Raw genomic sequence first — 57,671 nt, 5'->3', positions numbered from 1 at the left:
CCGGCCAGGCATGCGCAACGCTTCACGGCGGCGTTTCCACGATGGCATTGTCGTGCGTCGTGACGAAATCCGTGAACGCATCGGCCGTGATGGCTCTCGAAATGAAATAGCCCTGCGCGTGATCGCAACCGATCGACGCGAGGTAATCCAGCGCGCCTTCGTCCTCCACGCCCTCGGCGGTGACGCGATAGCCGAGCCGATGGCCGAGGTCGACAATCGAGCGCACGATGATCTGGTCATTGGCGTCGGTGGCCAGATGCTTGATGAACATCTGGTCGATCTTCAGCTCGCTGACCGGCAAGTGTCGCAGGTACGCGAATGTGGACTGGCCCACCCCGAAATCGTCAATGGCGATGCCGATGCCCTGTTCCGCCAACCGGCGCAGGATGCGTATCGCCGCATCCGGTTCACCCATCACCGCGCGCTCGGTCACTTCCACCGTCAACGCCGTGGCCGGTACGTGATGCACGGCGAGCAAGCCGGTGATCCTTGATGGCAGTTCCGTGTCTTCGAGATCGCGCGTCGACAGATTCACCGCGATGTTCAACGGCAAACCGAGCGCGCGCCAGCGACGCAGTTGCGCCAGCGCGCTGGACAACGCCCAGCGGCTGACGCGATGGATGTTGCCGGTGTCCTCGGCCATGCCGATGAACTCGTCCGGCGGCACCCAGCCGCGGCGCGGATGGTTCCAGCGCAGCAACGCCTCAGCGCCATCGATGCGGCGATGGCCCAAGTCGAGTTTGGGTTGGTAATGCAGTTCGAGCGCATCGCGATCGAGTGCGTCGCGCAAATCGCCCATCAGCGACAGTCGCTCCGGTCGATGCGGATCGGTCGAGACGTCGTAGAAATTCAGCGCGCTGGCCGAGCCGCTGGCGGCGAACTGCGCCACTTCCGCATGACGCAGCAATGTGCCCGCCTGCGAGCCATCGTCAGGCGCTGTCGCCACGCCGATCGATGGCAACTGATCGATGCTCAGGTCGGTTTCCTGATACGGCTCGTTCAACACATCCAGCACGCGCAACGCGACCGCCGTGGCTTCCGGCTGGCGCGCATGCATCAACCACAGCAGAAACTGCGAATCGCTGATCCGCGCGAGATACGCATCGGTGGCGACGCGACGAATGCGCTCGCTGGCGTCGCGCATCAGGCGATCGCACAGCGCGTGCCCCATCGTCTTGATGATGTCCGGCACGCGCGTCAGCCCAACCACCAGCAAAGCGCCGGACGTGATCTCCTGCCTGCCCAGCATCTCGTCGATGGCCGCTTCCGCAGCCACGCGATTGGGCAGGTCGGTGATGGCATCGTGCATAGCCTGATGGCGGATGCGCAGTTCGCGTTGGTGCACCGCTTCGCTCATGGTGCCGAACGCATTCGCGAGCTGGCCGATCTCGTCGTTGCGCTGCGTGGTCTGCGGCGCGCGGTAATCACCAGCGCCGACGCGTCGCACCGCGGCGGCCAATGTTTCGATCGGTCGCGACACGCTGCGCGCCGTGAGCCACGCGCCGAGCAGACCAACGATCAATCCGAGCCCGAGTAGCGTGGCCCACGCGATGGCGACGGAGCGGTAGGGGCGCAGCGCCGCGTCCAGCGAATAGCCCAGCACCGCCACCACGGGCGTGCCGCGCTCGGGTTGCTTCAACTGCTGGGCGAGCACCATGTATTCCTTGCTGTCCACGCTGGTCAGCAACGGCGTCCATGGCAACGCCCGATGCGATTTGTTCAGCCCGTTCACCAGCGCGGATTGCCCATCGCCGCGCGCGACCACCGACCATGTTCCAGGCGTCCATTGGGCGGCCAGTTCGATATCGCGCGGCAACGTGGAAAGCCGCTGCATGTGCGCCAGCCGCGCGTTGTCGAGCGGCACGTTGACCACCACCAGGCCGACTGGCTGCGGTGCGTAGATCGGCACCACCACCATCCACGACGCCCTTCCATCCTGCGCGACCACCGCAGCCGTGCGATGGTCGAACGCACTGGCGACGAGGTCGGTAAACGGAAACGGTATCGCCGTCGCTTTCGCATTGCCGGTATCGACCGCGACTTTGCCATCCAGATCCACCAGCCGCATACGCGATGCGCCGACGCGTCGACCGCCATTGCGCAGCACCGAAAATACCGTGCCGCGATCATGCCCGGCGATGGCGGAGCGCAATGCGTAATCCAGCGAAAGCACTTCGACGTTGCCGGCGATACGCGCGGAAATATCGTCCATCTGGGTCGTGAACGCCTGGGCATTCGTCACCAGTTGCCGTTCGCCTTCGGCGACCAGCGCGCGCCGCGTCACCTCGTACACCAGACCCGCAGTCAGCAATTGCACCGCGACCAGCGTGGCCACGAAAAACAGTGCAAGACGAAGACGGAAGCCCATGAATCGCATGCGCCCTCAGTAGTCCAGATGCTCGCGATCCATGAACATCCGCGGATCGGGAATCAGCGAAAGGTCGATGGCCACGTGCTGGACGTCCACATCGCTGGCGATGATCACCGCGCGTGTCGTCTCGGATTTCCCCGGATGAAGTTGCGGGTGCCAGATGTGCATCGTGTAACGGCCTGCGGCCAGATGATCAAGCGTTGCCATGCCACCGTGCGTCGACATCGCGATGGCCGGCGCATCCGACACGAACAGGTAGGTGATCATGTGGTCGTGAATGTTGCAGCCGACTGCGGCGATGCCCGTGTTGACCACGGTCATGGCGGGTGAACTTTCGCCAGGGCTGAGCACAAACTCGAATGCTTTCACTTTCGAGAACGAATAAACGTGGTGACGCGTGCTGTCGCTGTTGCGGAAAACCACCTTGTCGCCCGGACGCATCACCTGCACGTAGGGAATGAACACCTCGTCTTTCTGGTCCACGACATGGGTAGCCGGTGGCGGCGCGTTTGCCGCACGGTCGACGGTGCCATCGGGCGTCAGCGTGATCACTGCATCATCGACACCGTGGCCATGGCCATCGGTGAGATGAACATCGACTTTCGCGGCCCACGCAGGCGATGCGCAGCCGAACAGGACGCACGCCATCACGGCTAGCCGTTGCATTCGTTGTTCCCCTGTTTCCCCAACCCCGTGGCTAGCCTACCTCAGATTCGCTGGTCATCGAAGAAGGCGCATGGCCGTCTTCACATGCTGTGAAAGTCCAGGCAAAGGCGGTTTGCTACCCTCGCCGGATCGACGCAGACGAGAGCGGCATGGAACACGAACATGGCATCCACACCATCGACACCGGGTTCGTGCGGCCGGGTTTCGATGCGGCTTATCTGATCGTCGAGAACGGTCGCGGCGCGTTCGTCGATTGCGGCACGCGTTTCTCGATTCCGCGCATGCTGGAGGCGCTGCGTACGACCGGTCTTTCGATCAACGATGTGGACTGGCTGATCCTCACGCATGTGCATCTGGACCACGCCGGCGGCGCGGGCGAGTTGATCGCTCACCTGCCGAACGCGCGCCTGCTGGTGCATCCGCGCGGCGCGCGCCACATGATCAATCCATCGGTGCTTTGGGCCGGCGCGAGCGCCGTCTACGGCGAGAAGATCATGCGCGAAACTTACGGCGAACTGAGGCCGGTGGATGCCGCCCGCGTGGTCGAGGCCGCCGATGGTCACATCGTGAATCTGGGCGACCGGTCATTGCTTTGCATCGACACGCCCGGCCACGCGAAACATCACCTCACGGTATACGACGAACGCGCGAGCGCGTGTTTCACCGGCGACGTGTTCGGCCTTTCTTACCGCGAACTCGATACGGCCAACGGGCCTTTCATTTTGCCCACGACATCACCGGTGCAGTTCGATCCCGATGCGTTGCATGCGTCGATCGAGCGCCTGGTCGCATTGAAGCCTGAGTGGATGTATCTCACTCACTACGACCGCGTCGGCAACGCGGAAAAGCTGGCCGTAGATCTGCATGATCAGATCGACGCGATGACGACGCTGGCGCTCGCCGCGAAACATGACGCCCATCGTCACGAGGCGCTCGTCGAGGCGTTGACCGACCTGTACGCCCGGCGCGCCGCTGCGCACGGATGCCGGCATAGCCGCGATGAGTTGATCGAGCTGCTCGGCATGGACATCGAACTCAACGCGCAAGGCCTCGAGGTGTGGCTGGGGCGCTGAACAACGTTCGTCGCCACGGCTTGGTTTTGTTCTCCTGCGCGAGCCGTGCATTCAGCCGCACCAAGCCATTCGCTGCATACGCCGCGCATGCATGCCTGTCGATCAGTGGATCAGGTCGCGTGCCCTTGTCACGCAGCGCAACCTTGTCCATGAAATCGCTGGCGTCGGGATGCGGTGTAATAAGCACGTCGCATGGCAACGCGGCAATGGTGGCAAGCGAACGGCGGAAATCCTCGACGCGATGCGGATGCGTCGCGTCGTAGGTATAGCGAAAACCATCGCGACTGATCGCGCTGACGCTATCGACATAGGCGATCGCGTGGCAGCGATTTCCTTCACACGCATTCCATGTCCATGATGTGCTTCCCGGTGTGTGGCCTGGCGTGTAGTGGGCCACGATGGTCAGGTCCGCGACGTGCAAGGTCTCGCCGTCTGCGACCACATGAACATGGGAAAGCGGCGGATAAGTCGGCGCCAGTCCGAACTGTGGATCTTCGGGATCGGCGCCGCCGAGCTCCAATGCCTTCGCGCCTGCAGCGCTGGCGTAGACCGTGGCGCCGCTGTCTTTCGCCAGGGCCGCGATGGCGCCGGCGTGATCGGAATGCGCGTGCGAGTTGAGAATCGCGCGGATGTCCTGCACGCGAAAACCCAGCGCGCGAATGTTCGCCTCGATCTGCGCCGCATTTTTTTCCAGCGTGCCGTCGATCAGCACGTGGCCGTGCGGCGAAGTGATCAGCACCGCGGACAAACCCTGCGTACCGACGTACCAGGTGTTCGCATCGATGCGAAACGGTTGCCGCGGTTTGCTCCAGTCGGAAGGTTGATCCGCTGCAATGGCACTGAAGACTGCGACGATAAATAAAGCGCCGAGCGTGGTTCTGATGGATGGTTTCATGGCGGCTCCTGATGGGGGACGCCATGATGCGAAGAGACGCCGACGCGCGCGTGGCTCGGACATGGCGATTTCAGGGCAAGGCCACGCGCGAAATCATGCGGTCGTGTCGAGCGCCTTGTGATAGACGTGCTGCGTCTTGCGCCGCACATAGCCAAGGCGTTCGTAGAACGGATGCGAAGCGTCGCGTGCGATGTTGGAACGCACCGTGATCGTGTCCAAGCCGAGAGATCGCGCCCATCGTTCGGCTTCTCCCACAAGCAGGCGACCGACGCCACCCTGACGTGCTGAAGCACTCACCACGAGGCCAACGATTTCCACGCGTTCGCCGGACTCCAGCGTCAGCCGATGCTCGATGGCTATCCAGCCGAACAATGCATCACCGCCATCGAACACGACGACGCGATGCGCGGGCATCGTCAGGATGCATGAAAGCCGCGACGCCATATCCGAGGCGACCGCGGGATAGCACAGCTCGCTGGCGAGACGTGCGATTTCCGCGGCATCGTCGATGCGCGCCGGTCGCAAATGGCCGTCCATCACGCGAGCCTCGCGCCATTGGGTACGGGTCGTTCGATCGCGGTAATCACCACGCCTTCATCGGTGTGAAATCCGGTCAGCAGGAATTGCGAACGAAACGGACCGATCTGCTTTTCCGGAAAATTGATCACGCCGACGATCTGCCGGCCGACCAGCGCACCGGCGTCGTACAAAGCGGCGATCTGCGCGCTGGTTTTCCTTTCGCCGTACGGGCCGAAATCCGCCCACACTTTCCATGCCGGCTTGCGCGCTTCGGGAAACGCTTCCACGCGCGTCACCGTGCCGGCGACGATCAATACTTTTTCGAAATCGGCCCAGCTGATCTCGTTCGATATCTCGCTCATCCTTCCAGCCTCGTCTTCAACCAGTCGTTGCCTTGCTGCCACCAGTAATGCGCCTGCGCGCCTGCATAACCGAATGGCCGGAATGCATTGTCCAAACCGTAGTCGGCGAATTGCTTCCAGCGGTCATCGCCTTCGGCAATCGCCGCCGCCACCAGTTCACCCGCGGCGCAAGTTGGCGCAAGGCCGTGACCACCGAACGCCTGCGCCCACCAGAGTCCATTGCCATCGCTGCCGATCTGCGGCATCTGATGACGCGCGTAACTCATCAGCCCCGACCATGCGTAATCGACCTTGATGCCTTTCAACTGCGGAAACACCCGCAACAAATCCCTGGTGAGCAATCGCTGCACCGCACTCGCCGAGCGATTCAGCACGGAGATGCGACCGCCCCACAGCAGCCGCGTATCCGGCAAGGGTCGGTAATAGTCGAAAGCGAAGCGGCTGTCGTAGACGGCGGCGCGCGTGTGCAGGCATTCGTCCATGCGCTCGTACAACGGCTCGGTGACCATCACGTAAGTCGCGATCGGCAGGATCGCGCGATCGATCGGTTTCTGCAGGCCGGCGAGATAACCGCCACAGGCGAGCACGACCTGATCGGCAAGCACGTCGCCTTGTGCAGTACGCAATCGCCATTGCAGACCTTCGCGCGACATGCTTTGCACGCCGCTGTTTTCGTGGATGCGCACGCCCTGATGACTTGCTGCGTCCGCCAAACCGATCGCGTAATTCAATGGATGCAGATGCAGCGCGTCGGGTTCGTAAAGTCCATCGTGATAGCGCTCGCTGCGGATGCGTTGGCGTAACTCGGCCTGCGGCAACCATTGCCATTCGACGCCGTAATGTTCAGCCAACAATTGTTGGCGTTGGCGCAACACCGCCGGGTCTCGAAACCAGTTCGCCCAGATCACACCCTTGTCGGCCATGTCGCACGGTATTGCGTGATCGACGACGCGCTGGCGAATGCGTTGCACGGCGGCCGTGGTCAGGTCGAACAAGGCGCGCGCGCGCGGCTCGCCGAGTTGCCGCAGCATCGATTGTTCGCCGAGCGAATAACCGGCGAACACAAAGCCACCGTTGCGACCGGAAGCGCCGAAGCCGATTTCTTCTCGCTCCAGCAACACCACGTCGCGCACGCCACGTTCGGCAAGACCCATTGCCGTGTTCAAGCCTGCAAAGCCACCGCCCACGATGGCCACGCGCGCATGGCTGCTGCCTTGCAACGGCGCATACGCAGCGTAAGGCGTTGCCGTCGCCCGGTAGTAGGACAGGTGCCTGGAGGCTGGCATGGGATCAAACACCTTGGTGGATGGTGTCGAGACCGCGAGCATAGCGCAGCGTTCCCGGCTCGATGCGCACGCTGCCTGTCACCTCTACTCGACCAGGCTCACGCCGAGCGGCCGTTGATCGTTGCGGCCGTGATCGTCGACGACGCGCACGTTGTAACTGCCGGCGGTTTGCGGTTGCCAAAACAGCGAGTCACCCGGCGCACTTCGCCCGACGTACGCGTCGTTGACGAACCAGTACAGCGTGTGTGCGTCGGCGTCGGTGGTTGCGGTGAAGGCGATGCGTTCCTGTCCGAGTCGAGTCAGCCGTATCGCGTAAGTCGTTCCGCGCAGTGGCGAGGTGATCTGCGGCGCATCGCCATCGGGTGCGCCGGCGTTGCTGCAATCCGGATTCTGCGGTGGCTTGCGGCGCGGAATGCCGGCTTGCGCAAACACGTGTTGCAAATCGGACGGCCAGAATTCGTAGACCTCCACATGCGTTCGCTTGTTCGCATACGGCGGGCACGCCGGCTGGCCGGTGCTGTCGTCGATGACCACCGGCCGATGCACGTTGCTGACGCGTATCGGCGACTTGCCGGGAATGAACCAGGTCATGCCTTTCTGCGGACACCACTGATTCGGAAGGTCGCCGCTGGCGAGGCAGATTGACACGCGCTTGAGATTGGCCGGCATGTGCCGAATCGGTTCGGCAAGCTGCGGACGTTCGGCGTGCAACGCGTCGATGATCTGGAAAAACAATGGCGCGGCGGCATCCACGCCGACGAACGCCGGGTTGCCGGTGCTGTCGAAATTGCCGATCCAGACGACCAGCACGTAAGGCCCGAAACTGCCTGCGGTCCACGCATCGCGGAACGCCCATGACGTGCCGGTTTTCCAGTACACCGGCAGATGCGAAGGTTGTGCGCCGGTGGTTTCGTCCGGGCGCGGATTCTGCCGAAGCATGTCCATCACCATGAAGCTCGCTTCGTCGCTGAGCATGCGCGTGCCGTCGGACGGCGGATCGCTGGCGAGCAGACGCAGCGGTTTCAATTCACCACGATTGGCCAGCATCGCGTAGAGCCCGCCAAGTTCCTGCATGGTGACTTCGCCGCCGCCGAGCACGAGCGCCAGGCCGTAATGTTTTTCGCTCGCCATGCGGCTGATGCCAGCGTCGTGCAGGAACTGGTAAAGGCTCGGCTGCTTCAGCTGCGACGCCACCCAGACGGCGGGAATATTTCGACTGCGGATCAACGCATCCGTCGCGGTGATCGGACCGAGGAAATGGCCGTCGAAATTTTCCGGCGTGTAGGGACCGAACGACGTCGGCACATCGCGCAGCACCGTCTGCGGATGCAGCACGCCCTGATCGAAACCGAGCGCGTAGATGAAAGGCTTGAGCGTCGAACCCGGCGAGCGTTTCGCCAGCGTGCCGTTGACCTGGCCCTGGATCGAACGGTCGAAATAATTCGCCGAGCCGACCATCGCCTTGACGCCCATGTCGCGCGTGTCGATGAGGATTGCCGCGGCGTTGTGGAAACCACGCGACTGATTGCCGGCGATGTAGTGCGTCAGCTGTCGCTCCACCGTGTGCTGCAGATCGAGATCGATCGTGGTGGTCACGCGCGAATCCTCACCGCCGCCTTCGATCTGTCGCGTCATCAGCACCTGCTCGACGGCGTGCGGTGCTTCGAACGGCAATTGCGACAGAGGTCGAAGATTCAAAGGCAACGCGAACAGCGGTTTCATCGACGCATCGCGCGGATGACCTTGCAACCAGTGCGCGTAGAGACGATTTCGCGAAGCTGCCAGTCGCGGGCTGATCAGGTTCGGCGCATCGGTGCTCGATCCTTGCAGATGTCGCGTCGGGTCCTGCGGAATCACCGCGAGCGTAAGCGCCTCGGGCAAACTCAGGTTGGTCGCCGACTTGTTGAAGTAGGCGAGGCTCGCCGCGCCGACGCCTTCGACATTGCGACCGTACGGCGCATCATTGAGATACGCCTCGAGAATGTCGCGTTTGGAGTAAAACAGTTCCAGCTGCACCGCGCGCGCGATCTGTTGCAGCTTGCCCAACGGCGAACGCGTGTTGAGTTTCCACATCAGCCGCGCGAGCTGCATGGTGATGGTCGAACCACCCTGCGGATTGCCGTGACGCACGTAAGTGATCCACGCGCCGCGCGCCAAACCATAGACGTTGAACCCCGGATGCCAGCGAAACCAGCGGTCCTCGTGCAGCAACACGCCATCAACCAGTTGCGGGGAAACATCCTGCATTGGAACCCACAGGCGATAGCGATCGTCACTGGCCAGCGTCAACCGCATCAGCCGTCCGTGGTCGTCGTAAACCGCGGTGGACGATGACTGCCAGTCGCGCAGAGGCGAGTGCGGCCACAGCCGACAGGCAAGCACCGCCAGCGCCAGCAACGCGAAACCCACCAACCAGTTCTGCCAGCGACGCACCCACGACGATGCAGGCTGCGCGACGCGTTGCAGTGACGAGAACAGGCTCATTCGGCGACCGCTCGCCTCGCAGAAAAACACGTCGGGAATAAAACCGCGGCCTGATTGATCTTGTAGTTCGGCCGCATCATTTCCGTTGCCGCACCTGCGAGGTTTTCATGTCCGTTCCGGTTCCTTCTTCCTACACCCGAGTCGCGATCACCATGCACTGGCTGATCGCCCTGCTCATCCTTCTCAACGTGGCGCTGGGCTTCTACATGGCGAGCTTTCCGAAAACAGCGCCGACACACGACCAGGCGCTGTTCTATCACGCTTCCATCGGCAGCTTGATCTTCATGCTGGCGATTGCGCGGCTCGGCTGGCGCCTCACACATCGCCCACCTGCCCTGCCCGCAACCATCGCGACATGGCAGCGGAGCATCGCTCACATCCTTCACTGGACGTTGTACGTGCTGATGCTGATCGTGCCACTTTCGGGCTATGTGCACCGGCTCGCCGGCGCACATGCGGTGAATTTCTTCGGGCTCGGAAACCTGCCCGTTTTCATCGGCAAGGATGAACCGCTGCGGCTGTTCACCCATGCGCTGCACGAGACGTTGGTCTGGGTACTGTGCGTGCTCGTGGTCGGCCATATCGGCGCGGCGTTGAAGCATCGGCTCATCGACCGTGATGGCGTGCTGCAGCGTATGCTGCGCCGATAACCAGCACACGATGCGGCGCGCATGAGTTCGATCATCGATCAAGGCTTCATCGACGATATGGCGTTGCGCCATCTCGATGCTGCCTACAATCTCGGTCGCTGGTTGCTCGGCAACGAACACGAGGCGACCGATGCCGTGCATGACGCCTACCTGCGCGCGGTGCGTGCCGCGACGACGTACGCCGGCGGCAATGAACGCGCGTGGTGGCTTGCCATCGTGCGCAACTGCTGCCTGGCGCGGCTGGCGACGCGCAACAAGACCAAGCGGGACATTGCGATCGACGATGCGCCGGCAACGGCCGAACGTTGGTTGCCGCGCAGCGAAGCGGACGATGTCGAAAATCGCATCGATAGCGCGCAGCGACAGAGCCTGGTCAACCGCCATTTGCAGGAGCTTCCGTTGAATTTCCGCGAGGTGTTGATCCTGCGCGAGATCGAGGAATTGTCGTATCGGGAAATCGCCGACGTGCTGGAGATGCCGATCGGCACCGTGATGTCGCGTCTCGCCCGCGGTCGCGCGCTGTTGCAAAAAGCCCTTGCCGAACACGCCACGAGTCAGGTTCCCCATGGACTGTAAAACCGCCAGTGAACTGCTGCCCTTGTACTTCGACGGCGAGCTCGATCGCGTGAGCAGCCGCGAACTGGAAGCACATCTCGATGGCTGTGCGGATTGTCGCGATGTACTGGTCGGACTCGATACCTTGCGCACCCGTTTGCGCGATGAAGCCTCGCGTCATGCGGCACCGGAGTTGCTGCGCGCACGCATTCGCAAGGATCTTGCCGCCCGTGCCGCGACAGCAGCGACTCCGACAGCAACCTTCCGCATGCCCCGTGCACGCTGGCTTGCGTTGGCGGCATCGTGGGTCATCATGTTCGCGGCGGGCAGCGTGTTCGTCCCCGCGTGGAATCAAGCAGGCGCCGCTGGCGATGCCCGTGATCAAGTCGCGCGCGACGTATTCGCCGGCCACTGGCGAGCGCTTGCCGCGAACTCGCCCTACGATGTTGTATCGACCGATCAGCACACGGTGAAGCCGTGGTTCGAAGGGAAGATCGCCGTCGCGCCCGCGGTGCAGGATTTTGCAGCACAGGGATTCGCGCTCGCGGGTGGACGCATCGATTACGTCGGCAGCGCGCGTGTGCCTGTACTGGTCTATCGGCATGGACACCACGTGATCGACGTGTTCGTGCTTTCGCAAAACGATGCTCCGCCGCAGGGAAAACGGATCGAGTCGCAGGGTTACGTGATGGAAACCGTGATGCTCGGAAGCCAGCCGGCGGCGATCGTCTCCGACATGGGCGATGTGGAACTCGCGCGTTTCGTGCAATTGCTTGGTTCGGCCAGATGAAATTTCACATCGCTGCGCGCTTTCAGTGATGCTGCCGCATCGCCCTCTTCCCGAAGAAAGAGGGCGACCTTTCCATCAAGGCTTGTTCACCACCATCAAGGTGCTGCCACCCGGCGAGCGCGCCTGGATCGCCCGGTCGTACATCGATTCGCCGTACGCCGGCGGCACGATGAACTTGCCGACGCTGTCCGCCTTGATGCGATAGACGAACTCGCGCACGTCCGGCGTGGCAGTGCCGTAGATCACGACGCGATCTTCGCGGATGTCGGCATAATCCGGCTGCCATGTGGACGTGGACAGGCCGATCGGCGAACGCCATGCCGTCGGCTTCACCGTGCTGTCGCCGCCGTCGTCGGTCTGCGCATCTGTCGATTGCTGGTCGGTCACCACCGGCGGCGGCTCGATCACCGGCTCGAATCCGCCCGGCAGGAGATCGACGATGGCCACGTTGCCCACGCCCTGATCACCGGTGGCGCGGATTTTCACATGGACGTCTATTTCCTCGCCGACGTTGATCGTGTCGAGCGTCTTGCCCTTGCTGTCGGTGTATTCGCGCACGATCTCGATGCCGTCCTTGATCGCCTTGTCCGGAGCGTTGCGGTCGTAACCGCCCTGGCTCGCCACATGCCAAGCCGCCACCGAACTGCCGTTGGTGAAGCGCAGACCGGTGGCTGGGCCGCCCCACGTTCCGGCCTGCACCAGGTTGCCCTGGATCGCGGCGATGGATTTGGCGCTGCCATCCGCATGCAGTTCGACGATGCCGAGCTTGTCGAGGTCGTGGGCGTTCTGCGCCGCATAGGCGTCGAGCGCCAGAACGGTCATCGACGATGACAGCGTGTTGAACTCGTTGTTCGCCAGCGGCCAGGCGATGTTTTCCATCACATGTGGTGACAAGGCCTTGGCGCGCTCCGGGAAATACTTCGACAGCAGATACAGAACGCTGGCATCGCGCGTCAGCGGATCGTAGTAATAGCTGTAGACATAGGTCTCCCTGGACAGCTTTCGTTCGAGCGCTTTCTGCGGACCGGCGATGAGCTGGTTGGCTTCCTTGTCCTGCTTGAGCAACTCATACGACGCCGCCAGCCACGCAGCGGCCAGATCGTTTTTCCAGTCGTTGGGGAACGCATCCTGCAGGCGCTTCTGCACCGCCGCCAGATCGTTGGTGGTGACATTGCCCTGGCGTGTCAGCAGGTAAACGGCATACGCGCGCTGACGCAGATCCTTCAGCGAATCGAGGCTCTCGTCGCTGGCCAGCTGATGCAGGTATTTGTTGCCTGCATCGAGCATGTCCTTCGGCACGGCGACGCCGCGATCGCGCGCCTCCAGCAGGAAATGCATCGCATAGGCGGAAACGAACGGTTCGGAATCGGGTGTCGCCGACCACACGCCAAAACCACCCTGCCCGTTCTGGCGCGAATGAAGCACGTCGAGGAAGTTCGACAGCGCCTGATCGTTGGTGATCTTCTTTTCGCTGAAGGCCGGTTGCAATGCATGCGCGAATACAGGGACCACCGGCCACTTGCCGACCACCAGCCGCGGCATCGCCTGGCTGATCAGCTGCTCGCTGCAGTAGTTCTGATAGTTCACCAGATACGCGGTGAGCCCTTGCGCCAGCACCACCGGCACGGTCGAGATGGCCGCGTCGCGCGATGCATACGCATCGTAGAGTTTGCGCAAATCTTTCAGATCGAGCTTGTCGCCTGCGTCGATGCGGCCGATGTCGACCTGCGTGCGATACGCCGACGCCGGGCGCACCGAAACATCCACGCCCTGCTTTGCCGATTTGCCCGCGTAGCCCGCGCTGAAAGCGAGGTTGCCCGAGCCAAGCACGTCGGTCGCCTTGACGTGGAACGTGGCCACGCCTTCGCGCATTTCGCCGAGCGAGATGCTTTGCGTCGCCGGTCCGACAACCTGCAGTTGCGGCCCTGTCTTGAGCGTGACGACGACAGGCACCTGCTTGCCATTGAGTCCTGTCAGGTTGTTGGCAACGCCGGTGCTGACTTCCGCTTCGTCACCGGGTGCCAGCGTGGTCGGCACGTTCGGCGACAGCACGAAATCGCCGCGCACGGTGGTCGAGCCTTCGAACGTGCCGATGCGCTCCGGCGACACGGACACCGCCATTACGCGCAGCTTGCCGTTGAAATAATCCGGCACGCTGTAGCTGAAATCTTTCTCGCCATCCACGTCGACGATGCCGGACCAGTACACCACCGGCTTGTCGCGCTTGCGCTTGAACGGATTCAGCTGGCGTCCGATGGCACCGTCGGCATCGCCACCGGGGGCGGCCATCGCCATCAGCTTTTCGAAGTCCGGCAGGATCAAATCGAGGATCTGCGAGGTGCCGACTTCCAGCATGCGCTTGCGGAAAAAGAACTTCAGCGGATCGCCCAGCTTGTAGCGCGCAACCTGCAGGATGCCTTCGTCCACCGCGAACACCACCGCCTTGGTCGGCTGCGTCGAATGCAGCCTGAAGGTGACGGTTTCGCCAGGCTTCGCTAGCGCGGGCGCATCGACCGTGATTGCGTTGCGCCGAGCATCGAGGTTCACCGAGAACGGCACCACGCCATAGCTCAGCGGACTCATGAACACTTCGTCGGACGATGGGTCGCGGATGTACTGCACATTGATGTAGCCGTTGCCCTCGAAATCCGCAGGCACGGTGATGTGCTGCACCGAACTGGTGGTATCGGCATGAAACCACGCGTGCGCATAGACCTTGTCGCGCTCGATGGTGATCAAACCACTGCCCGCGTATGGCGCACGAATGGCGATTTCGACCGGCTCGCCCTGCGCGTAATCCTGCTTGCTCAGGTTGAGCTGCAGCTCGGCGTTGCGATCCAGCGAGCGCGAGACGTTGGCATCGCCGGCTACTGCGTACTCGACGCGATTCACTTCGATGTGGTCGGTCGCGCGTCGGATCACCAACGCGTAATTGCCGGGTTTGTCGGTCGGCAACGGGTAATCCATGCCGGCTGCGGGAATCGCCAGCGGCTGCTCGCTGATCGGAATTTCCTTGAGCTTGGATTCGTATTTGTAGATGCCCGAATCCTGCTTGGTCAGCACCGATACAAAGCGACGCTCGATCAATTGTGACTTCAGCCCGCCGAGTGCAAAGGCCTTGGCCAGCGGATTGATCGCGACCAGATGCACGGTGCGCGGACTGCTGCGCGTGATGTAGTCGAGGCTGTCGACGGCCTTGTAGCCGACTAGCCAGTCATTGCTGGAAACCATTGTCTGCGCGGCCGCGGCCACACTGCGACCGCCCTCGGCCTCGTACGCCTTGCTGAGGAAATAAAGCTGGTACGTGGCGTCGGCGTACTTCTTCAGGTCGAAGTCGAATTCGGCGTGGCCTTTCTCGTCGGTCTGGCCGTCCTGCAAAGATTCTTCGTAACCATCCTTGGCGCGGCGCACGTCGTAGAAGTGATAGTCCGGCCAGCTGTGGAATGCCGGCCACGCGGGGCGCAAGGTCAGCGACGCTTCCACGCGGCGGGCTGCCGCCGGCGTGCCAAACAGGTTCATCACATCGACGAGGCCCTTGAGCTGATCGGGCTTCACCCAACCTTCGGGCGCCTGTTGCGAAAGCTTGGCTTCAACCTTCATGCGGTCGGGCAGGAATTCCTTCACCTGCACGCTGGTGCTACCGATCTGCGCGTCAGCCTTGCCGTCCTTGACGATGTAGAGGTTCACCGTCCACGTACCGGTGGGCGCCGTTTCAGCTGGCGTGTAATCGAGTTCGCCGAAGCCGGACGCATCCATCGTCAACGCCTGCTGTTTCACCGTGACGCCGCGCGGGTCGACAATTTCCGCCTGCAACGGAATGCCAGCTACGCTGCGCGACCAACTGGCCGCGCGCACGATCAGGCCGATGTGAAACAGATCGCCTGGCCGATAGATGCCGCGATCGGAAAACAGGTAACCCGAGAGCTGCCCCTGGTTCACTGCGTTGGGTTCGCCACCGATATCGAAACGCGAATAGTCGAGCTGGCGATCCGTGCCTGCGATCGGCAGGAATGAAAGATCGTCGCCCTTCTTCACCACGTACATCACCGGTTTCTTTTCGCGCTCCAGTCCCTTGAACGTCGGGAAGTGCACGACGCCATCGGAGGTGCTGGATTGCGTGTACAGCGTCTGGCCATTGACCGCCAGCACGGACACGCTCGCGCCGTCCACCGGTTGTCCGGTATGGATCGACTGCACGAACACGTCCTGGCTGCCATCGAGCGAACGCTTGACCAGCATGCCCAGATCGGTGACGACGATCAGCCGCGTATCGGTCGGCATCGGCGTGGACGACGAATCACCCTCGCTGCCTTCGCCTTCACCATCGCTCGAAGCATTGCTGCTTTCTGCATCGGACGAATCGTCAGCGGTTGCCATGTTGTCGACGCTGCTGTCCGCACTGGCGGGCTCGCCCGCGGCAGCAGGCGCGGTGCCTTCCAGTTCCTTTGCTTTCGCCTTGGCGGCAGCGGCTTTTTTCTTCGCTTCGGCGGCAGGGTCATAACCGGAAAGATGCAGCAGGAAAACGCCTCGCTTACCTTCCTTCAGATACTGGCCGAGGTCGACACCTTCGTAGTGCGCCTTGCCAGGTTCGCCTTTGGGAAACGCCTGCTTCTGCTGGAAGCGCTCGACGATGTGATCCTCGCTGAAGCCGTAGCTCAGCTCCGGATGCGTGTACGTGCCCTGGTTGAGGCTGACCAGGTGCTGCAGCTGATCGGGGAGCACGCGACCGATTTCCAGCTGCATGCCCGGCATGTTGCGCGAGACAACCGAAATGCGTTTGCTGCCGCTGAGCGACAGCAGCGAACCGTCGGCCATGAAGCGCAGCAGCTTCGGATAGTCCGGCACGGTGAAGGTTTGCGCCGTTGGCTTGCCCAGCACATAACCGCCAAACGATTTCAGCCCGGCGCCGACGCGCACGTAGATACGCTGGCCCGGCGTGGCGTGATACTTGAAGCTCTGCAGCTCCGCGAAGTCGTTCTCGGTGGGCACCAGTTCCAGCGGCAGCGCCTGCGATTGCCGAAGCACGGCCTCGCTGACTTCGGATACATCCCAGTCGTATGGCGTGTTGCTGTCGGACTGCTCTGCATCCACTTTGCGCGTGGGCAGAATCCACGCCTTGGTCAACGTCGCCAGCTCGCTGCCGCGCACGGTGCCGCTCACGTTCGTGACCAGCACCTGTTCGGGTTCGTACTTGTCGTTGTCGACAAGGGTCGGGCTGATGTCCTGGATCGCCAGACTGTAGAGGCCCGGCACGCCGACGGTGGTTTTCATGTCGTCGCGCGTTCCGTCGCCGCCGCGAGAGCTGCGCACACCGTCTTCGAGCTTGAGCAACACGGCACCGCTGTCGCGTGGCAAGGCCAGCGGCTGCGAATGGATCCAGGCGTTGAGCTTGAAAGCGTCGTATGTGACGGTGAATTTCAGAGGTGCGCCGAATTTTCCGTCCTTGTCGGCCAGTGCGAGTTCGACACGTTTTTCGAACTGCGCTGCATCGACCGGATAGTTGAAGTTGACCGGGACGATGGTTTTCTTGGCCGTCGCGTCCTGCGGGTCCTGATAGAACTCGCCTTTGCCGAAGATGGCCGCAAACTTCGGCATGTCGAACGACAACTGATCGTCCGCCATCAGTACGTGCGGCGCGAACGCCTGCGAGACGTCGAATTTCACGTTGACATGCGCACCGACGGGCCAGTCCTCCGCCGGCACGAAACGCAGGGTGTGATCATCAAGCCAGCTCCACTGGCCTTTCAGCGCGGGCTGCACCGTAATGCCCTTGCTGACGGGTTTGCCAACCAACTCGATCGGCGCCGCGGAACGCGAGAAATCCACTTGAAGCGGATGGATGGTGATCTTCGGATTGCCGCCCGGCTGTGCGACGTACTCGGTCAGTGCGGGCACCTTCGCTTCGAACGTGATGCGTTCGGGCTCGATCGGTTTCGGGCGATGCACGTACCACTGCCAGCCAAACCATCCGGCAGTCAGCACAACCAGCGCAGCAAGAAAGCCGACGGCAAATCGGCGCGGGCGACGTCGCACCGCTGCTCCGGTCGCGCGGGCCCACGCGGGTGCGGACCACGAAACATTGCCGACCAGCGGACGCAGTACCAGTCCGATCGATCGCAAGAGCCCGCGTACCAGGCGCACCGGCAACACAAGCAGAAACCGCAGCAGATCCATGATGCTCCCCGAGATATCCATAGACGGAAACGACAGCGTCGTTCCGGATGCAGACCACCGCAACACGAACCTGTGCAGGCTCGGCGGCGGTCCCGTTTTTCCCCATGTCATCCTGCACCTGGATCGTGGCAGAACGAGGCGCTGATTCTGGCATGTCCCGGTCAGATATCGCGGTGGCAGCGACCACAAAAAAGCCGGCACGCGTGCCGGCTTTTCCTTACCCGATGCAACCGTCAGGCGGCGGTGTCAGAGCTTGCCAGCAAACTCTCGCACCACGCTGGCGAGCTTGGGATCCTGCATGGCCATGTGCATCGTGGCGCGCACGAGCCCGGCCTTGTTGCCGCAGTCAAAGCGGATGCCTTCAAACCGGTAAGCCAGAACCTTGCCCTGCTCCTTCAGCAACGCTTCGATCGCGTCGGTGAGCTGGATTTCTCCACCCGCGCCGGGCGTGGTCTGCTCAAGCAACTGAAAGATGCGACCCGGAAGTACGTACCGACCGACCACTGCCAGATTGGATGGCGCATCGGCGGGTTTGGGTTTTTCGACCATGTAGCCGATGCGCGCGCTGCGCTCGTCGATGGGCGTGGCGTCGACGATGCCGTACTTGTCGGTTTCGTCATGCGGTACTTCTTCCACCGCGATGACGCCGGCGTTCTGCGCCTGAGCGAGTTCGGCCATCTGCCGCAGGGCGCCTTTGCCGGTTCCGATTGCGCCGTTCCAAATGAGGTCGTCGGGCAGCACGACGCCGAAGGGTTCGTCTCCGACTACGGGTTTGGCGCAGAGCACAGCGTGGCCCAGACCGAGTGCTTCGGGCTGGGTGACGAAGATGGCGCGCACGTGGCGGGGCAAAGTGCCCTGCACCAGAGCAAGCAATTCATCCTTGCCTTTTTCCTCAAGTTTCGCTTCCAGCTCGTAGGCCTTGTCGAAGTAATCGGCAATTGCATGCTTGTACCGATTGGTCACGAAGATGAGCGTGTCCGCGCCGGCGTCGACTGCTTCGTCGACCGCGTACTGGATCAGCGGCTTGTCCAGCACCGGCAGCATTTCCTTGGCGACAACCTTGGTCGCCGGAAGAAAACGCGTACCAAGGCCGGCTACGGGAAACACCACCTTGCGCAGAGGTTTGCTCACTCACTTTTCTCCGGATTGATGCGACGAATCGAAACCACGTTATCGGGTTGCGCTGCCTCACTCCAGCGGAAGGAAGGCAGCAAGCTGGAGACGCAGCGACGCAGCTCTTCTTCGTCGAAGATTTCCACCGCATCGGCTGCCTTGTGCAACAGCGCCTGCAACAACTCCCACGAGACTTCGCGATGCTGCGCGAGGAAGATTTTTGCGTGCGTGGTGGCGCTGTAGTTTTCCAGTGGATGGAACAATTCCTCGAAGAGTTTTTCGCCGGACCGCAGACCGGTGTAGACGATCGGGATTTCACTGCCCGGCTTCTTGCCCGCGAGGCGGATCATCTGCTCGGCGAGGTCGCGGATCTTTACCGGCTCGCCCATGTCCAGCGCGAAAATCTCGCCACCCTTGCCAATGCTCGCGGTCTGCAGGATCAACTGGCAGGCTTCGGGAATCGTCATGAAATAGCGGGAAATCTCCGGATGCGTCACCGTGACCGGACCGCCCTCGCGAATCTGACGACGGAACAACGGCACCACCGAGCCGGCCGAATCGAGTACGTTGCCGAACCGTACCGTCATGAAGCGTGTATTGGCGTGCGCGTCGAGATTCTGGCAGTAGATTTCCGCCACGCGCTTGCACGCGCCCATGACGCTGGTCGGATTGACTGCCTTGTCGGTGGAGATCAACACGAAGCACTCGACGCCGTATTCGCGGGACACGTCCGCCACCGTGCAGGTACCCATCACGTTATTGCGGAAACCCGACCGCAACTGGCCTTGCAGCATCGGCACATGCTTGTAGGCAGCAGCGTGGAAAACCACTTGCGGCTGGGCGTTTGCAAATGCCCTCTGCATGGCAACGAGGTCGCCGCAATTAGCGAGGATGCCGTCGAGAATCAGTTCCGGAAAATCAGCGCGCAATTCCTGCGTGATGCGATAAAGGCTGTATTCGCTCTGCTCGACCACGGTCAGCGATTGCGCGCCGAGACGAGCTACCTGCCGGCAGAGTTCGGAACCGATCGAGCCGCCACCGCCGGTGACCAGCACACGCCGCGAACTCAGCGTTTCGCGTATGGCCGTCCAGTCGAGCTCCACCGCATCGCGTCCGAGCAGGTCCTCGATCGCGACTTCCTTGATCTGGTTGAACTGCGCACGACCGGCGACAACGTCTTCGAGACGCGGCACCGTCCGATAAGGCAAACCGGTTTCGTCGCATAGCGCAACCACGCGACGCATTTCCGTGGTGGATGCGCCCGGCAGTGCGATGAGCAGCATGTCGACGGCCGCTTCGCGAGACACGTCGGGCAGCTGATCCAGGCTGCCAAGCACCGGATGTCCATTGATGCTCGCCCCGCGCAACATGGTCTTGTCGTCGACAAACCCCACGACCATGTAACGGCTGTCGCGTCGCAGATCGCGCGAAAGCACTTCGCCAGCGCGATCCGCACCGACGATCAGCACGCGTTTCACGGTCTGGTTCTGCATCAGATCCGAGCGGCTGTCTTTCCAGAATCGATAAGCCAGACGCGGACCGCCCAGAAGCACTGCGAGGATCAACGGATACATCAAGAGGACCGAACGCGGCACGCCTTCCAGGCGGTCGTACAGGAACAGCGAGGGCCCGATCGCCAGTGCGCCAAAAATCACCGCGCGCAGGATGTTCCAGAGGTCGGGCAGGCTGGCGAATCGCCAGACGCTTTTGTAGAGGCCGGTCCAGCGGAAGATCAGGCCCTGCACCAGCAGCACGATGGGAAATTCGAGCCACTGATAGCTGACGATCTCGTCGGGGCGCAACGTATAACGCAGCAGTTTGGCTATCCACCACGCCAGTGCCGCCATCGCAAGGTCGTGGATGACGACCGCAATGCGCGGATGCAGGTATCCGACAATTTTACGCAACGACATGGCGGGCCTTGAACGGAGGATGTCGCAGACAGCGACGTTTCAACGCCAGCCACACGGCGGACGCCACCAGATAGACAAACATGGTAATCGGCAATGCCCACGCCGGATGACCCCAGGCCAACCAGGTCAGCGGTGCTACAGCCAGAAGATTCCATGCTCCATACATCATATCCACTCGCGCATGACTGCCAGTTCGACGGGAGAGCCACTGGTAGAGATGTTCGCGATGCGGCGCGTACCAGCGGCGGCCAAGCCATATGCGCACAACCAACGTCAGGCTGGCGTCAACCACGAATGCCGATGACAGGATCATCGCCGGCCACAACAGGGCTTGATTCACGCGCCACAACATGGCGCTGAAGGCAAAGATCAGCAGCCCGATGCTGCCACTGCCGACATCCCCCATGAAGATGCGCGCACGTGGCCGATTGAACATCCAGAAGCCCAGGCTTGCAGCCGCCAGAGATGCCGTCGCCACCGCCAGTGCCGATTGCGATTCGGCCCACGCCATCAGTGCGATTCCGACAGTCACAAAAAGGGCCTGCTGCGCCAGCAGGCCGTCGATGCCGTCCATGAAGTTGTGCAGGTTGATGCTCCAGGCGCCGGCGAGCAGCAATAGCGGCAGCCACCACCACGACAAACCCGTCGCAACGAGAGCGGTGCTGAATCCGAGCAACGCTACAAGATGAAGTCCCAGGCGAGGCAGCGCAGGCAACGAACTGTGATCGTCCCACCAGCCCGCGAGCGCGACCAAAACCAAAGCCGTGGCGAGACTGGCAACAACGCCAAGCGACCATGGTTCGCCCATGCTGCGCAATGCGCCCGGCATGCAGATCAAGGTTGCGACGACGACGCCGATGCCGCCACCGCGAGGTGTCGGCGAACTGTGCGATCGGCGTTGTCCGGGTTGATCGAGCATGCCCTTGTGGTGTGCGTAGCTGATCGCCCCGCGCACCAGCAGCAAGGTCAGTACGAAAGCAGTAATCAACCATCCGATGGCTAGTGACATCGCGTTACTCGCTGGCAACGCCGTGGATCGGACGGATGGTGCTCCAGCTTTTGCAGCTCGGGCATTGCCAGTGATGTGCCTTGGCGCCGAACCCGCAACGGCTGCATCGATACATGGCCTGCCCCTCCAGCAACTTTTTGGTCAGATCGCGCAGGATCAGGAAATTCTCGCGCACTTCGCCTTCGATCTTGTCCATGGTGGCGTCGATCAGAGCCATCAATCCGCGCACCGATGGTCGCTGCCTCAGCTGCATCGTGAGGAAATCCACGGCCGCGCGTTCACCATCGCGTTGACGATAGAGATGGGTCAACGCGAGCACCGGTGAGATGCCGTGATATCGGCTCAACATTTCACGCAGGAAAACTTCGGCGCGCTCCATTTGCTGGGAGCGCGCATAACTGTTGAGCAGCGGCGGCAGGATCTCCGGCGTGAATGCGATATCGGCGTTGATGGCAGCCTCGTAAGCCTGCACAGCTTCGATGTGGTGGTCGTCTTCCGCCTGCAGCCGACCGGTCAACATGAAGGCGCGCACGCAGTCGGGCTGGCAATCGAACGCCTGCTGCAGGTAATCGCGCGCTTCGGCGCGCGCACCATGCTGGCGCGATCGATCGGCCAGCTCGCAATAGAACTGCGCGATCATCGGCGTCTCTTCTTCGCCGGTCATCACCTCGAGCCGACGCGCGTGCTCGATCGCCTTGTGCCAGTCGCGTTCGTGCTGATAGATGGAAATGAGATGCCTGAGAGCCGATGGCGCATGCGCATTCATCACCACCAAATCGGTGAACAAGGCCTCGGCGCGATCAAGCAGTCCGGCGCGCATGTAGTCTTCGCCCAGTTCAAGCAAGGCGACTGTTTTCATGCTGTCCGACAGGCCTGGACGCGACACCAGATGCTGGTGCAGCCGGATCGCTCGATCCACTTCACCGCGACGTCGAAAAAGATTGCCAAGCGCCAGATGCGTTTCGACCGTATCGCGGTTGTATTCAGCGAGCTTGAGGAAGACTTCGATCGCCTTGTCCTGCTCTTCGTTCAGCAGGTAGTTCAGGCCCCGGAAATAATCCGATGAAAGTTCGCTGACTGCAGTACCCGATCGACGCGCACCCACGCGTCGTGACGCCCACCAGCCGAGAACGAAGGCCGCGGGCGCCAGTGCACCCAGCAGAAGCGGAAGGTTCATGGATTCGCCGGCGGATTCTTGGCGTTCCGCAGCAACTCGCGTTGCGCGCGGCGTCGCTCCGAACTGACGCCGAGCCACGCAGTGAGTCCGCCCAGCACCCAGCCGATCAGCATGGCGCTGAGTAGTGCAGCGCCCTTGGGTAAACGCATTTGGGCGAAGGCCAGGTCGTAGCTGACCATATCCGCGTTCAGCGCACCGAGCACGACGCCGGCAGCGATAAAGATCACGAGAATGAAGATCACGATGAGTCGCATGGCGAGACTTTAACCGATTGACGCTACAGGCACAGGAAACGGACTGCCGACACGGTGCGATCGGTGGCAGTGGTCTGAAAAAGAAAAGGCAGGCCAGCTTTCGCTACCTGCCTTTGGAAAAAAATCATGTTGTGGCTAACCCACGGCCTCTTCCAGGTCGAGATTTACGCGTTCGCGCAATTCCTTGCCAGGCTTGAAATGTGGAACATGCTTGCCGGGAAGAGCGACCGCATCGCCGGTCTTGGGATTGCGTCCCATGCGTGGTGGCCGGTAATGCAAGGCGAAGCTGCCAAACCCGCGCACCTCAATGCGTTCGCCTTGTGCCAGCGCATGACTCATCTGTTCAATCACGCTCTTGACGGCCATTTCGACGTCAGCAAACGCAAGATGGGTCTGGCGCCTTGCCAACGCCTCGATCAATTCGGATTTGGTCATGGGACCCCAATGTCCGTGACGTGAATAGCGGGGCGGCGATCGCCGCCCCGCCATGCTTTCTCCAACCATCAATCAGCCTTGTCGAACTGCTCCTTGAGCAATGCGCCAAGCTTGGTGGTGCCGGTGGATGCCGAGGCGTAGTCGGCGACCGCGACTTCCGGTACATCCTCTTCATCCTTTGCGCGGATCGAGAGAGCCAGCTGGCGACCCTTGCGATCCATGCCGGTGAACTTGGCTTCGACCTTGTCGCCCACCTTGAGGTGCTGGGTTGCGTCGTCGACGCGCTCCTTGGCGATGTCGTTGGCGCGCAGGTAACCCTCGACGCCCTCGCCCAGATCGATCACTGCGCCCTTCGCATCGACTTCCTTGACGGTGCCGTTGACGATGGTGCCGCGCGGATTCGCTGCCATGAACTGGCCGAACGGATCCTGCTCCATCTGCTTGATGCCGAGCGATATGCGCTCGCGCTCCGGATCAACCGCCAACACCACGGCTTCGATCTCGTCGCCCTTCTTGAAGTTGCGAACGAGGTCTTCGCCGGACATCTGCCAGGAGATATCGGAAAGGTGAACCAGACCATCGATACCGCCGTCCAGGCCGATGAACACACCGAAATCGGTGATCGACTTGATCTGGCCGGACACCTTGTCGCCCTTCTTGTGCATGGCTGCGAAGGCTTCCCACGGGTTCGAGCGAGTCTGCTTGATACCCAGCGAGATGCGGCGACGTTCCTCATCCACGTCCAGCACGGTGACTTCGGTTTCGTCACCGACCTGAACCACCTTGGCCGGGTTGACGTTCTTGTTGGTCCAGTCCATTTCGGACACGTGCACGAGGCCTTCGACGCCTGGCTCGATCTCGACGAAACAGCCATAGTCGGTGACGTTGGAAACCTTGCCGAACAGACGGCTGCCGACCGGATAACGGCGGGCAATGGCGACCCACGGGTCGTCGCCCAGCTGCTTCAGGCCAAGCGAAACGCGGTTGCGCTCCTTGTCGTACTTCAGCACGCGCACGTCGAGCTCGTCGCCGACGTTGACCACTTCGGACGGATGACGAACGCGCTTCCACGCCATGTCGGTGATGTGCAGCAGGCCGTCGATGCCACCCAGATCCACGAACGCGCCGTAGTCGGTGAGGTTCTTGACGGTGCCCTTGACCACGGCGCCTTCAGTCAGGCGCTCGAGCAGTTGTTCGCGCTCGGCGGAGAACTCGGTCTCGACAACCGCGCGGCGGCTGACAACCACGTTGTTGCGCTTGCGATCAAGCTTGATGATCTTGAACTCGAGTTCCTTGCCCTCGAGGAACACCGGGTCACGCACCGGACGCACATCGACCAGCGAGCCCGGCAGGAATGCGCGGACGTCCTTGATGTCGACGGTGAAACCGCCCTTGACCTTGCCGGAGATGAGACCAACGATCGTCTCTTCCTTGTCGAACGCCTGCTCCAGGTCGTCCCACACCATCGACCGCTTAGCTTTCTCGCGCGACAGCTTGGTCTCGCCGAAACCGTCTTCCAAAGCTTCGAGGGCAACCTTCACCTCGTCGCCTACCTGCACCTCGAGCACGCCCTGCTCATCGCGGAACTGCTCGATGGGGACAATGCCTTCGCTCTTCAGGCCGGCGTTGATCACCACGACGTCATTGCGGATTTCCACAACGATACCGGTGACGATGGCGCCAGGCTTCAGCTTGGAGATGGCCTGCTGGCTCTGTTCAAACAGTTCGGCAAAACTTTCAGTCATGTTGATTCCATAATGGGAAAGGACCGCGACCCGCTACGCTTTCTGTGTGTTGCGCACGAGTCAACCGATCCACCGGTTGAGGGTGTTTTCGATGGTTCGCAAGGAACCTTCGTTGCCACCGTTGACCAAATCCCCTGCCACGGCAGGGGCGCAGAAACCGTCGAGCAACCTGATTCAGGGCCGCACGACGGCGAGTACTTTCGCGACGACATCCTCGATACCCGTGCCAGTGGTATCCACCAGCACCGCATCTTCGGCAGGCTTGAGCGGCGCAACAGCCCGCGATGCATCGCGGCTGTCACGCGCTTCAATTTCGCGCTGAAGGCCGGCAAGTGTAACGCTGAGTCCCTTTTCCTTCAACTGCTTATAGCGTCTTTTCGCCCGTTCGGAAGCGCTGGCAGTAAGGAAAACCTTGAACGGGGCATCCGCGAAGATGACCGTGCCCATATCGCGCCCATCGGCTACCAGTCCGGGCGCCTTGCGGAAGCCGAGTTGCAGGGCTACCAACGCTTCGCGCACTGCGGGCATGGAAGCGATGGCCGACGCTGCCGCTCCAGCGGTTTCAGTGCGAAGTTCGTCGGTCGCGTCGTGACCGTTGACCATGACCCGCGTCAGCCCGCCATCAGTATCCGCCTTGAACTGGATTTTTGTGGCTTGGGCACAACGAGCCATCGCATCCATGTCGGAAAGATCCAGCCCCGCCATGCCAGCGGCGTAACCGACAGCGCGATACAGAGCACCGGAGTCGAGCAATCGCCAACCCAGATGGGCCGCGACCAGCGCGCTGACCGTGCCCTTGCCCGAACCCGACGGCCCATCGATAGTGAGTACCGGCACGGACGTCGCATGGCTCATGAAAATTCCAGATCGTTGGGCAAGCGCCAAGTTTAACCGTTGACCAGCCGCGTTGACCGGGTTTCAAACGCGTGCTATCAAGCCGGTCTTCTTGTTCGCAAGCCATCCCGAGCCGTCTTTCATGAGCGATCTCCGCAGCGAGTTCGAACAGGCCGCCAAGGATGTGCAGCGCCTAAGCACGCGTCCGGACAACGACACCTTGCTGAAGCTCTATGCCTTGTACAAGCAAGGGTCGGAAGGCGATCTTCAGCGCACGCAGCCGGGATTTTTCGACTTCGTCGGAACCGCCAAACACGAGGCCTGGGCGCAACTCAATGGCGTCTCGTCAGAAGAAGCCATGCGTCGCTACATTGCCTTGGTCCATCAGCTTCTGGCTTGAAACATATCGTCGCCTGCAACGTGGCGCTTGCTTTCAAACGCTTCGCACCGGCACATTCATACGACCGTTTGAGATGAAGTCGGTCGCATGAACTACCCCAACCTGTTTTCTCCGCTCGACCTGGGCCACGTCACCCTGCCCAATCGCATCCTGATGGGCTCGATGCACACCGGGCTGGAGGACAAAGCCAGCGACTTCGACAAGCTCGCCGTCTATTTTGCCGAACGGGCGCGCGGCGGCGTCGGCCTCATGGTCACCGGCGGCATCGCGCCAAGCATCCAGGGATGGCTCAAACCTTTCGGCGGCAGGCTCTCGATGCCTTGGCACAAGGCGCGACACCGCAAACTCACCCACGCCGTACATGCCGAGGGCGGACGCATCTGCATGCAGATCCTGCATGCGGGACGCTACGGTTATCACCCGCTGTCGGTAGCGCCATCGAAGATCAAGTCGCCAATCACGCCTTTTACGCCGCGCACGCTCTCGTCGCGCGGGGTCGAACGTACCATCGCCGATTTTGTGCGCTGCGCCACGCTGGCGCGCGATGCCGGTTACGACGGCATCGAGGTGATGGGTTCGGAAGGCTATTTGATCAATCAGTTCATCGCTGAGCGCACCAATCAACGCAACGATGTCTGGGGTGGCGACGCTATTCGCCGCATGCGCTTCGCGATCGAGATCGTTCGCCGCACGCGCGAAGCGGTGGGCCGCGATTTCATCATCATCTACCGGTTGTCGATGCTGGACCTGGTCGAAGGCGGCCAGGACTGGAGCGAGATCGTGACACTGGCGAAGGCCATCGAAGCGGCCGGCGCCAGCATCATCAACACCGGCATCGGCTGGCACGAAGCACGCGTTCCCACCATTGTCACCAGCGTGCCGCGCGGTGGCTTTGCCTGGGTCACCAAAAAGCTGAAAGGCGAGATTGCGATTCCGCTGGTGACCACCAATCGCATCAACATGCCGGATGTCGCCGAACGCATACTCGCCGACGGCCAAGCGGATATGGTGTCAATGGCGAGGCCGTTGCTCGCCGATTCGCAGTGGCCGCGGAAAGCTGCCGCGGGCAACGCCGAACGGATCAATACCTGCATTGCCTGCAACCAGGCTTGCCTCGACCACGTGTTTCAGAATCGTCGCGCCAGCTGTCTGGTCAATCCGCGTGCGTGTCACGAAACTGAACTGAAAATCGAACCCGCTACGCATCGCAAACGCATCGCCGTTGTCGGAGCGGGTCCCGCAGGATTGGCGTGCGCCACCACACTTGCAGAGCGCGGCCATAGCGTGACTCTGATCGACCAGGCGAACGAAATCGGCGGGCAATTCAACTATGCCAAGCAGATTCCAGGCAAGGAAGAATTCCACGAAACCCTGCGCTATTTCCGGCACCGTCTGATCGATACGCAGGTCGAGGTCCAACTGCAGAAAGTCGCGGACGTAGCATTGCTCCAAGCAGTCGACTACGACGAAGTGGTGATAGCAACGGGAGTTTCCCCGCGAACCGTGAGCTTTCCTGGCAGCGACGATCCACGCGTGCTCAACTATCTCGACGTTCTCGCCAAGCAACGAACCGTGGGTGCTCGGGTTGCGATCATCGGCGCAGGCGGCATCGGTTTCGACGTCGCCGAATTCCTGGTGGAGAACCCGCCCTCGCCTGCTACCAACGTCGTTCGATGGACGCGTGAATGGGGCGTGGATATGAGCCTTGCGCAACGCAGCGGACTGCAACTCGCTCGGCCTGAAGCTCCATCACGTGAAGTGTGGCTGTTGCAACGTTCGGAAGGTCGCCCCGGCGCACGGCTCAACAAAACGACCGGCTGGGTGCATCGTGCAACACTCAAGGCGAAGCACGTCATCATGTTCGGCGGCGTTCGCTACGATCGTTTTGATGACTTCGGATTGCACGTCACCGTTGAAGGCAAGTCGCAGATTCTGCCGGTTGACCATGTGGTGATCTGTGCCGGACAGGAACCAAGGCGACAACTCGCAGACGAATTGATTGCGGCAGGCATCAAGGTTCACATCATCGGCGGCGCGGATGTCGCTGCCGAATTGGATGCCAAGCGGGCCATTTCGCAAGGCACTCGACTGGCCTGCACGCTCTGAAAAAGATGAAGCCGCCCATGGGCGGCTCCATCTCGAAAAGAAAGCGCCTCGCAGTGGTGACGCATCGACATGGGTTCAGGGGGGAGTTGAACCAGACGTCGTATTTAGCGTCGCTGCGAGGCGGGGTCGCCGCCACCAGGGGGAGGGGAAGTGACGGGACGGGCGCATTTTATGACCCGATGGATAAAGTATCTAATATATATTTAGACCACTAATTATCTGGTATCGCTATATGTTTGATTTCCGCCAGCTTCGCTATTTTGTGGCCGTGGCCGAAGAACTCAGTTTCACGAAGGCGGCGCTACGCCTGCATCTCTCCCAGCCGCCTCTGTCGCAACAGGTCCAGGCGCTCGAACAAGATCTTGGCGTTGTGCTTCTGGAGCGGACCAAACGTCGCGTCGCGCTGACCGAGCCGGGACGGATCTTCCTGGATCAGGCCCGGGGAATACTGGCTCAGGCCAGTGAAGCCCGCAGCCAGGTGCTCGCCGCTGCTGCAGGCCATATCGGCCAATTGCGACTCGCCTATACGGTCTCGGTCTCGTTTCATCCCGCCCTGCCCCAAGCCCTGCTTCGTTATCGCCAACTTGCTCCCAATGTCCGGCTTCATCTGAGCGAGATGAACACGGAGCCTCAATACGCCGCGCTCCTTGCAGGTCAGATCGACGTCGGGTTCGTGCGGGACGAGCCCAGTCATCTCCAGGATGCAAGGAATTTGAGGCTGACCATGATCGATCGCGAACCCTTGTTGCTCGCCCTACCCGCAGGTCACGCTCTGGCCAGTCGAGACCGCGTCCAAATGACGGACGTTGCAGGCGACGCCTTCGTTTCACAGCCGCGGGAGCTGGCGTCCACTCTCTACGACCGGCTGGTAAAACTTGCCGGCAAGGCCGGGTTTCAGCCCACGATCAGCCAGCATGCACAACAGATCAACGGCCTGCTCGCACTGGTAGCCGCCGGAATCGGGTTGGCGCTGGTGCCCGCGAGCATGCGCGCCGTACATCTTGCCGGGGTCAGCTATGTCTTGATCGAAGACGCGGATGCGCATCTGCTGCTGGCCGTGGCATCGCGCGCCGACGATTCGTCGCCGGTGCTGCAACAGTTCCTTTCGACCGTTGCGGAAGGCGCAGCCCCTTAGGCTTGTGCCAGAAAGATCAAGTCGTTACAATTACGAGCTTACTTTTCGTTTAGTGTCTGGAGCCGGCCGTGAAAGTGCTTAACTCTTTGAAGTCCGCCAAGTCGCGGCATCGTGACTGCAAGATTGTGCGCCGTCGCGGCAAGGTCTTCGTGATCTGCAAGAGCAATCCCCGTTTCAAGGCTCGTCAGCGCTGAGTTCCAGTTCTCGCGACGAGTATGAAAAAGGCCGCGAAAGCGGCCTTTTTGTTAGCCTCAACAAAACCGACGGTCACTCGTAACGGACGCCGGTGATTTCGTAGTGCTTGACGCCATTGGGCGCCGTGAACTCGAAACTGTCGCCGGAACTCTTGCCGATCAACGCGCGCGCGATTGGCGACGACACCGCAATCATGTGCAGCTTGATATCGGCCTCCAGGTCGCCAACGATCTGATAGGTCACGGCCGTACCATTGTCTTCGTCTTCCAGATCGACGATCGCACCAAACACCACGCGATTGCCCGGCTTGAGCTGGGTCACGTCGATGACCTCGGCGTTCGACAGCAACGACTCAAGCTGTCCGATCCGCCCTTCGGCAAAACTCTGTTGCTCGCGTGCGGCATGATATTCCGCGTTTTCCTTCAGGTCGCCGTGCGCTCGCGCTTCGGCGATCGCGGCAATGATGCGCGGACGGTCGACGAATTTGAGTTTTTCCAGTTCGGCGCGCAGACGTTCGGAGCCTGCCTTGGTGATTGGTGGGCGACTCATGCACTCAGCTCCTTGTGGAGTTCCTGCAGGCTGTGCACTTCGCCGTCGCTGTGGAAATCAAGCGAATGGACGAGCGCGCGCGCGCCTGCCACGGTGGTGGAATACGTGACGCGATGCTGCAGCGCCTCGCGCCGGATCGAGAACGAATCGGCAATCGCCTGCTTGCCCTCTGTCGTGTTGACGATGTAGACGATCTCGCCGTTCTTGATCAGGTCGACGATATGCGGCCGCCCTTCGAGCACCTTGTTGATGCGCTCACAGACGACACCGTGTTCGGCCAGATAGCTCGCCGTGCCCGACGTCGCAACAAGATTGAATCCGCGTGCGATGACTTCCTTCGCCACCGGCAGCAAACGATCCTTGTCGCCGTCGCGAACGGACAAAAATACTTTGCCGACGGACGGCGCCCTGATGCCAGCAGCTTCGTGACCGCGGGCAAACGCCGCGCCGAAGCTGCGGCCGACACCCATGACCTCGCCGGTGGAACGCATTTCCGGACCGAGAATGGGATCGACGTTCTGGAATTTGAGGAACGGAAAGATCGCTTCCTTCACCGAGTAATACGCGGGAATCACTTCACGCGTCGCGTTCAAGCTTGCCAGCGTTCGGCCAGCCATGACGCGTGCCGCGATCTTCGCCAGCGGAACACCCGTGGCCTTGGAGACGAAAGGCACGGTGCGTGATGCGCGTGGATTCACTTCGAGAATGAACACGGTGTCGCCCTGGATCGCGAACTGCGTATTCATCAAGCCGATGACCTTCAACTCGCGAGCCATCGCCGCTGCCTGCCGACGCATTTCGTCCTGGATTTCAGGCGACAGCGAATACGGCGGCAGCGAGCACGAAGAGTCGCCCGAGTGCACGCCGGCTTCCTCGATGTGTTCCATGATGCCGCCGATCAGAACATGGCCTTCGGCGTCCGCGATGACATCCACGTCCACCTCGACCGCATGGTCGAGGAAGCGATCGAGCAACACCGGGGAATCGTTCGACACCTTGACGGCATCGCGGATGTAGCGCGAAAGGTCCGCGTGGTCATGCACGACTTCCATCGCGCGGCCACCGAGCACGTAGCTCGGTCGCACCACCAGCGGATATCCGATTTCACGCGCCAGCACCAACGCTTCGTCGGCATTTCGCGCCGTTCGATTGGGAGGCTGCTTGAGACCGATCTTCTCGATCATCTGCTGGAAGCGTTCGCGGTCTTCGGCCAGATCGATGCTGTCGGGACTGGTGCCGATGATCGGCACACCAGAAGCTTCCAGCGCGCGCGCCAGCTTCAGCGGCGTCTGGCCACCGTACTGCACGATCACGCCCTTGGGGTTTTCCAGGTGGACAATTTCCAGCACGTCTTCCAGCGTCAGCGGTTCGAAATACAGACGATCGGAAGTGTCGTAATCGGTCGAGACGGTTTCGGGATTGCAATTGACCATGATGGTTTCATAGCCATCCTCGCGCAGTGCCAACGATGCGTGCACGCAGCAATAGTCGAACTCGATGCCCTGTCCGATGCGATTGGGCCCACCACCCAGCACTATGATTTTCTGACGATCCGTCGGCGCGGCTTCGCATTCTTCCTCGTAGGTCGAATACATATAGGCCGTGCTGGTGGCAAATTCTGCCGCACAGGAATCCACGCGCTTGTAGACCGGCCGCACGCCGAGTGTGTGACGCAGATGACGCACTGCCGCTTCGTCGGTGTCGACTAGTTCGGCGATCCGCGCATCCGCAAAGCCCAAGCGTTTTAGTTCGCGCATGCGCGGCTCATTCAACGCCGTCAGGCCCTGGGCCGTGATGTCGCCCTCGGTCAGGACGATGTCTTCGAAGGCTGCGAGGAACCACGGGTCCACGCGGCTCAGTCCATGCACTTCTTCAAGCGAAAGACCCGCGCGAAACGCGTCAGCCAGATGAAACACGCGATCCGGACGTGGCTCGCGCAATTCGCGCTTGAGTATCGCCAGGCCATCTTCGGTGGTGATGTCGAGCCCGGTCGGGTTGAGACCGGTCTTGCCAATTTCCAGGCCGCGCAATGCTTTCTGCAACGACTCGTGGAAGCTGCGGCCGATCGCCATCACTTCACCCACCGACTTCATCTGCGTGGTGAGGCGCGCATCGGCCTGCGGAAATTTCTCGAACGCGAAGCGCGGAATTTTGGTGACCACGTAGTCGATGGACGGCTCGAACGACGCCGGCGTCAGGCCTCCTGTGATGTCGTTCTTCAATTCGTCCAGCGTGTAGCCAACGGCAAGTTTCGCTGCGATCTTGGCGATCGGAAAACCCGTGGCCTTCGATGCCAGCGCCGATGAACGCGACACGCGCGGATTCATCTCGATGACCACCACGCGGCCATTCTCGGCGTTGATGCCGAATTGCACGTTGGAGCCGCCGGTGTCCACGCCGATCTTGCGCAGCACCGCGATGGACGCATCGCGAAGGCGCTGGTATTCCTTGTCGGTCAGCGTCTGCGCCGGCGCCACGGTGATCGAATCGCCAGTGTGCACACCCATCGGATCGAGGTTCTCGATCGAGCAGACGATGATGCAGTTGTCCGCGGTATCGCGCACCACTTCCATTTCGAACTCTTTCCAGCCAAGCACCGATTCTTCAACCAGCACTTCGCCGACCGGCGACAGCTCCAGTCCGCGTCGGACGATTTCCTCGAACTCCTCGCGGTTGTACGCGATGCCGCCGCCGGAACCGCCGAGCGTGAAGCTCGGCCGGATGATGGTCGGATAGCCTACTTTCACCTGCGCTTCGAGCGCGTGCTCGAAGGTGCGCACGACTTCCGCCTTCGGACAGTCCAGGCCGATCTCGGCCATCGCGATGCGGAACAGTTCGCGATCTTCGGCCATGCGAATCGCTTCACGAGACGCGCCGATCAACTCGACGTTGTATTTCTCAAGCACGCCGTGATCGGCGAGATCGAGCGCACAGTTGAGACCGGTCTGGCCGCCCATCGTGGGAAGCACCGCGTCGGGGCGCTCTTTGGCGATGATGCGCTCAACCGTCTGCCAGTTGATCGGCTCGATGTAGACCGCATCGGCGGTGTCGGGGTCGGTCATGATCGTGGCGGGATTGGAATTCACCAGGATCACCCGGTAGCCCTCCTCCTTCAGCGCCTTGCATGCCTGCGCGCCGGAGTAATCGAACTCGCAAGCCTGACCAATGACGATGGGGCCGGCGCCGATGATGAGGATGCTTTTGATATCGGTACGCTTGGCCATCTCAGCGGGCCTCCTGCATCAGTGCAGCGAATCGTTTGAACAGGTAACCGATGTCGAGCGGCCCCGGGCTCGCTTCCGGATGACCCTGGAAGCAGAACGCGGGACGATCGGTAAGCGTGAATCCTTGCAGCGAACCGTCGAACAACGAGGTATGCGTCACGCGCGTGTTGCTCGGCAGCGTAGCCGGATCCACCGCGAAGCCGTGATTCTGCGACGTGATCAACACACGGCCATCGTCATGGTCTTTCACCGGATGGTTGGCGCCGTGATGGCCGAACTTCATCTTGAGCGTCTTCCCGCCGAGCGCGAGGCCCATCAGCTGATGACCGAGACAGATACCGAACAGCGGAATTTTCGCGTCGAGCAATTCACGCGTGGCGGCGATCGCGTAATCGCAGGCGGCCGGATCACCCGGACCGTTGGAAAGAAACACGCCATCAGGCTTCATCGCCAGCACATCCGCAGCAGGCGTCTGCGCGGGAACCACGGTGACTTCGCAGCCCTGCTCCGCAAGCAGACGCAGGATGTTGCGCTTGGTGCCGAAATCGTAGGCGACGACCTTGAAGCGCGTCGCCGGCTGATGGAAGGTCGTGCTGTCGAGATCGTAAACGCCTTCATTCCAGACATACGGCTTGGTCGTGCTGACCACCTTGGCCAAGTCCATGCCGTTCAATCCGGGAAATGCTCTCGCCTTGGCAAGCGCGTCATCCACATCGATCGATTCGCCGGCCACGATGCAGCCAGCCAGCGCGCCCTTGTCGCGCAGGATGCGCGTGAGGCGGCGTGTATCGATGCCTGCGATCGCCACCGTGCCGTGGCGCACAAGGTAGTCAGGAAGGCTTTCAGTGCTGCGCCAGCTGCTTGCGCGCCGAGGCACATCACGCACGATCAGGCCGGCAGCATGCACGGTGCTCGATTCGACATCTTCCGCGTTGACGCCGGTGTTGCCGATGTGCGGATAAGTCAGCGTGACGATCTGCCGCGCGTAGGAGGGATCGGTGAGAATTTCCTGATAGCCGGTCATGGCGGTGTTGAAAACCACCTCGCCAACCGTGATGCCGACGGCACCGACGGCATGGCCGTGAAACACGCTGCCGTCTTCGAGGGCGAGCAGAGCGGGTAGAGGCATACGGTAACCGCCTTTTAGATGCAGCGAAGTCCGCAAGCCGCACGACTGCTGGCTTGTGGCGCTTGGAAGGAAAGGATCAGGGCGGCTGGAAATGATAGGCGGGACGGCTCTTTCTGTCCACCTCGACGAGCGTGAACGCGTGTTCCATTGCGTCAACTCACGCATATCGCCGGCGTTACACTAGGCAATGTTTCGAAGGAGTCGAATGCCCCATGAGTGCCACCGTTCTGCTCGATCCCGCCCGACTCGATCGCCCGGATACGACGGTGCAACTGCAGCCTTTTCCTTTCATGGTGGCGCATGGCCAGCTTCCGGATGAAGCACGCGCGGATCTGGATCGTGATTTTCCGCGCTACGCCAGCGCAGGTTTCTTTCCATACCACCCGCGCGACTGCGGCCCGAGTGTCAACGCTTTGGTCGAAAACATGACCGGCTCGGTTTTCGCCAGTGCGGTTGGTGAGCGCCTGGGCATCGAGAATCTCGGTCAGTATCCGACGCTGGTGACGCTGTGCCGGTTGCTCAACAAGCGTCACGGCACCATCCACACCGACAGCAAATCGAAAATCGCCACGGCGCTGATTTATCTGAATCCGCAATGGCCCGACACCAGCGATGGCTGTCTGCGTTTTCTGCACAAGATCGACGACATCGACAGCATCGCCGCGCCGGAGCTGTTGCCGCTGTATGGCGAATTCGCCGTATTCAAGCGTTGCGAAAACTCATTCCACGGCCACCTTCCCTACGAAGGCGAGCGCCGAGTCATCCAGGTTGCCTGGCTGACGAGCGAAGAGGAAAAACTGCGCAAGACCAAGCGCGGCAAATTTTCGCGCATGTTCAAAAAGCTGTTCGGAAGCCTGGATACCAAACTCGGCTCCGGCCGCGACCGCAACGCGTCGCATCCCGATTGATTGTCGGCGTCACTGGCCAACGAAATGCCATGCCGCAAATGCGGCGAATACGCCGTACAACGCGCCGACTGGCAACAGCCAACGCGCATCGACCTTGCCGCGATGAAACAGCCACCAGAGATAAATCACCGCTGCCATCGTCAGAATGCCGGCCGCAATCAGCGGCGCATCGAACAACCAGGGCGTGGCGAACAAGGCCAGTGAACTGGGTATGGTGGCCTGGATCATCATGGCGCCGGAGATGTTGGCCAGCGCCAGTCGTTCCTTGCCTTGGCGCACCCAGATCAATGCATTGACGGTTTCCGGAAGCTCGGTCGCTACCGGGCTCAACACCAACGCCACCAGATGCGGCGGCAACGACAACGCTGCGCCCATGGCTTCGAGCTGGCCCACGAACAAGCGCGATGCAGCGGCGATCACCACCAGGGCCGCGACCGTCTGCGTCACCACCCAACGCATCGCCGGATCCGCCTGCATGGGACGGAATTTCAACGGCTCGAGGTTTTCTTCCTCGGGCGCGGTATCGCTTCTGCGAATTTCGCGCCAGACGTACAACGCATACGCCGCCAGAAAGAGAATGCCGAGCCAGGGCTTGATCGCGAATGCCACCAGGCCGAGCCCGACCTTGACCACGAAAATGGCGAGAAACCATGATTGATCGCGCGCCAAACGCTTGTGGTCAACGCGGATGATCCGATCCGCGCGTTGCAAACGCCGTCGGTTAAACCAAAGCGCTGCGCCGACGACGGCGTAGGCAATCGTGGCCAGCACCAGCGGTCCGCCGAGTGCAGCGCCGACGCCGATGTCGCGCGCTTCAGGCGTCTTGCCGAAGATCACCGCGACAAAGGTCACCGCGCTTTCCGGCAACGCCGTGCCGAAAGCGGCAAGCACGGTGCCAGTGGCAGTCGCGCCAAGGTTGAGCTTCTGCCCGAACCACTCGACGCCGTTGACGAAATACTCGCAGGCGAAATAGATCGCACCAGCGGAGCCGAGGAACAGACACAACGTGAGCAACATGATTTACACCAGGCCGGGCGAGCGGAATACCGATGGCTCAACGACACTGCTCGCCCGGCCCGGGTAAGCATGTCGATGGCCAAAGGTCTCGCCGGGCAAACCATCACGCATCGATGGTTGCTGTCCACACCACGGTTGCGGAAATGAATCGGCAACCAAGTCTGTTGATGCGGACGCCTCAGGGGAAACGAAGCTGGCTACTCCCCAATGACAACGCATCGATGCTAACGGCATCGACCACACGGCACAACCGGAGTTGTCTTTTGACGACATGCGTCAGCTCGTCGCTATCACGTCTTCCAGTTGCCACTGTCCGGCAGCGCGACCGACCAGCCATTGCGCGGCCTGCAATGCACCGCGTGCGAAGATCGAGCGGTCGGTAGCGCGATGTGCCAGTTCCAGTCGTTCGCCCTGCCCGATCAGCATGGCTGTGTGCTCGCCGACAATGTCGCCACCGCGCACCACCGCAAAACCGATGCTTCCATCCACGCGCGCACCCGTCTGGCCTTCACGGCTATAGACGGCCATTGCATCAAGCGTGGCACGTCGCGACTGAGCCGCCGCATGACCGAGCGCCAGCGCCGTGCCGGATGGTGCGTCCTGTTTGCGGCCGTGGTGTGCTTCGACGATTTCGATGTCCCAATTCGGTAGCGCAGCGGCCGCTTCGCGCAGCAGACGCGTCAGCACAGCGACGCCGATACTGAAATTCGCGGCGCGCAACAGGGCGATGTTTTTGCCAGCTTCGGCCATGCGGACTTCGAGTACGGCATCGATACCGGTCGTGCCACTTACAAGCGCCACGCCACGAGACGTGCAGTGATCGAGCGCCGCGTGCAACGCCATCGGGCTGCTGAAGTCGATCACCACATCGAGCGCCGGTGCGTCGTTCCAGTCATGCGCATAGCGCATGCCTTTGGACGAATGGGCGAACACGGGTTCGCCGTCTTGCTTCGAACCAGGAGCAACTACCGCGTGCGCCAATTCAAAGCGTGCATCGGTTTCTAGTAGATCGAGAATGGCCTTGCCCATGCGACCGGAAGCGCCGTTGATGGCGAGGCGAACAGGTCGTGTCATCGATGTACTCCGGAGTAGCTGACTGGTCACGCGATGCTACCGCGAGTGCGACCGACTTCAGGCCGTTACTTTGGACCAGAATTCTTTCACGCCATCGACCCAGCCTTTGGCGCGCGGCGTGTGCTTGTCCGCATCGGAGCCGCCGAAAGTCGCTTCCAGCGATTCGAGCAGATCGCGTTGCTGTTTGGTCAGGCGCACCGGTGTCTCGACGACGACGCGGCAGATGAGATCGCCGTTGCGGCTGCTGCGCACCGATTTCACGCCGCGACCGCGCAGGCGAAACTGCGTGCCCGTCTGGGTTTCCGCGGGAATGCTGATTGGCACTTCGCCTTCCAGCGTGGGCACCGGCAATTCCACGCCCAATGCTGCCTGCGAGAAACGGATCGGCAATTCGCAATAGAGGTCATTGCCTTCGCGCTGAAAAATCGCGTGCTCGCGCACGTGCACTTCGACATACAAATCGCCCGATGGCGCACCTGCAGGTCCCGCTTCGCCCTGCCCGGTCAAGCGAATGCGATCGCCGTTGTCGACGCCAGCCGGTATCTGCACCGACAGCGTGCGGGTTTCCTCAAGCCGACCTTCGCCGTGACACTTTTTGCACGGTTTCTCGATCGTCTGACCGGTGCCTTCGCAATGCGGGCATGCCTGCTGAATCGAGAAAATGCCGTTCTGCATGCGCACCTGTCCGTGTCCATGACAGGTCTTGCACTTGCTGGTCTTCCCGTCTTCCGAGCCGCTGCCATTGCAGTGATGACAATTGACCTGCGTGGGTATTTCGATCTGACGGCTGACGCCGAACACAGCCTCCTCCAGATCCAGCTCCATGATGTAGCGCAGATCCGAGCCGCGACGCGGACGGCCGCGGCCACCGCCGTTGCGACCAAAAATATCGCCGAAGATGTCGCCAAAAATATCGCCGACGTCGCCGAAGCCGGCGCCGCCGCGACCGCCCATGCCGTGCTCGAAAGCCGCGTGTCCGTGTTGGTCGTACATCGAGCGCTTCTGCGCGTCGGAGAGTATTTCGTAAGCCTCCTTGGCTTCCTTGAATTTCTCCTGCGCAGCAGGATCGTCCGGGCAGCGATCGGGATGGTATTTCATCGCCAGCCGACGGAAGGATTTCTTCAGGTCGACTTCGGTGACGCTGCGCTCGACGCCCAGCACTTCGTAATAGTCACGCTTGCTCATTCATGCTTCCACACTGCGTTGTCGCATCCCGTCGCCATTCAACACACAGCCCACGCCAGGATGCTTTCCCGGCGCGGGCTGCGATATCGACCGTGCCGATGGACGGCTGATTACTTCTTGCCTGATTACTTCTGGTCGTCCTTGACCTCGGTGAACTCCGCATCGACCACGTCGTCCGGCTGTGCCGACCCGCCCGGCGCGGATTGCGCGCCGGCATCGGTCGCACCGCCGCCTTGCGCCGCTGCGTACAGCGCCTGCGCGGTCTGCTCCAGCTTCTCGACCTTGGCGTCGATGGCCGCCTTGTCGTCGCTGTCCTTGACCTTTTCCAGATCCGACAACGCGCCTTCGATGCTGCTGAGCTGATCAGGTGGCACCTTGCCACCGTGCTCTTTCAATGCGCTGCGCGTGGCGTGCACAAGCTGGTCGGCCTTATTGCGCGTGGCGACCAGCTCATGGAACTTCTTGTCCTCTTCCTTGTTGGCTTCGGCGTCCGCGACCATGCGCTGAATCTCGTCTTCGGACAGGCCCGAGCCTGCCTTGATTTCGATCTTCTGCTCCTTGCCGGTTTTCTTGTCCTTGGCTGACACGTGCAGGATGCCGTTGGCGTCGATGTCGAAGGTGACCTCGATCTGCGGCTGGCCGCGCGGCGCCGCATCGATACCGGAAAGATCGAACTTGCCCAGCGACTTGTTCGCGCTGGCACGCTCGCGCTCGCCCTGCAGCACGTGCACGGTCACCGCGGTCTGATTGTCGTCGGCGGTCGAGAACGTCTGGCCGGCCTTGGTCGGCACGGTGGTGTTCTTCTCGATCAGCTTGGTCATCACGCCGCCCATCGTCTCGATGCCGAGCGACAGCGGCGTCACGTCCAGCAACAACACATCCTTGACGGTACCGCCCAGCACGCCGCCCTGGATCGCCGCGCCAACGGCCACAGCCTCATCCGGATTGACGTCCTTGCGCGGCTCCTTGCCGAAGAAATCCTTCACCGACTCCTGCACTTTGGGCATGCGGGTCTGACCACCGACGAGGATCACCTCGTTGATGTCGGATACGCGCAGGCCGGCGTCATTCAACGCGGTGCGGCACGGCTCGATGGTGCGCTTGACCAGTTCGTCCACCAAGGATTCAAGCTTGGCGCGGGTCAACTTGATGTTCAGATGCTTCGGGCCGGACGCATCCGCCGTGACGTACGGCAGGTTGACGTCGGTCTGATGATTGGAGGACAGCTCGATCTTGGCGCGCTCGGCGGCATCCTTCAGGCGCTGCAGCGCGAGCGGATCCTTGCGCAGGTCGATGCCCTGCTCCTTGTTGAATTCGTCGACGAGATAGTCGATGACACGCATGTCGAAGTCTTCGCCACCGAGGAAGGTGTCGCCGTTGGTGGCAAGCACTTCGAACTGCTTCTCGCCGTCGACCTCGGCAATCTCGATGATCGACACGTCGAACGTGCCGCCGCCGAGATCGTAGACCACGATCTTGCGATCGCCGCCCTTCTTGTCCAGGCCATAAGCCAGCGCGGCCGCGGTCGGCTCGTTGATGATGCGCTTGACGTCCAGGCCGGCGATCTTGCCGGCATCCTTGGTCGCCTGACGCTGGCTGTCGTTGAAGTAGGCCGGCACGGTGATCACAGCTTCCGTCACCGGCTCGCCGAGATAATCCTCGGCGGTCTTCTTCATTTTCATCAGCACTTTCGCGGCGATCTCCTGCGGCGCCATCTTCTTGCCGTCGGAGGTCTGCACCCATGCGTCGCCGTTGTCATGTGCCACGATGCTGTAAGGCACCATGTGCAGATCTTTCTGCACTTCCGCATCGGTGAACTTGCGACCGATGAGGCGCTTCACCGCGTAGAAAGTGTTCTTCGGATTGGTGACGCTCTGGCGCTTGGCCGAGGCGCCCACGAGCACTTCACCGTCCTTGTTGAAAGCAACGATGGATGGCGTGGTGCGATCTCCTTCCGAATTCTCGATGACCTTGGCGCTGCTGCCTTCCATCACGGACACGCAGGAGTTGGTGGTGCCCAAGTCGATACCGATGATCTTGCCCATGTCTATTGCTCCAAATCTTTTTGCGGCCCCCGCGGCCGCGACTGGTTTCAGAATGGGGGCCTGCCTTGGCGATTCAATGCCGGCATGGCCTCCCGATGTGATTTCTTGCGCAGCGACAGACACACCATTCAGCGGTCCGTCGCGTGAGACTTAATCCTTGGCGACCGCGACCAGCGCAGGACGCAGCAGGCGGTCGTTCAACACGTAGCCTTTCTGCAGCACGCTGACCACCGTGCCTGGCGCCTTGCCCGGCGCCTCGACCATGCTCACCGCATGGTGGCGTTCCGGATCGAGGGGCTGACCGAGCGGATCGATCTGCGACATGCCGTGGTTCTCGGCGACCTTCAGCAGAGACTTCAGCGTCAGGCTGATGCCCTCACGCATCGATGCGATATCGCCGCCTTCCACCGCGAGCCCACCTTCGAGCCCGTCGTAGACCGGCAACAACTCGTTCAACAATTTTTCATTGGCGAAACGACGTGCCTGATCTAGGTCGCGGTGCAGACGGCGACGCTGGTTTTCGATTTCGGCTTTTTCGCGCAGCACGGTTTCGCGCAGTTCCGCGTTGCTCGTTTCCAGCTCGATCAGACGCGACTGCGCGTTGGCGAGTTCGGTCGCAACCGGATCATCGGATCCGAACGGATCACCAGCCTGATCGTGCGACTGAGGTTCGTTGTTCTGCATGCATCACTCCAAACGAAGTTCCTGACCGACAAGTTTATCGGCCATCGATTTTTGCGGAAATCCCGCTCCCGTCGCGGGTTATGAGGCCATCGCGGCGCGATTCAAGGCGTCGCTGAGCAATCCGGCCGTCGCCTGCACAACGGGTATGACGCGTTCGTAAGCCATGCGCGTGGGACCGATAACGCCCACCGCGCCGAGAACCCGGCCTTGTGCGCCGTAACTGGCCGTGACGACGCTGCAACCATCCAGTGCCGTGAAGCCCGACTCCTCGCCGATGAACAGCTGCACGCCAGGCGCACGGGCGCACACCTCCATCAATTGCAGCAATTCGTTTTTCTGCTGGAACGCGTCGAACAACTCGCGCAACCGTTGCAGGTTCGCCAGTTCCGAATAGGCCATGAGGTTGGTCTGGCCGCTGACCAGCATGTCGTTGCCGCCCGCCTGGGGTGCGAACGAAGCGGTAGCCAGTTCCATCGTGCTCGAAAGCAGCCGGTTGAGCTCGCTGCCCGCTTCGCGCAGCTCAGCCAGCAGATGGGCGCGGATATCGTCCACACGCAGCCCGACAAATTGGCTGTTGAGATAGTTGGCGGCCTGTTCGAGTTCGCTGCTGTGCAACGGCTTGGCCAGTTGCACGATGCGGTTCTGCACCTGATTGTCACTGAACACCAGAATCACCAGCACCTGCGCATCGGGAAGCGGCACGAAATCGATGTGGCGCAGCGGGAAATCGACTTGCCGCGGCACCGTGACCACGCCTGCGAAATGCGTCATCGCCGACAAGAGCGCGGAGGCACTTCCCAGCAGGTTGAGCGTGGTGCTCGGGCCCGGCGGAAGCTCACGCTGCAGGCGGTCGATATCGTCCTGCGCCAGCGGCTGCAGTTCGATCAGGCTGTCGACGAACAATCGCAGGCCTCGCGGCGTGGGCACGCGGCCGGCGGATGTATGCGGCGAAGCGACGAGGCCGGCGTCTTCCAGATCGGCCATGATGTTGCGGATGGTCGCCGGGCTCACATCCAGACCGGAAGAACGCGACAGCGTACGCGAGCCGACCGGTTCGCCGTCGGCCAGGTATTGGGAAATCAGCGTGCGCAACAACCGTCGTGCGCGGGCGTCGAGATCGTGGCCGTGGGGAGTGATCATGGATGTAGCAGCCTTTGAGACTCGACAGAAATAAGGTCTTGGCGCTCCGCTTGCAAGTACAACCTGTGTTTTGGCGTAACGGCCTGCCGTTACAATCCATCAACTCCTTCATTAAGCGACTCATGCTTACTTCGCTCTATGTCCGTCATTTTGCCGTCGTTGAAGCGGCCGAGATCGCCTTCGGTCCAGGCCTGACTGTCGTCAGCGGTGAAACCGGCGCCGGCAAATCGCTGATGGTCGACGCATTGATGCTGCTTGCAGGCGCACGCGCCGACAGCGGCATGGTTCGCGCGGGCAGTGATCGCGCCGAACTGGCGGCAGAATTCGACCTTGCCGATTTGCCCGAAGCACGCGACTGGCTGCAGCGCGAAGAACTGGACGAGGACGGAAACTGCCAGTTGCGCCGCGTGATCCGCGCGGAAGGCAGCTCGAAAGCCTGGATCAACGGCCGTCCGGCCAATGCCAGGCAGCTTGGCGAGCTGGCATCGGTGCTGGTCGAAATTCACGGTCAGCACGAACATCAGGCGTTACTTGCGCGCTCCCATCAGCTGGCACTGCTCGATGCTTTTGCAGGCCATGACCGGTTGCTGGCGGATGTTCGGGACAGCGCCTTGCAATGGCGCGAAGCCGGCGCGCGGATCCACAAGCTCAGCGGTGGCGATGATCGCGACCAGCGCATCGAGCTGCTTCGCCATGAACTCGGCGAACTCGAAAAATGGGCGCTGCCGGCCGAAGCGCTGACGGAACTGGAAACGAGCCACAAGCGTTTCGCCAATGCTGGGCGCCTGGCTGAAGGCGCGGCGGGCGTGGTTGATTTGCTGGACGGCGAAAGTGAATTCGCATTGCGCCGCGGGCTGAGTCGCGCGCACGCCGAACTCGGCAAGCTCGTTACACTGGATACCCGCCTTTTGCCTGTACTTGAGTTGCTCGATAACGCTTCCATCCAGCTCGACGAGGCCTCCGATCGTTTGGGCCGCTACGCGCAGGACGTCGACCTCGATCCCGATCGCTATGCGGAAATCGACACGCACCTGGCACGCCTGCACGAACTTTCTCGCAAACATCGCCTGCCTGTTGCCGAATTGCACGATCGGCTCGACGTGTTGCAAGTAGAGTTGGCCGAGCTCGAAAACGCGGGCGAAGCTTTGGAAAAACTGGCCTTGGAGCGAACGCGGTTACACGACCAATACGCGACCCTCGCGTCGAACCTGAGCAAGGCTCGGGCCAACGCGGCAATGCGACTGGGCAAGGAAGTCAGCGCACTGATGACCGAGTTGGGCATGACCGGTGGCGTATTGGCTGTGGAGCTTGAAGCAACCCCCAGCGACGAACCCGATCCGCAAGGCAACGAGCGCTGCGAACTTCTGGTGAGCGCCAATCCCGGCCAGCCGCCCCGCCCGCTGCGCAAGGTCGCATCCGGTGGCGAGCTGGCGCGTATAAGCTTGGCAATCGAAGTGGCCACGCTTGGCAAGGACACCATCGGCACCATGGTTTTCGACGAAGTCGATAGCGGCATTGGCGGCGCGGTGGCTGAAGTGGTCGGACAGAAATTGCGGGCGTTGGGTGTTCAGCGGCAGGTGCTTTGCGTTACCCATCTGCCACAGGTTGCTGCGCAGGGGCATGCGCATCTGCTGGTGAGCAAACAAAGTGACGACGGCTCCACGCACACGCGCATCCATCGCCTCGACGCAGCAGGTCGTCGTGATGAACTGGCACGCATGCTTGGCGGTGTCGAGATCACACGTGAGACGCGAGCCCACGCCAAGCAGATGCTGGAGCGGGCACAGAGTGCCTGAGAATCATCGTCGCGCATCGACTGGCCGTTGTTTCAGCCGTCGATCGGCAAGAGCCCGCGCTCGCTCGCCATGCGATAGAGATCGAGTTCCGACCCTGCCCCCAGCTTGCCCATCAGGCTGGCGCGGTGAATATAGACCGTCTTCTGGCCGATGCCGAGTTCCGCGGCCACCTGCTTGGGCGCGCGTCCACCAGCCAGCAACAGAAAGACCTCGCGCTCGCGTGCGGTCAACCGGTTGATCGGATCGAGAGCAGCGTTGGGACGTTCAGCGCGACGTTGCCGAAGGTCGGAGCTTAAAAAGCATTCGCCGTTCATCACTGCGCGGAGGCCGGCTACCAATTCCTCTGGCGCCACACCCTTGGTCACGTAACCCGATGCGCCACGACGCATGGCTTCGGACACATAGGGATCACCGTCATGCATGCTCAGCACGACAATGCGTGTCTTCGACGCGACGCTGAGCAGATGCTCGATGAGAGGAAGCCCGCTGCCGTCAGGCAGCGACAGATCCAGTGCGACAAGGTCCGGACGCCACTGTCCTACGGCCTCGACCGCGTCGTCCGCGCTTCGGCATTCGGCTACGACGTCGAGGTCGGGCTCAAGCTCGATCAGCCGCTTGAACCCTTCTCGAACGATGGCGTGGTCATCGACCAGAACGATGCTGTACATCGCGCTACTTTACACATTGCACCTGGCCGATGGTCTGCGGCCATGCTGCGGATCGCACATGTACCATCCATGCATGCGCATGAAAACCTTTCGCCTACCTGATTCCGGCCCATTTGTCGGCGCAGCGTATGTCGTGTTCTGGCTGCTGCTGTGGCCGACCGTTCAACCGTACTGGATGCTTCCCTACGGTTTGCGCTTCGGTGCACTGCTGCTCGCGCCGGTTCGTTACTGGGGCTGGCTGCTTGGCGGCGAACTGCTTGCTACCGCAGTTATCAGTCTTGCTCAGGGCGTGCCGGCTGGTTGGGCCGATTTCCTCATCAACGAACTGCCCGAGCCGTTGGTGATGGCTGCCGGTCTGTGGCTGCTGCGGCGATTCAATCTTCATCCCAGCCTGAGCAGTCCCCAGGAAGTGACGCGCCTTCTGCTGTCAGTGCTGTTGATCGTCGCCGCGACGACCGGCGCGGATGCCGCATTGCTGGCGTGGATTCAATCGCCGGATTCGCAGGACTTGATGTTGCGGGTACTCGGCGAGGATCTGCTGAGCCACTACCTGGCCATCCTGCTGGCAGTGCCGCTGATGATTATGCTGCTGCGGGCGCCGTTCGACCGCGGCTCGTTGACCAGCCTTGCGATGGACGGACTTCTGGTCATGCTGCCGTCGATGGTGATACTGGTGCTGCTGTCCGAACGCGCCGCGCCGCAACCGCAATTCGCCCGGGTGCTGTCGCTGGCCCCCGTACTGTTTTTCGCTTTCCGTCACGGTTGGCGAGGTGCCAGTCTGGCGATGATGATTTCCAGCCTCGGCATGACCCTGGTGGATCAACACCTGGGACACGCGCCCTCCGGGGCTGCTGCCTATCTGTTCCTGGCGGTGGCGGGCACCGGCGCGCTGATGCTTGGTTCGGCAACCGATGCGCTGCGACGTAGCAGCGCGCGGGTGGCCGAACAGAACGTCTATCTGGGTTCGGTGAATCGACGGCTGGACCAGCTCGCTCAACAATTACGCGGCGCAGCTCGCGGCAATCTTCAGGCTGACGAGAACCAACGTCGGCATCTCGCAGCCGAGCTGCACGACGAACTCGGACAAAACATCACCGCCATCCAGACGCACGTCAAACTCGCACAGTCCCGATTGCATCAGGCGGGCCTCGAAGACATCAGCACCTCGATCAACACTATCCTCGCGCACATGCGTCGTGCGCTGCATCGTTTGCTGGATGACCTGCGTCCTGCGGTACTGGATGAATTCGGCTTGTTGCGAGCGCTCGACGAGGGCCCGATCCGTGATCTGTTGAACGCCGCCGGCGTGGCCTATCACACCGAGTTGCGCGGTGACCCTCGCCTGCTGGACGACGACACGCGCACGGCGATCTACCGGCTGGCCCAGGAAAGCGCGACCAACGCCGTAAAACACGCGCAGGCAAGCGAATTCAGGGTGCGTCTGCGGATTGGAGAACGCCAGGGCGCCTCGCTGGCCATTCTGGATTTGCGCGACGACGGAGTGGGCCTGCCCGGCCGCCTGCCAAGAGGTGGCCGCGGTCTGCAGGGAATGCGCGACCGCGTTACTTCGTTGGGCGGGCAGTTCCGCTTGAGGCCGGATCACGTCGGTGTTCACCTGAGAATTTTGTTGCGAAGCAACAACATAGGCAATGACCCTGGCCGATCGACCTAGGAATTTTTCCGATACCGCAAACGTAAAGGGTTCGTTACGATCCCGTCATCGATATGGGGGAGCCACCGTCGCAAGATGGTGGATCAGAGTTGTCGTGGGGACGATGGCTCTGAACAAACGGCAGGAAGCCGTTTCGCCGCTATTCGGGCGCTGATTCAGATGACGCGAGTGCGATTCGCACGCCATTTGATATCACCGGATAGGGGAGCAACCGCGGGCGGACAGGAGTCCACTTCGCGGTTTTTTTATGCCTGTACAGTCGCTGCCAGGCGAGGCGGGCTTCGATCAGGGTTTTCGGTTTCCGTGTTTCGGACGCACATAGAGCACGAGGCTGTGATCCTCGATCACGTAACCGTGCCGTGCCGCGATCTCGTGCTGCAAGCGCTCGATCTCCTCGCTCACGAACTCAATCACTTTTCCGCTGTCCACATCGATCATGTGATCGTGGTGTTTGCCGCGATCAAGTTCGTAGACAGCCTGACCACCCTCGAAGTTGTGCTTGACGATGATGCCTGCGGCCTCGAATTGCGTGAGGACGCGATATACCGTCGCCAAGCCGATGTCTTCATGATGGGCCAGAAGTTTGCGATAGACATCTTCTGCGGTGAGGTGACGAACGCCTTCCTCATCGAAGATTTGCAGAATGCGCATGCGTGGGTGAGTGACCTTGAGGCCGACCCTGCGCAACTCGTTTGTTTCCTGGTCCATAGCCACCTCGCGCACGGCGTTGCCAAGCCGGTAGTGTATCATCCGACACCTTTACGATCTGGACGCAACACGCATGCAAAAGCTGATCACCCTGCTGGTTTTCGCCATGCTGGCGCTTTCAATCGCCGGCTGCCACATCGTCTACACACCCGACGTGCAGCAGGGCAATCTGCTTGACAAGAAAGTCGTCGACCAGCTCAAACCAGGCATGACAAAACGCCAAGTCATTGTGTTGATGGGCACGCCTTCGGTCGCCACACCTTTCGATCAGAGTCGATGGGATTACGTCTCGACGATGGCTCGTCGCGGCGGTGAGATGAAAATCCGCACCTTCTCGCTCACGTTCAACAACGACACGCTGGTTCGTACCGAAGGCGACTTCTTCGCACAGGATGCGCAACAGTTGGTCAAGGACAGCAAGAAGTATCACGCCAGCTATCCCGTCAACGAAACTGAAGGTGACAAGAGCACCAACCCCAACGACAAGAAAGACGATGGCGGCTTCGGTTCGGGCAGCAATTCGGGCGATGACAAGAGCGGTCATTGATCGCCAACCAGATTGACCGGAAGTTATGAATCCCGGGCACGTCGACGGCGTGCCTCCATCGGATCACATTCAAGCAGCCGATAGATTTCAACGCGGTCGCCGTCTTTCAGGACGCGTTCCGGGCTGACCTTTTTTCCAAAGATGCCGAGTTGACTTCGCAACGGCCCGTCTGGCGCAAACCGTTGTGCGATGTTCGAAAGTCTTATGGCGTCCGCCACGGTACTGTATTTGGGCAGCTGGACACGCAACACGGTCTGGTTGTCCGGTTCGGCGTAAATTAGCTCGACGCAGATCATCTGCTCAACCATAAGTTCGTTCGGCTTCCTTGCAAAAGTCATCGACCATGCGATTGGCCAATCCCTGAAAACCCAATTTCAGGGCACTGCCACCGAGTCGCCCCGCATATTCGAAATCGAGTGCGAAAGCGATCTTGCTTCCGACATCGCCCAAGGCCGTGAATTCCCACAGGCCGTCCAGGCTCTGGAACGGGCCCTCGACCAGGTTCATCTGCAGTCGGCTAGGCGGATTCATCGAATTTCGTGTCGTGAAGCTCTGCCGAAAACCCGCGAACTTGAGATCCAGTCGAGCCACCAACGCGTTGTTTTCACGCTCGATAATTTCAGCGCCGACACACCAGGGGAAACGCTTTGGGTATGCTTCGACGTCGTTGACCAGATTGAACATCTGCGCCGGCGAGAACTTCACCAGTGCGCTGCGACGGATTTCGATCACGGCAGCCTCTTCACATCACGCTTGGTTCGGCCCGATATGCGGTCACGCCGGCATAAGGCAACGGACCCGAGTTTAGCGGACATGGCCAAAGCGAAGGACAAAGACAACAAGGGCGGCGGGACGATTGCGCTGAACAAACGCGCGCGTTTCGAATATCACATTGATCAGCGTTACGAAGCCGGCATCGCGCTGCAAGGTTGGGAGCTGAAGGCGTTGCGCGCCGGCCGGATCAATTTCGGCGAAAGCTACGCCACGATCAAGAGTGATGAAATATTCCTGGTTGGCGCATCGATTCCACCGTTGATCAGCGCATCCACCCATGTCATCGCCGAGGACCGGCGTACGCGCAAGCTACTGCTTCACCGCAAGGAAATAGATCAACTCGTGGGTGCCGTGGAGCGCAAAGGCTACACGTTGGTGCCTACAGCGATGTACTGGAAAAACGGCCACGTCAAAGTCGAAGTCGGCTTGGCACAGGGCAAGCAAGAACACGACAAGCGCAACACCGAAAAACAACGCGACTGGCAGATTGAAAAACAGCGCACCATGCGCTCTCACAATCGCGTCTGATAAAAAAAGCCCCTGGAAACCAGGGGCTTTGCATTGGTGGAGGTGGCGGGAGTCGAACCCGCGTCCGAGAGCGTTCAACGCCCGGATCTACATGCTTAGCTCACCGTTCGATCTCGTTCCGCGACAAGCACGGCGTGCAAAGCGCACCGCGGAACCAGCCTGATTGATTTGACCTAGTACCGCCAGGCGGCAGTCTTCGGCGATCTCGTGATAATGACCCTACACCGACAAGCACGAGCACAAGTGGGTTCGGGGCTTACGCCTTAAGCGGCGAGAGCGTAGTTGTCGTCGTTGGCAACTAGAAGTTTGCTGCTGGATTAACGAGGAAAGCTGCCCCCTCGGCATGCACCAAGTCATCTCACTACCCCCGTCGAAGCCAGAACACCCCCCGGGGAAAACGATGTGACCCGGCGAGTATATGGGGCTGAAGGTCAGATCATCAATGCAATGATGCAGAACCATCTGGAATACAGCGGCCAGTATGACGTTCATGCGTTGCGCCCACCATCATCGGCTTGCCTCAAACAGTTCCAGTGTTGTTCGCGCTTGAACGCAACGACTATACTTGTGGACTTGTATCCCCCTACCCGCCGCACGTGGGAATGAATTCGATGACTCGACTGCAATTGCTAGCATTGACCGTGGCCGCAGCACTCCTTGCCACTGCCAGTGCGCACGCCGAAGGCGACAAGGCTGCCGGACGCAAACTGATTTATACCTGCGCGGGCTGCCATGGCGTACCGGGCTACAGCAACGCCTATCCGCAGTATCCGGTACCCAAGATTGCCGGGCAGAACGAGCAGTACATCATCAACGCGTTGCACGGCTATCAGAGTGGTGAGCGTGCGCATCCCACCATGGGTGCACAGGCGCAGAGCCTGTCCGAAACGGACATTCAGAATGTCGCCGCCTACCTTTCCAGCCTCGCCAAGTAGTAGCCAAGGATCTCTTCGCATGAATCGTGCGCTTACCCTGATTTCGCTCGGCACTCTGCTGGCGTTCGCTTCCACCCAGTTGCTGGCCAGCGGCAATGCCGAGAGCGGCAAGAAGAAGTCCGCCACGTGCTTTGCCTGCCATGGAACAGATGGCAATGCCGTCGATCCGCAGTACCCGCGACTGGCCGGTCAGTACAACATCTACCTGCAGCAGGTGATGCACGAATACAAGGATGGCCAGCGTAATAACCCGATCATGAAAGGCATGGTGGCCACTTTGTCGGATCAGGACATCGAGGATGTCGCCGCGTATTTTTCGACGCTTCCGACCAAGCTCGACACCTTGAGCGGCCATGTCGAAGGCGACAAGTAAACCCCGCCTGTCGATGCCGCCAAGTGTTGAAACAAGGCCCGCTCATGCGGGCTTTGTCTTTTCAGAAGCTATCAAGCAATAGCTGATTTTCCATTGGCCTTGCTGTAGTACGGCTGCTCGCCACCGGCATGATCGGTAGCGTCCCGAACAGCGGTAATTTCCGGAACAAGCTCGCGCAGAGTCTTCTCCACGCCTTGCTTGAGTGTCACATCGACCATGCCGCAACCATGGCATCCGCCACCGAACTGCAGAAGCACTGCGCCATCCGCGTCGACTTCCAGCAAGGTTACACGTCCTCCGTGCGACGCCAGCTTGGGATTCACTTCGGCATCGAGTACATATCGCACACGTTCGATCAGCCCTGCTTCCGTGCCCGGCACTTCGCCTTTGATCTTCGGTGCGCGAATATTGAGCTGGCCACCGGTCGCGTTGGGTTCGAAGTCGATGGTGGCTTGGTCGAGCCATCGCGCGCTGTCGCCATCAACGTGGAACAAGAAGCCCGCGCATTCGATGGTCCATTCACCGCCGGCAAGGTCGGCGGGCTCGCAGAACTCGAGCTCGCAGTTCGCTGCAGGCGTGCCGGCTGCAGTCACCCGCAAACGGATACTCAGATTGTCGCCGCCCTGTTGCGAAAGAAGTCGCAGGAAGTGTTGCTGCGCGCGTTCCGAAATGTCGATCATGCTTGCTCCAAATATATTCACCGTCATCAACGAAAGTGGCAACGGAAACAGCACCACTTTAGTCCTGTTTCAAATCGGATGCGCGCTTTGACTTTTTGTCGCAAAACTCCAACGCTTTGCTGCTTGCCTTCAATCCAAGGAATTGCCCATGAACACGACCGATCTTGCCAGCGAGCACTGTGAACCGCGCAAGGGTAGCCAACATCTGCTGGACGCCAGTCAGGTTGCATCGCTCCTATCGGAATTGCCTGGCTGGAAGGTGAGCGCAGACGGCAAAGCCATCATCAAGGATTTCAAGTTCGCCGATTTTCACCGAACTCTTGGCTTCATCAATGCTGTCGGCTTCATGGCCAACCATCAGGATCACCATCCCGATGTCGAGGCGGGATACGGGCATTGCCAGTTGCTATGGTCAACCCACGATGTGGGCGGGCTATCCCTGAATGACTTCATCTGCGCGGCTCGCGTGGAAGCGCTGCTCGCGAGCTGAGCGAGGGATCAGAAATCCGTGCGCGATTTTTCCTTCATCCACAACAGGCGTTTGCCTTTCACCGACAACACGTCGAGAAAGTCCTTCAAATCGTCCGGTAGCGGTGTGGAAAAGCTGTACGCGCGGCCGTCCAGCTCGAAGCTCATGTGGGAAGCGTGCAGGAACATCCGATTGAGCCCCATGTCGCGAAAACGCTTGTTCATTTCGCGATCGCCGTATTTCGGGTCCCCCGCCAGGGGATGACCGATGTGCGCTGCGTGCACGCGAATCTGATGCGTACGGCCTGTACCGAGCGTAGCCTGCATCAATCGCGCGCTGGGGTATTGCTCCATTTCGCGAAAGAAGGTGAGCGACGGTTTGCCGTTTTCGGCGACTCGCACCATCCGTTCCCCGCCCTGCAAGACCGATTTGAGAAGCGGTGCGTTGACATCGAATTTGGCTTTGGACGGGTGGCCAAGCATCAGACAAAGATACTGTTTGGTGACCTCGCTCCCCCGAATGGCAGCCTGCAAACCTGTCAGACCCACGCGGGTCTTGGCGAAAACCAGCACGCCGCTGGTGTCCCGATCGAGTCGGTGGACCAATTCCAGATGGTCTTGCGACCGCGCAGCGCGCATCAACTCGATGGCGCCGTGGCTGACGCCGCTACCGCCATGGCTGGCGACGCCGGATGGCTTGTCGATCACCAGAAAGTGTTTGTCCTCGAAAATAATCGCTTCCGCCACTTCAGCCACCTGGCTTGTGGCCGGCCCCATCCGGTCCGGCCGTTCCGCGACGCGCACTGGTGGAATGCGCAGCATGTCGCCGGTGGTGAGACGGGTATCAGGTTTGGCCCTTTTGCCGTTCACTCGCACCTGCCCGGTGCGCAACAGGCGGTAAATCATGCTCTTGGGCACGCCCTTGAGCATGGTGACCAATGCATTGTCGATACGCTGGCCGTCTCGCTCGGGACCGATCTCGACTTGACGTACACCTTGAGGTGCGTCGGGGGAAGTTGCCGTCTGCATTGAAAAAAACCTGCTGAAATAGGATACTCGGCGGGCGCTACATTCTGCCCATCGATGTGTGGATCGGGCCGGATGCCCTGCCGTAACGTCGGCGAGGATTGCTCCATCTGCTGTCAGCAGCTGGTCGCGGCTCCGTTTCATCGTAACGGTTCAGGCTGTTGTTGTCCGATGCCATGTGGGTATCGGAACTACAGGCGTTGTTGACCGAATCATCCCCGACACCGGTAACGGTGCCGTCATTTTTGCCGCTTAACCGCAGCGGCGCGATCCACGGCAGGCCGCCAAAACCGGCGCCACCGCGGCGCGCGACGCGCGACAAGCCGAGGATTACCACCATGAAACGTATGTTGATCAACGCGACTCAGCGTGAAGAGTTGCGTGTGGCTATTGTCGATGGTCAGAACCTTTACGACCTGGACATCGAAATTCCTTCACGGGAACAGAAAAAATCCAATATTTACAAAGGTCGAATCACTCGAGTTGAAGCTTCACTCGAAGCTTGTTTCGTCGAGTACGGCGCCGAGCGTCATGGTTTCCTTCCGCTGAAGGAAATTTCCCGCGACTACTTCACCACCGGCCTGGATCCCCACAAGGCGACCATCCGCGAACTGATCAAGGAAGGTCAGGAAGTCGTGGTCCAGGTGGAAAAAGAGGAACGCGGCAACAAAGGCGCTGCCCTGACCACGTTCATCAGTCTGGCCGGCCGCTACATGGTGTTGATGCCGAACAACCCGAAAGCCGGGGGTGTCTCGCGTCGCATCGAGGGTGAAGATCGGCAGGCGCTGAAGGAAGCTTTGGACCATGTGACCGTGCCCGACGATGTCGGCTTGATCGTGCGTACAGCCGGCCTCGGCCGCGACGCTGAAGAGCTGCAATGGGATCTCGACTATCTGCTGCAGCTGTGGAAATCGATCTCCGCGGCCGCAACTTCGCAGAAAGCACCTTTTCTGATCTATCAGGAATCGAAACTTTTCATCCGCGCCCTGCGCGACTACCTGCGCAGCGATATCGGCGAAATCCTGGTTGACGAGGAATCGCTCTACAACGATGCGCGCGATTTCATGCAGCAGGTGATGCCCAACGCGTTGCGCAAATTGAAGCTGTACAAGGACGACACTCCGCTGTTCACGCGCTACCAGATCGAGACCCAGATCGAGAGCGCGTTCGACCGCCAGGTCCGCCTGCCCTCCGGCGGCTCGATCGTCATCGACCAGACCGAAGCGCTGACTGCGATCGACATCAACTCCTCGAAGGCCACCAAGGGCAGCGACATCGAGGAAACCGCGTTCAACACCAATTGCGAAGCAGCGGTGGAAATCGCCCGTCAGGCGCGTATCCGCGATGCTGGCGGCCTGATCGTGATCGATTTCATCGACATGGACAGCCCCAAGCATCAGCGCGAAGTCGAGGAAAAACTGAAAGAAGCGCTCAAGCAAGATCGCGCCCGCGTACAGATCGGGCGCATCTCGCGTTTCGGGTTGCTCGAAATGTCGCGCCAGCGTCTGCGCCCCAGCCTGGGAGAAGCGAGCCAGATCACATGCCCTCGCTGCGAAGGACACGGGCACATTCGCGGCGTCGAGTCACTCTCGCTATCGACGTTGCGCTTGATCGAAGAGCACGCCATGAAGGACAACACCGGTCAGGTGTTGGTGCAGGCGCCTAGCAGTGTCGTGAACTTCCTGCTCAATGAAAAACGCGCCAGTGTGGTCGAGATCGAACTGCGCCACAAAGTGCATGTGATGATCGTCGCCGACGAGAAGCTTGAAACCCCGCACATCGAGATTCAGCGTATCCGCGAAGCGGACATGGGCGAACACAGCAAGCCGAGTTACGAACGCCTGACCACCGTGGAAACGGCTGAACTGCCCAAAATGGGCCAAGCGCTTGGCAGCGGCGAGCAGCCTGCCGTAAGCGGCATCGTTCCGTCGAGCCCTGCACCCATACGTGAAGAGTCCGCAACACCTGTCGCGCCCGTTGCACGTCCGTCGGCTCGCCGTTCGCCTGTTGCCGCTACGCCCGCGCCTTCCACCGGGGTTATCTCCCGACTGCTGGGCTGGTTCCGCGGTGATCAGGCAACTCCGGCCTCGAAAGCCAATGCCAACACCAATGACGCCGATCGCAACCAGCGGCGCGACGAACGTCCGAACCGTGGCGCCGGCTCGAATACGTCGAATACTTCCGCGCGTCCGCCACGTCGTGACGGAAGCCAGCCTTCGAATCGGACGGGCGCACCGCCGAATCAAAAAGGTCACCGTTCGCGCAACAACGAGCCCCAGGGTCGTCAGCCGGCACCCGCTCAGAACATCGCGCGCGCGGAGCGTCAACCCAAGCCAGTAACGGAAGCTGCTCCCAAAACCGAGCGTGCGGAGCGCAAACCAAATCCGCAGCTTAATCAGCAGCCCAAAGCGGACCGACCGCAGCGCGATATAGCGGCTGCTCGCCCTGCTCCAGTTTCCTCGGAAGAAATCGCCAAGGACGCGGCATTGCTTGCGCCGACTGTCGATACCAGTGCTTTGGACAATGTCGGGAATACAACCGAGACGGAAGCTGATGGCGCCGGTTCGCGCCGTCGTCGCGGACGCCGCGGTGGACGCCGCCGTCGCCGCCATGAGGACACAGCCCCGAATGTTTCGGGGAGCGAGGCTGTTCAAGCGGAAGCCCTCGATGATGAGGATCGCGACGAAGCACCTGCGAATTCCGATATCAAGGCTCCTCCGCGCGACGAACCGGCAAAGGTTGAAACGGTGGCCCATGCTGCCAGGGAAATCGCGGCCGCTACGGCGGTTGTCATCGCCAATACAGTTCAGAACGACGGGGGCTCGAACAGCAAGCCCGTTAACGAGGACCGGAAGTCAGCAGCAGAGAACGGAGAACCCCCCGCGGCTGCTTTGGTCGAAAAGTCTACGGAGATTCGCGCCGATGCGACATTGGTCAAGGAAGAGGTAGCGCCTGCACCGCCGCAAGTCCCGGCCTCCTTTAACCTCCCTACTCTGCCGCCGCTCGCTGATCACGTAAAGGCATCGGCAGTCTCCAATGAGGCAACGGATTCGGTGCATGTAGATCTGAGCACGTCATTAGCTTCCGCGAATACAGACGGCTATCTGACAAAGCCCGCCGGTGACGTTATCGCGACTCCTAGCCAGATCGACAAGTCTGAAGACGAGCCTGCACCGTCTACTGCTTCGGCATCTTTCACCACGGTTTCGGCACAAGCAGCCTCGGCAGAGCAGCCTGTGGTTTCGCACCTGACCTCTGTTTCGGCACGAGCGGGCTTGGTTGCCAAGGATGCTGACGCTCACGTTGCCGTGGCCGCCGCCGATACTTCACCGGACGCGGAAACCCAACGTGCTGTAACACCCGAACCACGACAGGGTGATTTACTGACATTGCCCCCGGTGAGTTCCCTGTCGACGAGTTCGATTGAAAACCGCCCCGTCCAGGCTTCCGACGATAACGACGAAGAATCGAAGGGTTGAACTGAATAACGTCCGCAACAAAAAGGCCGAACTTGTGTTCGGCCTTTTTTTATCAGTTGCGAAAAGCATGCTTACAACGACGGTGTTCCGACGTGATGATTGGGACTATCAAGCAACCCGTGCACAGTCATGAGGTGTGCCAGGCTCAGGACATGGTCGACGTGCAGTTTTTCCATCAGGCGCTGTTTGTAGGTCGATACAGTCTTGGGGCTCAGACTGAGCTGCTCTCCGATCGCCGTAAGAGGTTTTCCGCGAACCAGCATCATCGCCACTTCGAGTTCGCGACTGGAAAGAACGTCGAAGGGTGAACTGTGACCATCGAGCGTGGCAAGGGCGAGTTGCTGCGCCACGGCCGGAGCGAGATAGCGGCGGCCAGTGGCAACCTGCTTGACCGCCAAGACCAGTTCGTTTGCGCTGCAGCCTTTTGTCAAATACCCGAGCGCGCCGGCATCGAGGAGACGTTTCGGAAAACGCGCATCGTCAACCACCGTCACGATGATGATGCGCGTCGACATCTTGGAACGACCGATTCGTTCGGTCAGCTCGATTCCGCTCATGCCTGGCATGTGGACGTCGACCAGTGCGATATCCGGCGCCAGTGAGCGAATCAGCCGAAGCCCTTCTTCGGCGCTATCCGCTTCGCCAACGACCTCTATATCCGGCTGCTGTTGCAAAATCATCCGGAAGCCGGTCCGCACCAGCTCGTGGTCATCAACCAAAATTACACTGATCACTATCACGCCCTCCTTGGTTGGGCTGCACGAAAATAGGGCGTCGTGCAATGCATTACAACATGTCGGCTAATGCTTTACGCAGCTCTCAGGATCGAGTGGCCGCTGACACCGGAACGTACCCCTGAACCACATCCTGTGGTCTTGTCATCTCAATTGACGCGTCAGGCCGCCAACTTCCTGCTGACGG

51 protein-coding genes, 1 other RNA gene and 1 riboswitch (2 of these 53 cut by a window edge) are annotated in these 57,671 nt (G+C 60.9%); of the genes, 17 read left to right on the top strand and 35 right to left on the bottom strand.

Translation table 11 applies throughout. From position 1 onward, the window contains the following. The 3 genes in view from GSQ73_RS13195 to GSQ73_RS13185 are tightly spaced (at most 6 nt apart) and all read right to left on the bottom strand, a layout consistent with a single transcriptional unit that may run on beyond the window. Positions 1-26 carry the start of a hypothetical protein gene (locus GSQ73_RS13195; RefSeq protein ID WP_158884717.1) on the bottom strand. 1,165 nt of this gene lie to the left of the window's left edge, so the window shows 26 of its 1,191 coding nt (coding positions 1-26); it begins with the start codon at positions 24-26; its stop codon lies beyond the left edge, outside the window. Further along, positions 23-2,377, bottom strand: coding sequence for an EAL domain-containing protein (locus tag GSQ73_RS13190; protein WP_216844780.1), 2,355 nt, complete (start codon positions 2,375-2,377; stop codon positions 23-25). The genes GSQ73_RS13195 and GSQ73_RS13190 overlap by 4 nt, the downstream gene beginning before the upstream one ends. 6 nt (positions 2,378-2,383) lie before the next feature. After that, positions 2,384-3,037, bottom strand: coding sequence for a hypothetical protein (locus GSQ73_RS13185; RefSeq protein ID WP_158884713.1), 654 nt, complete (start codon positions 3,035-3,037; stop codon positions 2,384-2,386). Between the two features lie 149 nt (positions 3,038-3,186). Here GSQ73_RS13185 and GSQ73_RS13180 point away from each other — a divergent pair, with 149 nt between their 5' ends. Beyond that, positions 3,187-4,110, top strand: a complete 924-nt coding sequence (locus GSQ73_RS13180; protein WP_158884711.1) for an MBL fold metallo-hydrolase — start codon at positions 3,187-3,189, stop codon at positions 4,108-4,110. Here the strand turns inward: GSQ73_RS13180 and bla are convergent. From bla to pbpC, 5 genes are all read right to left on the bottom strand, one after another. Then, positions 4,073-5,005, bottom strand: coding sequence for a subclass B3 metallo-beta-lactamase (gene bla / locus GSQ73_RS13175; protein ID WP_158884709.1), 933 nt, complete (start codon positions 5,003-5,005; stop codon positions 4,073-4,075). The two genes, GSQ73_RS13180 and bla, sit on opposite strands and share 38 nt — an antisense overlap. A 93-nt stretch (positions 5,006-5,098) precedes the next feature. Further along, complete coding sequence (locus GSQ73_RS13170; protein ID WP_158884707.1) at positions 5,099-5,542, bottom strand: GNAT family N-acetyltransferase; 444 nt, start codon at positions 5,540-5,542, stop codon at positions 5,099-5,101. Continuing rightward, positions 5,542-5,886, bottom strand: a complete 345-nt coding sequence (locus tag GSQ73_RS13165; protein WP_158884705.1) for a tRNA-binding protein — start codon at positions 5,884-5,886, stop codon at positions 5,542-5,544. The genes GSQ73_RS13170 and GSQ73_RS13165 overlap by 1 nt, the downstream gene beginning before the upstream one ends. Continuing rightward, a complete protein-coding gene (locus tag GSQ73_RS13160; protein ID WP_158884703.1) occupies positions 5,883-7,172 on the bottom strand; it encodes an FAD-binding oxidoreductase in 1,290 nt (429 codons plus the stop codon). Before GSQ73_RS13160 ends, GSQ73_RS13165 begins: the two co-directional genes overlap by 4 nt. 84 nt (positions 7,173-7,256) lie before the next feature. Then, positions 7,257-9,656: a penicillin-binding protein 1C gene (gene pbpC / locus GSQ73_RS13155; RefSeq protein WP_158884701.1), complete on the bottom strand. Its 2,400-nt coding sequence runs from the start codon at positions 9,654-9,656 to the stop codon at positions 7,257-7,259. 107 nt (positions 9,657-9,763) lie between these two features. On the opposite strand from pbpC, the gene GSQ73_RS13150 reads away from it, so the two are divergent. Genes GSQ73_RS13150 through GSQ73_RS13140 form a run of 3 tightly spaced genes read left to right on the top strand, consistent with a single transcriptional unit; the run spans position 9,764 to position 11,651 of the window. Beyond that, a complete protein-coding gene (locus GSQ73_RS13150; RefSeq protein ID WP_158884699.1) occupies positions 9,764-10,306 on the top strand; it encodes a cytochrome b in 543 nt (180 codons plus the stop codon). Between the two features lie 21 nt (positions 10,307-10,327). Then, positions 10,328-10,882 (top strand): sigma-70 family RNA polymerase sigma factor, encoded by a 555-nt coding sequence (locus GSQ73_RS13145; protein ID WP_158884697.1) that lies wholly within the window; start codon positions 10,328-10,330, stop codon positions 10,880-10,882. Beyond that, entirely contained in the window at positions 10,872-11,651 is a 780-nt protein-coding gene (locus GSQ73_RS13140; protein ID WP_158884695.1) for a zf-HC2 domain-containing protein, read from the top strand. The genes GSQ73_RS13145 and GSQ73_RS13140 overlap by 11 nt, the downstream gene beginning before the upstream one ends. Positions 11,652-11,726: 75 nt before the next feature. Here GSQ73_RS13140 and GSQ73_RS13135 read toward each other — a convergent pair whose 3' ends face one another. The 9 genes from GSQ73_RS13135 to cmk form a co-directional block, all read right to left on the bottom strand. Continuing rightward, on the bottom strand, positions 11,727-17,825 hold the full coding sequence (locus GSQ73_RS13135; protein ID WP_158884693.1) for an MG2 domain-containing protein: 6,099 nt from the start codon (positions 17,823-17,825) through the stop codon (positions 11,727-11,729). A gap of 246 nt (positions 17,826-18,071) precedes the next feature. Then, positions 18,072-18,956 (bottom strand): UTP--glucose-1-phosphate uridylyltransferase GalU, encoded by an 885-nt coding sequence (gene galU / locus GSQ73_RS13130; protein ID WP_158884691.1) that lies wholly within the window; start codon positions 18,954-18,956, stop codon positions 18,072-18,074. Further along, a complete protein-coding gene (locus tag GSQ73_RS13125) occupies positions 18,953-20,851 on the bottom strand; it encodes a nucleoside-diphosphate sugar epimerase/dehydratase (RefSeq protein ID WP_158884689.1) in 1,899 nt (632 codons plus the stop codon). Before GSQ73_RS13125 ends, galU begins: the two co-directional genes overlap by 4 nt. Further along, entirely contained in the window at positions 20,838-21,860 is a 1,023-nt protein-coding gene (locus GSQ73_RS13120; RefSeq protein ID WP_158884687.1) for a glycosyl transferase family 4, read from the bottom strand. The genes GSQ73_RS13125 and GSQ73_RS13120 overlap by 14 nt, the downstream gene beginning before the upstream one ends. 4 nt (positions 21,861-21,864) lie before the next feature. Beyond that, a complete protein-coding gene (gene lapB / locus GSQ73_RS13115) occupies positions 21,865-23,037 on the bottom strand; it encodes a lipopolysaccharide assembly protein LapB (RefSeq protein WP_158884685.1) in 1,173 nt (390 codons plus the stop codon). Then, positions 23,034-23,291, bottom strand: coding sequence for a LapA family protein (locus tag GSQ73_RS13110; RefSeq protein ID WP_158884683.1), 258 nt, complete (start codon positions 23,289-23,291; stop codon positions 23,034-23,036). The genes lapB and GSQ73_RS13110 overlap by 4 nt, the downstream gene beginning before the upstream one ends. A 135-nt stretch (positions 23,292-23,426) precedes the next feature. Next, positions 23,427-23,780, bottom strand: coding sequence for an integration host factor subunit beta (locus GSQ73_RS13105; RefSeq protein WP_158884681.1), 354 nt, complete (start codon positions 23,778-23,780; stop codon positions 23,427-23,429). Positions 23,781-23,794: 14 nt separating this feature from the next. Further along, a complete protein-coding gene (gene rpsA, locus GSQ73_RS13100; RefSeq protein WP_158884679.1) occupies positions 23,795-25,471 on the bottom strand; it encodes a 30S ribosomal protein S1 in 1,677 nt (558 codons plus the stop codon). Between the two features lie 174 nt (positions 25,472-25,645). Continuing rightward, positions 25,646-26,326: a (d)CMP kinase gene (gene cmk, locus GSQ73_RS13095; RefSeq protein WP_158884677.1), complete on the bottom strand. Its 681-nt coding sequence runs from the start codon at positions 26,324-26,326 to the stop codon at positions 25,646-25,648. A 121-nt stretch (positions 26,327-26,447) separates the two neighbouring features. On the opposite strand from cmk, the gene GSQ73_RS13090 reads away from it, so the two are divergent. The 4 genes from GSQ73_RS13090 (at position 26,448) to ykgO (ending at position 30,140) form a co-directional block, all read left to right on the top strand. Next, positions 26,448-26,705, top strand: coding sequence for an acyl-CoA-binding protein (locus tag GSQ73_RS13090; protein WP_158884675.1), 258 nt, complete (start codon positions 26,448-26,450; stop codon positions 26,703-26,705). Positions 26,706-26,792: 87 nt separating this feature from the next. After that, a complete protein-coding gene (locus GSQ73_RS13085; protein ID WP_158884673.1) occupies positions 26,793-28,811 on the top strand; it encodes an NADPH-dependent 2,4-dienoyl-CoA reductase in 2,019 nt (672 codons plus the stop codon). Between the two features lie 232 nt (positions 28,812-29,043). Continuing rightward, a complete protein-coding gene (locus GSQ73_RS13080; RefSeq protein WP_158884671.1) occupies positions 29,044-29,946 on the top strand; it encodes a LysR family transcriptional regulator in 903 nt (300 codons plus the stop codon). A gap of 68 nt (positions 29,947-30,014) precedes the next feature. Then, entirely contained in the window at positions 30,015-30,140 is a 126-nt protein-coding gene (gene ykgO, locus GSQ73_RS13075) for a type B 50S ribosomal protein L36 (RefSeq protein ID WP_158884669.1), read from the top strand. 73 nt (positions 30,141-30,213) lie between these two features. On the opposite strand, the gene greA is transcribed toward ykgO, so the two are convergent. Genes greA through carA form a run of 3 tightly spaced genes read right to left on the bottom strand, consistent with a single transcriptional unit; the run spans position 30,214 to position 35,043 of the window. Then, on the bottom strand, positions 30,214-30,690 hold the full coding sequence (gene greA, locus GSQ73_RS13070) for a transcription elongation factor GreA (protein WP_158884667.1): 477 nt from the start codon (positions 30,688-30,690) through the stop codon (positions 30,214-30,216). Further along, positions 30,687-33,914, bottom strand: coding sequence for a carbamoyl-phosphate synthase large subunit (gene carB / locus GSQ73_RS13065; protein WP_158884665.1), 3,228 nt, complete (start codon positions 33,912-33,914; stop codon positions 30,687-30,689). Before carB ends, greA begins: the two co-directional genes overlap by 4 nt. A gap of 1 nt (position 33,915) precedes the next feature. Further along, the gene (carA, locus tag GSQ73_RS13060) at positions 33,916-35,043 is read right to left on the bottom strand and encodes a glutamine-hydrolyzing carbamoyl-phosphate synthase small subunit (protein WP_158884663.1); all 1,128 of its coding nucleotides are present in this window, start codon (positions 35,041-35,043) and stop codon (positions 33,916-33,918) included. Between the two features lie 212 nt (positions 35,044-35,255). On the opposite strand from carA, the gene GSQ73_RS13055 reads away from it, so the two are divergent. Next, complete coding sequence (locus GSQ73_RS13055; RefSeq protein WP_158884661.1) at positions 35,256-35,951, top strand: 2OG-Fe(II) oxygenase; 696 nt, start codon at positions 35,256-35,258, stop codon at positions 35,949-35,951. 9 nt (positions 35,952-35,960) lie between these two features. On the opposite strand, the gene GSQ73_RS13050 is transcribed toward GSQ73_RS13055, so the two are convergent. From GSQ73_RS13050 to hrcA, 6 genes are all read right to left on the bottom strand, one after another. Further along, a complete protein-coding gene (locus GSQ73_RS13050) occupies positions 35,961-36,968 on the bottom strand; it encodes a sodium:calcium antiporter (protein WP_158884659.1) in 1,008 nt (335 codons plus the stop codon). A 13-nt stretch (positions 36,969-36,981) separates the two neighbouring features. Beyond that, positions 36,982-37,186: riboswitch (yybP-ykoY riboswitch) on the bottom strand. Positions 37,187-37,244: 58 nt separating this feature from the next. Beyond that, positions 37,245-38,042 (bottom strand): 4-hydroxy-tetrahydrodipicolinate reductase, encoded by a 798-nt coding sequence (dapB, locus tag GSQ73_RS13045; protein WP_158884657.1) that lies wholly within the window; start codon positions 38,040-38,042, stop codon positions 37,245-37,247. 57 nt (positions 38,043-38,099) lie between these two features. Beyond that, complete coding sequence (gene dnaJ, locus GSQ73_RS13040) at positions 38,100-39,227, bottom strand: molecular chaperone DnaJ (RefSeq protein ID WP_158884655.1); 1,128 nt, start codon at positions 39,225-39,227, stop codon at positions 38,100-38,102. Positions 39,228-39,352: 125 nt separating this feature from the next. Beyond that, positions 39,353-41,272 carry a molecular chaperone DnaK gene (dnaK, locus tag GSQ73_RS13035; RefSeq protein ID WP_158884653.1) on the bottom strand — a complete coding sequence of 640 codons (1,920 nt, stop codon included), beginning with the start codon at positions 41,270-41,272 and terminating at the stop codon, positions 39,353-39,355. 150 nt (positions 41,273-41,422) lie between these two features. After that, positions 41,423-41,956 (bottom strand): nucleotide exchange factor GrpE, encoded by a 534-nt coding sequence (gene grpE / locus GSQ73_RS13030; RefSeq protein ID WP_158884651.1) that lies wholly within the window; start codon positions 41,954-41,956, stop codon positions 41,423-41,425. A gap of 78 nt (positions 41,957-42,034) precedes the next feature. After that, positions 42,035-43,096, bottom strand: coding sequence for a heat-inducible transcriptional repressor HrcA (hrcA, locus tag GSQ73_RS13025; RefSeq protein ID WP_158884649.1), 1,062 nt, complete (start codon positions 43,094-43,096; stop codon positions 42,035-42,037). Positions 43,097-43,218: 122 nt separating this feature from the next. On the opposite strand from hrcA, the gene recN reads away from it, so the two are divergent. Beyond that, positions 43,219-44,892, top strand: a complete 1,674-nt coding sequence (gene recN, locus GSQ73_RS13020) for a DNA repair protein RecN (RefSeq protein ID WP_158884647.1) — start codon at positions 43,219-43,221, stop codon at positions 44,890-44,892. A gap of 32 nt (positions 44,893-44,924) precedes the next feature. On the opposite strand, the gene GSQ73_RS13015 is transcribed toward recN, so the two are convergent. After that, a complete protein-coding gene (locus GSQ73_RS13015; RefSeq protein WP_158884645.1) occupies positions 44,925-45,560 on the bottom strand; it encodes a response regulator transcription factor in 636 nt (211 codons plus the stop codon). Between the two features lie 73 nt (positions 45,561-45,633). Here GSQ73_RS13015 and GSQ73_RS13010 point away from each other — a divergent pair, with 73 nt between their 5' ends. After that, a complete protein-coding gene (locus GSQ73_RS13010; RefSeq protein WP_158884643.1) occupies positions 45,634-47,232 on the top strand; it encodes an MASE1 domain-containing protein in 1,599 nt (532 codons plus the stop codon). A 285-nt stretch (positions 47,233-47,517) separates the two neighbouring features. On the opposite strand, the gene fur is transcribed toward GSQ73_RS13010, so the two are convergent. After that, positions 47,518-47,940 (bottom strand): ferric iron uptake transcriptional regulator, encoded by a 423-nt coding sequence (gene fur, locus GSQ73_RS13005; protein ID WP_158884641.1) that lies wholly within the window; start codon positions 47,938-47,940, stop codon positions 47,518-47,520. Positions 47,941-48,013: 73 nt separating this feature from the next. Here fur and bamE point away from each other — a divergent pair, with 73 nt between their 5' ends. Then, on the top strand, positions 48,014-48,487 hold the full coding sequence (bamE, locus tag GSQ73_RS13000) for an outer membrane protein assembly factor BamE (protein ID WP_158884639.1): 474 nt from the start codon (positions 48,014-48,016) through the stop codon (positions 48,485-48,487). 23 nt (positions 48,488-48,510) lie between these two features. Here bamE and GSQ73_RS12995 read toward each other — a convergent pair whose 3' ends face one another. After that, positions 48,511-48,795: an RnfH family protein gene (locus GSQ73_RS12995; protein WP_158884637.1), complete on the bottom strand. Its 285-nt coding sequence runs from the start codon at positions 48,793-48,795 to the stop codon at positions 48,511-48,513. Beyond that, on the bottom strand, positions 48,788-49,219 hold the full coding sequence (locus GSQ73_RS12990) for a type II toxin-antitoxin system RatA family toxin (RefSeq protein ID WP_158884635.1): 432 nt from the start codon (positions 49,217-49,219) through the stop codon (positions 48,788-48,790). Before GSQ73_RS12990 ends, GSQ73_RS12995 begins: the two co-directional genes overlap by 8 nt. 81 nt (positions 49,220-49,300) lie before the next feature. On the opposite strand from GSQ73_RS12990, the gene smpB reads away from it, so the two are divergent. Then, positions 49,301-49,789, top strand: a complete 489-nt coding sequence (gene smpB / locus GSQ73_RS12985; RefSeq protein WP_158884633.1) for an SsrA-binding protein SmpB — start codon at positions 49,301-49,303, stop codon at positions 49,787-49,789. A 34-nt stretch (positions 49,790-49,823) separates the two neighbouring features. Here smpB and ssrA read toward each other — a convergent pair. Next, positions 49,824-50,178: a transfer-messenger RNA gene (gene ssrA, locus GSQ73_RS12980) on the bottom strand. Between the two features lie 222 nt (positions 50,179-50,400). Between ssrA and GSQ73_RS12975 the strand changes: the two genes are divergently transcribed. Next, positions 50,401-50,724, top strand: coding sequence for a cytochrome c (locus GSQ73_RS12975; RefSeq protein ID WP_158884631.1), 324 nt, complete (start codon positions 50,401-50,403; stop codon positions 50,722-50,724). 19 nt (positions 50,725-50,743) lie between these two features. After that, positions 50,744-51,097 carry a cytochrome c gene (locus GSQ73_RS12970; protein ID WP_158884629.1) on the top strand — a complete coding sequence of 118 codons (354 nt, stop codon included), beginning with the start codon at positions 50,744-50,746 and terminating at the stop codon, positions 51,095-51,097. 71 nt (positions 51,098-51,168) lie between these two features. Here the strand turns inward: GSQ73_RS12970 and GSQ73_RS12965 are convergent, their stop codons facing one another. Further along, positions 51,169-51,777 carry an NfuA family Fe-S biogenesis protein gene (locus tag GSQ73_RS12965; protein WP_158884627.1) on the bottom strand — a complete coding sequence of 203 codons (609 nt, stop codon included), beginning with the start codon at positions 51,775-51,777 and terminating at the stop codon, positions 51,169-51,171. A 148-nt stretch (positions 51,778-51,925) separates the two neighbouring features. Between GSQ73_RS12965 and GSQ73_RS12960 the strand changes: the two genes are divergently transcribed. Beyond that, positions 51,926-52,267 carry a 4a-hydroxytetrahydrobiopterin dehydratase gene (locus tag GSQ73_RS12960; RefSeq protein WP_158884625.1) on the top strand — a complete coding sequence of 114 codons (342 nt, stop codon included), beginning with the start codon at positions 51,926-51,928 and terminating at the stop codon, positions 52,265-52,267. An 8-nt stretch (positions 52,268-52,275) separates the two neighbouring features. Here the strand turns inward: GSQ73_RS12960 and GSQ73_RS12955 are convergent, their stop codons facing one another. Continuing rightward, positions 52,276-53,274, bottom strand: coding sequence for an RluA family pseudouridine synthase (locus GSQ73_RS12955; protein ID WP_158884623.1), 999 nt, complete (start codon positions 53,272-53,274; stop codon positions 52,276-52,278). Positions 53,275-53,609: 335 nt separating this feature from the next. On the opposite strand from GSQ73_RS12955, the gene GSQ73_RS12950 reads away from it, so the two are divergent. After that, on the top strand, positions 53,610-56,750 hold the full coding sequence (locus GSQ73_RS12950) for an Rne/Rng family ribonuclease (protein ID WP_158884620.1): 3,141 nt from the start codon (positions 53,610-53,612) through the stop codon (positions 56,748-56,750). A 71-nt stretch (positions 56,751-56,821) separates the two neighbouring features. Here GSQ73_RS12950 and GSQ73_RS12945 read toward each other — a convergent pair whose 3' ends face one another. Together GSQ73_RS12945 and GSQ73_RS12940 are read right to left on the bottom strand one after the other, a co-directional pair. Beyond that, positions 56,822-57,484 (bottom strand): response regulator, encoded by a 663-nt coding sequence (locus tag GSQ73_RS12945; RefSeq protein ID WP_158884618.1) that lies wholly within the window; start codon positions 57,482-57,484, stop codon positions 56,822-56,824. Positions 57,485-57,645: 161 nt separating this feature from the next. Further along, on the bottom strand, positions 57,646-57,671 hold the 3' portion of the coding sequence (locus GSQ73_RS12940; protein WP_158884616.1) for a hypothetical protein. The gene runs 220 nt beyond the window's last position; the window shows 26 of its 246 coding nt (coding positions 221-246); its start codon lies beyond the right edge, outside the window — the gene reads right to left on this strand; the stop codon is at positions 57,646-57,648.

This window comes from Rhodanobacter sp. L36, from assembly GCF_009765755.1.
Taxonomy (GTDB): Bacteria; Pseudomonadota; Gammaproteobacteria; order Xanthomonadales; family Rhodanobacteraceae; genus Rhodanobacter.
The sequence above is the reverse complement of the archived record's forward strand: the minus strand, read 5'-3'. Positions and strand labels throughout refer to the sequence as shown.

Bases quoted from the DNA above. Each gene is read 5' to 3' on its own strand.
- GSQ73_RS13190 (WP_216844780.1), bottom strand. From the start codon at position 2,377: ATGCGATTCATGGGCTTCCGTCTTCGTCTTGCACTGTTTTTCGTGGCC.
- GSQ73_RS13185 (WP_158884713.1), bottom strand. From the start codon at position 3,037: ATGCAACGGCTAGCCGTGATGGCGTGCGTCCTGTTCGGCTGCGCATCG.
- GSQ73_RS13180 (WP_158884711.1), top strand. From the start codon at position 3,187: ATGGAACACGAACATGGCATCCACACCATCGACACCGGGTTCGTGCGG.
- bla (WP_158884709.1), bottom strand. From the start codon at position 5,005: ATGAAACCATCCATCAGAACCACGCTCGGCGCTTTATTTATCGTCGCA.
- GSQ73_RS13170 (WP_158884707.1), bottom strand. From the start codon at position 5,542: ATGGACGGCCATTTGCGACCGGCGCGCATCGACGATGCCGCGGAAATC.
- GSQ73_RS13165 (WP_158884705.1), bottom strand. From the start codon at position 5,886: ATGAGCGAGATATCGAACGAGATCAGCTGGGCCGATTTCGAAAAAGTA.
- GSQ73_RS13160 (WP_158884703.1), bottom strand. From the start codon at position 7,172: ATGCCAGCCTCCAGGCACCTGTCCTACTACCGGGCGACGGCAACGCCT.
- pbpC (WP_158884701.1), bottom strand. From the start codon at position 9,656: ATGAGCCTGTTCTCGTCACTGCAACGCGTCGCGCAGCCTGCATCGTCG.
- GSQ73_RS13150 (WP_158884699.1), top strand. From the start codon at position 9,764: ATGTCCGTTCCGGTTCCTTCTTCCTACACCCGAGTCGCGATCACCATG.
- GSQ73_RS13145 (WP_158884697.1), top strand. From the start codon at position 10,328: ATGAGTTCGATCATCGATCAAGGCTTCATCGACGATATGGCGTTGCGC.
- GSQ73_RS13140 (WP_158884695.1), top strand. From the start codon at position 10,872: ATGGACTGTAAAACCGCCAGTGAACTGCTGCCCTTGTACTTCGACGGC.
- GSQ73_RS13135 (WP_158884693.1), bottom strand. From the start codon at position 17,825: ATGGATCTGCTGCGGTTTCTGCTTGTGTTGCCGGTGCGCCTGGTACGC.
- GSQ73_RS13125 (WP_158884689.1), bottom strand. From the start codon at position 20,851: ATGTCGTTGCGTAAAATTGTCGGATACCTGCATCCGCGCATTGCGGTC.
- GSQ73_RS13120 (WP_158884687.1), bottom strand. From the start codon at position 21,860: ATGTCACTAGCCATCGGATGGTTGATTACTGCTTTCGTACTGACCTTG.
- lapB (WP_158884685.1), bottom strand. From the start codon at position 23,037: ATGAACCTTCCGCTTCTGCTGGGTGCACTGGCGCCCGCGGCCTTCGTT.
- GSQ73_RS13110 (WP_158884683.1), bottom strand. From the start codon at position 23,291: ATGCGACTCATCGTGATCTTCATTCTCGTGATCTTTATCGCTGCCGGC.
- GSQ73_RS13105 (WP_158884681.1), bottom strand. From the start codon at position 23,780: ATGGCGGGGCGGCGATCGCCGCCCCGCTATTCACGTCACGGACATTGG.
- rpsA (WP_158884679.1), bottom strand. From the start codon at position 25,471: ATGACTGAAAGTTTTGCCGAACTGTTTGAACAGAGCCAGCAGGCCATC.
- cmk (WP_158884677.1), bottom strand. From the start codon at position 26,326: ATGAGCCATGCGACGTCCGTGCCGGTACTCACTATCGATGGGCCGTCG.
- GSQ73_RS13090 (WP_158884675.1), top strand. From the start codon at position 26,448: ATGAGCGATCTCCGCAGCGAGTTCGAACAGGCCGCCAAGGATGTGCAG.
- GSQ73_RS13085 (WP_158884673.1), top strand. From the start codon at position 26,793: ATGAACTACCCCAACCTGTTTTCTCCGCTCGACCTGGGCCACGTCACC.
- GSQ73_RS13080 (WP_158884671.1), top strand. From the start codon at position 29,044: ATGTTTGATTTCCGCCAGCTTCGCTATTTTGTGGCCGTGGCCGAAGAA.
- greA (WP_158884667.1), bottom strand. From the start codon at position 30,690: ATGAGTCGCCCACCAATCACCAAGGCAGGCTCCGAACGTCTGCGCGCC.
- carB (WP_158884665.1), bottom strand. From the start codon at position 33,914: ATGGCCAAGCGTACCGATATCAAAAGCATCCTCATCATCGGCGCCGGC.
- carA (WP_158884663.1), bottom strand. From the start codon at position 35,043: ATGCCTCTACCCGCTCTGCTCGCCCTCGAAGACGGCAGCGTGTTTCAC.
- GSQ73_RS13055 (WP_158884661.1), top strand. From the start codon at position 35,256: ATGAGTGCCACCGTTCTGCTCGATCCCGCCCGACTCGATCGCCCGGAT.
- GSQ73_RS13050 (WP_158884659.1), bottom strand. From the start codon at position 36,968: ATGTTGCTCACGTTGTGTCTGTTCCTCGGCTCCGCTGGTGCGATCTAT.
- dapB (WP_158884657.1), bottom strand. From the start codon at position 38,042: ATGACACGACCTGTTCGCCTCGCCATCAACGGCGCTTCCGGTCGCATG.
- dnaJ (WP_158884655.1), bottom strand. From the start codon at position 39,227: ATGAGCAAGCGTGACTATTACGAAGTGCTGGGCGTCGAGCGCAGCGTC.
- dnaK (WP_158884653.1), bottom strand. From the start codon at position 41,272: ATGGGCAAGATCATCGGTATCGACTTGGGCACCACCAACTCCTGCGTG.
- grpE (WP_158884651.1), bottom strand. From the start codon at position 41,956: ATGCAGAACAACGAACCTCAGTCGCACGATCAGGCTGGTGATCCGTTC.
- hrcA (WP_158884649.1), bottom strand. From the start codon at position 43,096: ATGATCACTCCCCACGGCCACGATCTCGACGCCCGCGCACGACGGTTG.
- recN (WP_158884647.1), top strand. From the start codon at position 43,219: ATGCTTACTTCGCTCTATGTCCGTCATTTTGCCGTCGTTGAAGCGGCC.
- GSQ73_RS13015 (WP_158884645.1), bottom strand. From the start codon at position 45,560: ATGTACAGCATCGTTCTGGTCGATGACCACGCCATCGTTCGAGAAGGG.
- GSQ73_RS13010 (WP_158884643.1), top strand. From the start codon at position 45,634: ATGCGCATGAAAACCTTTCGCCTACCTGATTCCGGCCCATTTGTCGGC.
- fur (WP_158884641.1), bottom strand. From the start codon at position 47,940: ATGGACCAGGAAACAAACGAGTTGCGCAGGGTCGGCCTCAAGGTCACT.
- bamE (WP_158884639.1), top strand. From the start codon at position 48,014: ATGCAAAAGCTGATCACCCTGCTGGTTTTCGCCATGCTGGCGCTTTCA.
- GSQ73_RS12995 (WP_158884637.1), bottom strand. From the start codon at position 48,795: ATGGTTGAGCAGATGATCTGCGTCGAGCTAATTTACGCCGAACCGGAC.
- smpB (WP_158884633.1), top strand. From the start codon at position 49,301: ATGGCCAAAGCGAAGGACAAAGACAACAAGGGCGGCGGGACGATTGCG.
- GSQ73_RS12975 (WP_158884631.1), top strand. From the start codon at position 50,401: ATGACTCGACTGCAATTGCTAGCATTGACCGTGGCCGCAGCACTCCTT.
- GSQ73_RS12970 (WP_158884629.1), top strand. From the start codon at position 50,744: ATGAATCGTGCGCTTACCCTGATTTCGCTCGGCACTCTGCTGGCGTTC.
- GSQ73_RS12965 (WP_158884627.1), bottom strand. From the start codon at position 51,777: ATGATCGACATTTCGGAACGCGCGCAGCAACACTTCCTGCGACTTCTT.
- GSQ73_RS12960 (WP_158884625.1), top strand. From the start codon at position 51,926: ATGAACACGACCGATCTTGCCAGCGAGCACTGTGAACCGCGCAAGGGT.
- GSQ73_RS12955 (WP_158884623.1), bottom strand. From the start codon at position 53,274: ATGCAGACGGCAACTTCCCCCGACGCACCTCAAGGTGTACGTCAAGTC.
- GSQ73_RS12950 (WP_158884620.1), top strand. From the start codon at position 53,610: ATGAAACGTATGTTGATCAACGCGACTCAGCGTGAAGAGTTGCGTGTG.